This window comes from Frankia sp. Hr75.2 (genome assembly GCF_949319125.1).
GTDB classification, from domain to species: domain Bacteria; phylum Actinomycetota; class Actinomycetes; order Frankiales; family Frankiaceae; genus Parafrankia; species Parafrankia soli.
In genome coordinates this window covers 56443-114113 of record NZ_CASGGV010000044.1, presented here as the reverse complement: position 1 = coordinate 114113, position 57671 = coordinate 56443, and the positions used below count along the sequence as shown (strand labels likewise).

Sequence of the window (57671 nt, the reverse complement as noted above, 5' to 3'; positions counted from 1 at the left end):
CGATCACCGGCGAGGACGTCGAGGCCATCATGGAGGGGACGGTCGGCCCGACGGTCGACGGCCGCCGCTACATGGAACCGGGGTTCATGGCCGTCGCGGAGGACTACCACCGCTCGGCGGTCCAGGCACACCGCGGGATGCACCACGACGATCTCCGGGAGCTTCCCGAACTCGGCCGGGCAGCCGCCCGCGGGGCGCCCCCCGTGCCACGGGCACTCCCGGAGGGCCCCTCCACCGCCAACTGACGTCGCCGCCGCCCCGCCACGGGCACTGGCCGGGCGGTGCCGATCGGTGTCGGTGTTCGGTGGTGTCGGGCGGTGCCGGCGCCGGTCGGAGCCCTGGCCGCGCGCCTACTCGCCTTTTGGTTTCCTTCTCGCCGTTTTGTAGCCAGATTCGGCGGAATCCGGCCCGAAACGGCGAGAAGGGCGCCAAAGGGCGAGCGGGTTCCCTCGATATCCGGGGTGTTTTGCCCGATAGATGGCGGTCTGGGTAGTCCCGTGGTCGGGGCAGTCCCGCGGTGATGAGGCCGCCTTCGCCTCCTGCGCGGGCGAGACCGCGTGGACGGCTGGTCTCCTCGCGTTCAATCTACGACCCCCGACCTCGGACCCCGACCCGTGATCTCGGACCCCCGAGCCGTGATCTCCGAGCCCCGGCGCGGGGTGTCAGACGTCCTGGAGAGCCGGCCCGCGCTGCGGTGCGGCCGCCGCGCTCAGAACACCCGCGACCGGGTTACCGAGCACGGTGTCGGTCGGCGCGGACGCAGTTGGGTCATCCGACATCGCGGTGCCTCCCGCCGTGCCAGCGTCGCCCACTGTGCCAGCGCGGTGTGTGGGGCCGGCGGTGAGCGCTGTGTCAGCGTCTCCTGCTGCGTCAGCGTCGCTCACTGTGCCAGCGATGAGAGTGGTGCCACCGGTGAGCGTTGTGTCCGCGTCGAGCGCGGTGCCGTCTGCGGTGACGATGCCTGTGGCGAGTGGCGGGTCGACGCCTGGCGCGGCCGGTGGTCCGGGGCTGGCCGCGGCCGCCGGGACAGCCTGCGCGCGCGCCGCCTGGCTGCGCAGGGACACCGCCGCGAAGGCGGATCCGGCCAACGCCGCCACGCCGGCCATCGCCAGGCCGGCCCGCGCACCGAACGTCTCGGACACCCAGCCCGCGATCGGGCCGCCGACCGGGGTCGAGCCGAGGAACGCCACCGACCACAGGGCCATCACCCGGCCACGCATCTCCGGTGCCGCGGAGAGTTGCACGGTCGCGTTGCCGGTGGAGATGAACGCGACGCTCGCCGCGCCGACCACCACGAGCGCGGCGACCTCCAGCGCCAGCACCGGGGCCGCGGCTGCTACCAGGGTGACCACGCCGAACACCCCGGAGGTGACCGTCAGGGCCGGGATCCCCACCCGCCGGTGCCGGGCGACGACCAGGCCACCGGCCACGGCCCCCGCACCCATCGCGCCGGTGAGAAGGCTGTACGTCGCGGCCGACCCGTCAAAGGTCTCACGTGCCACGAGCGGCAGCACGACCTGGAACTCGTAGGACAACGCTCCGATCACGGCCATCATGAGCAGCGGGATCCGCAGGCTCGGCGTCCGCATCGCGTAGGCGAGCCCGGAGCGCACCTGCCCCGGTGCCCGCGGCACGGGACGTCGGCGCACCAGCGCCGCGGTGTCGATCCGCTGCAGCGCGATGACCACGGCGACGAACGAGGCGCCGTTCAGCAGGAAACAGCCGCTGGTGCCGACCAGGCTGATGAGGATGCCGGCGATGCCCGGCCCGACGACCCGGGCCGCGTTCATGGTCACCGAGTTCAGCGTGACGGCGTTGGGCAGGAACTCCGACCCCACCATCTCCTGGACGAAGCTCTGCCGCGCCGGGTTGTCCACCGCGCTGGTCATCCCGATCGCCGCCGCGACGGCGGCGACCATCCACAGCTGGGCCGTGCCCGTCAGGTCCAGGACGCCGAGCAGGACGGCGAGGGAACCGAGAATGATCTGGGTGGTGATCAGGAGCCTGCGGGTGTTCGAGCGGTCGGCGATCAGCCCGCCGTAGGCGCCGAACAGCAGCACGGGCAGGAACTGGGCCGCGGTGACGAGCCCGAGTTCGGTGCCGGACGCGCCGAGCGACAGCACCAGCCAGCCCAGGGCGATCATCTGCATCCAGGTCCCGCAGAGCGAGACCACCTGACCGCCGAGGAAGAGGCGGAAGTTCGGTACCTGTAGGGCGGCGAAGGTGCCTGTGGACGACAGCGCCCGGGTGCCTGCCTCCTCCGCGCCTCCTGCGCTCGTCCTCGACGTGACCTGGTCCGAACGACTCATGCGGTGCACCTCCGAGGTTCACAACACGCCCCGGCCGATATTTATTTCGCGCAGCTAAGTATTTCGTGGGCGGGTGGGAACGAGGGTGGAGCAGGGTGGCTCGGGGTCGCGGATCGGTCATGTATCCGGGCCGCGGCTTGGTGGCCGGGTGATGATGCCCTAGCATTCGAACATGTGTTCGACAGTCTCGGTGTGGCCGGGTGGGCAGGCGCTGCCCGCAGGCGGGGCAGGGGCCGCCGGTAGGGCAGGCCCCGTCGGCAGGGCCTGCGGAGGTGGCGGGCGCGTGGGGTGGCGCCGCACACGGGGCGTTCAGTGAGTGGAGTGCGGGTGTCGGACAAGGAGGCGGCTGTGAAGGATCTCGACGCGCAGGTGGCCCGGCTGGCGGCCGTGGATCCCGGAGAGGTGCCGGACGCCGAGCTCGCCCTGCTGGTGATGGACGTGCGCCGGCTCGTCGACGCCACCGACGCCTGCTGGGTCCGTCTGCTCGCGGAGTTCGACCGGCGCGAGCTGTGGAACCTCGACGGTGCCCGGTCGGCGGCCGCCTGGCTGCGCCGGGAGTGCAGGCTTGTCCACCCCACGACGACCTCGGCGCTTACGGTGGCGCGCGCGCTGCGATCCCTGCCGGTGACCGCGGAGGCCTTCCGGACGGGCACGATCAGCTTCGACCACGTCCGCGCCATCGCCCCCGCGCTGGAGGCCGCGCGCGGCGAGCTCGCGCGCAGCGCCGACCCGATCTTCGCCCGCGCGGCCCTGTGGATGAACCCCCGTCAGATGGGCAACGTCGTCCGGACGTGGATCCGCCTGGCCGAGTCGGAGAGCCCACGTCTCCCGGGCGGGTCTGAGCCCCCTGGGTCGTGACGGGCCCACTGCGCCGGGCGGGCCCGGTGGGCCGCGACGGCGTCCGGTGGCGAGGCCCGGGAGCACGGGCCGGAGGGCGACAGCCCCGAGATGAGACGTGGCGGCCGGGGGAGTCCAGAGACTCGCCCGGCCGCCACGTCTCGAAGTCCAGCGCCGCTGAAGTCCAGCACCGTCGAGGGCCGGAGCCGTCGAGGGCCGGCGCCCCGGCCGGCGGGCCGGGCGGAGCGGGAGGAACTACAGAGGGATGTTGCCGTGAACGTTCTTGTCCACCCGGGCCGCGGCGACCGCGTCGGCGAGCGCGGCCGCGACCGCCCCGCGGGTCGTCGCGGGTGTGACGACCGCGTCCACCACGCCCAGCTCCACCGCGCGGTCGATCCCGCCGACGGTGCGGACGTGCTCCTCGGCCAGTTCGGCCATCACGTCCGGGCGGCGCTGGGCGGGCACCTCGGCCAGCTGCCGGCGGTGCAGGATGCCGACCGCGGCCTCCGCCCCCATGACCGCGAGCTGCGCGGTCGGCCACGCGTAGACCGCGGTCGCGCCCAGGCAGCGGGCGTTCATCGCGATGTACGCGCCGCCGTAGGCCTTGCGGGTGACGACGGTGACCCGGGGCACGGTGCACTCGGAGAAGGCGTAGAGCAGTTTCGCGCCGCGCCGGACCACACCCTCCCACTCCTGGCCCACGCCGGGCAGGTAGCCGGGGACGTCGACGAGCACCACGAGCGGGACCCCGAACGAGTCGCACATCCGCACGAACCGCGAGGCCTTCTCCGCCGAGAGCGCGTCGAGGCAGCCACCGCGGCGCAGCGGGTTGTTCGCCACCACGCCGACCGTCCGCCCGCCGAGGCGGCCGAGGGCCGTGACGATGTTGCGAGCCCACTTGGGGTGCAGCTCGACGACCTCGTCGTCGAGCAGGCCGGCGACGAGCGGTCGCACGTCGTAGGCGCGGCGGGGGTTCTCCGGCAGCAGATCGCCGAGCTCACGCTCGGCGACGTGGCCGACGGAGCCCTGGTCGGCCAGCAGCGCGGTGATCGCGCGGGTCCGGTCGAACGCGGCGTCGTCGGTGTCGCAGGCGAGGTGGACGACTCCGCTGCGGGTCGAGTGGACCTCGGGGCCGCCGAGGCTGTCGGCCGTGCACTCCTCGCCGGTCACCGAGCGGACGACGTCCGGGCCGGTGACGAAGACCTTCGCGTCGGGCCCGGTGATGACCAGGTCGGTGAGCGCCGGGCCGTAGGCGGCGCCGCCGGCCGCGGCCCCGAGGACCAGCGAGATCTGTGGCACCCGTCCCGAGGCGCGGACCGTCGCCGCGAACACCCGGCCGACGCCGTCGAGCGAGGCCACACCCTCCTGCAGGCGGGCGCCCCCGGAGTGCCAGATACCGATCACGGGGCAGCTCATCCGGACGGCCGACTCGATCGCGTGCACGATGCGCGCGCAGCCGTCCCGGCCCATCGCACCGCCCTGGACCGTGGGGTCGGTGGCGAAGGCGACGACCTCGTTGCCGTCGACGAGGCCCTGGCCGGCCACGACACCCGAACCGTCGGCGGAGGCGAACAGCGAGAGCGTGTCCGGGTCGAAGAAGCGGCTCAGCCGCGAGACGGGAGTTCGGGAATCGGTGCGGTCGATGGTGGACAGACTCACCGTAGGTCTCCTTGGTTGAGCGGTATCAGCCTGCTCCTGCGCAGATGGCGGCCCCGGTGCGGCCACCGTGAGGTGTTTCCTGGCCGGGGCTTGGATCCCGGCGAACCGTCCCGGCGCCCCCGGGCGTGCCGCCGCCGCGGCGGCGGCACGGTCTTCCCTCGGGGCGCCGGGCGTGCGTCCTACACCGTGAACGCGAGACAGACGTCGTGCCCACCGAACCCGAACGAGTTCGACAGGCCCGCGCCGGTGCCGAGTTCCCGGTTGTCGATGCTCACGACATCCAGTGCGATCTCGTCGTCGAGCGCGTCGAGATTGCGCGTCGCGGGGACGACGCGCTCGCGCAGCGAGAGCAGCGTGACCACGGCCTCCAGCGCGCCGGCCGCCCCGAGCAGGTGGCCGGTCATCGACTTGGTCGAGGTCACCGCGATCGAGTCGAGCGCGGAGCCCAGCGCCAGCCGAAGCGCGATCGACTCGGCGACGTCTCCGGTCGGGGTCGACGTCGCGTGCGCGTTGACGTGGATGACGTCCTCGGGCTCCAGGGAGGCCGAGCGCAGCGCCGCCCGGATCGCCCGGGCCGCGCCGGCACCGGTCGGATCCGTCGCGGCCACGTGGTAGGCGTCCGAGCTGATGCCGGCGCCGGCGAGGGTCCCGAGGACCCGCGCGCCGCGTGCCTGCGCGTGCTCCGCCGCCTCCACCACGATGACCGCCGCGCCCTCGCCGAGCAGGAAGCCGTCCCGGGCCTTGTCGAACGGCCGCGAGGCGGTCTCGGGAGCGTCGTTACGCCGGGAGAGCGCCTGCATCTGCGCGAACCCGGCGATCGGCAGGGCGGCGATCGCAGCCTCCGTGCCGCCGGCGATCACGATGTCCGCCCGGCCGGCGCGGATGATGTCCAGCGCCAGCGCGATCGCCTCCGAGCCGGACGCACACGCGCTGACCGGCGCGTGCACACCGGCCTTGGCACCGAACGCCAGGCCGACCGTGCTCGCCGGGCCGTTTGGCATCAGCATCGGCACGACGTGCGGCGACACCCGCCGAGCCCCACGCTCCCGCAGCACGTCGTGCTGGTTGAGCAGGGTCAGCACCCCGCCGATCCCGGACGCCACGCAGACGGCGAGGCGCTCGGAGTCGACTTCCGGAGAGCCCGCGTGGGCCCATGCCTCCCGCGCGGCGACCAGCGCCATCTGCTGGCTGCGGTCGAGAGTTCTGGCCTCGACGCGGCCCAGCGGTGGCTCGACCGCGAGCGGGGCGGCGATGTGGACGGGGAGCTGTTCGACCCAGTCCTCGGTCAGGCGACGCGCGCCGGAGCGGCCGGAGAGCAGCCCCTCCCACGTGGACGGCACGTCGCCGCCGAGGGGAGTGGTAGCCCCGAGGCCGGTGACGACGACCTGCCTGGGGGTCGGGGTCACGCGGCGACACCCGCCCGCTGGATGTACGAGACGGCGTCGCCGACGGTCTTGAGGGTCTTGACGTCCTCGTCCGGGATCTTCACGCCGAACTTCTCCTCGGCCGCGACGACGACCTCGACCATGGAGAGCGAGTCGACGTCCAGGTCGTCGATGAAGGTCTTGTCCGCGGTGACGTCGGCCGGGTCCACACCGGCGACTTCCTCGAGGATCGCGGCGAGGCCGGCGAGAATATCGGTTTGCGACATGGCTTTCCTCCTGTGCGTTACGGGATCAGCGTTCCGGCCGAGCCGGTGGCTGGACGGGCGGCCCGCGCGGGCAGCTCCGTCCGGCGGTGGCGCGGGGCCCGGTCGCGGCACGGGTGGCCGCGGCTCGGGCCGGGGTACTCGGGGGCAGCGGAGTACCTGGGAGAAATGTGGTGCTCGGGGACGTCGGTGCTCAGGGGCATCGGACGACCTGTCCGCAGTAGGTCAGGCCGGCGCCGAAACCGAACAGCAGCACCGGATCGCCCGAGACGATCTCGCCGGCTTCCATCATCCGGTCGAGCGCCAGCGGGATGCTCGCCGCGGACGTGTTGCCGGAGTCCACCACATCGCGGGCGACCGGCACGTCGGGGACGCCGAGGCCGCCCGCGAGCGCCTCGACGATGCGCAGGTTCGCCTGGTGCGGCACGATCGCGGCCAGCTCTTCGGGCGCCACACCGGCCCGGTCGCAGACCGTGCGCAGGGTGGGAACGAGCGAGAGTGCCCAGCGGAACACGGCCGGGCCCTCCATGCGGAACGAGTTGTCGCCACGCCCGGGAACCCGGATCGCCTCGGGCCGCGACCCGTCGTGGCCCCAGACCGCCGGGCCGATCTGATCGGTCTCGGCGGCGCCGATCACGACCGCGCCGGCGCCGTCCGCGAGCAGGATGCAGGTGGAACGGTCACTCCAGTCGGTGTAGTCGGAGAGCCGCTCGGTCGCGACGACCAGCACGTGCCGGGCGCTGCCGGCCCGCACCATGTCCGCCGCGGTGGAGACGGCGTAGCAGAAGCCGGCGCAGCCGCCGTTGATGTCGAAGGTCCCCGCGGCCGACGCGCCGAGCCGGGCGGCGACCTGCGGCGCGGTGCCCGGGATCTGGGACGGCGCCGTGCAGGTCGCCCCGATCACGGCGTCGACGTCGCGGGCGGCCAGCCCGGCGGCGGCCAGCGCCTTGTCCGCCGCGCTGACCCCCATCGCGACCGTGGTCTCGTCGTCGTCGGCGATCCGCCGGGTCGAGATGCCGGTCCGGGTGCGGATCCAGAGGTCCGAGGTGTCGACCTGCCGGGTGATCTCGTCGTTGGTGACCAGCCGGCCCGGGCGGTAGGTGCCCAGCCCCAGCAACCGCGCCCCTGTCATGAGGTCGCCCCGACCAGGGACTCGGCCTGGGTCGGCACGGCCACTCCGGCGGGGGGCAGGTACTCGGCGACGAGCTCGCGGGCGGCGTCCAGATCGGCGGGCGTCTTCACCGCGACGATCTTCGTTCCCCGCAGCTCGCGCCGGGCGATGCCGGCGAGCGTGCCGGCGGGCGGCAGCTCGATCACGGCGGTCACCCCGGCCTCGCGCATGGCGGCCAGGCACAGATCCCAGCGCACCGGTGCCGCCACCTGGGTGACCAGCCGGGTGAGGAGGTCGGCGCCGTCGTGCACCGCGGCGCCGTCGGCGTTGGAGAGCTGGCCGAGGACCGGAGCCCCGGGCCGGATGCCGCCCGCGACGGCGCGCAGCGCGTCGCCGGCCGAGGCCATGTGGTGGGTGTGGAACGCGCCGGCTACGGACAGGGGCCGCAGCTTCGTCTTCGGTGGCGGGGAGTCGGCGAGTTTCGCGAGGTCCTCGAGCGTGCCCGCGGCGACGATCTGCCCGGCGCCGTTGCGGTTCGCGGCGGTGAGGCCCATTCCCTCCAGCGCCGCGGCGACCTCGTCCGGGTCGCCACCGAGCAGCGCGGTCATCCCGGTGGGGGTCCGCGCGGACGCCTCGGCCATCGCGCGGCCACGCAGGCCGACGAACAGCAGCGCCGACTCCGGGGTGAGCGAGCCGGTGATCGCGGCGCCGGTGATCTCGCCGACGCTGTGCCCGGCCACGACGGCGCGGGCGCCGCCGGCGGGGGTCGCCGGCAGCAGGCCGAGCTGCTCGGCGGCCAGCAGCCCGTTCGCGACGATGAGCGGCTGGGCGACCGCGGTATCCCGGATCGTCTCCGCCGGTGCCTCACAGCCGATGTCGACGAGGTCCAAACCGGCCGCCGCCGACCACCAGCGCAGCCGGGACTCGACGCCGTCGAGTTCCAGCCAGGGACGGAGCTGTCCCGGCGTCTGAGCACCCTGTCCTGGTGCGAGGATCGCGAGCACGTATTCACCTAACCCCGTGTGGCCGGTCGTTGTCGCTGGCGACGAGTCACCGATGTCTCGTCGGCTCGTTGTCGGTGTCCTACAAAGCGGCAGGCTCCGACGGTGCGTTAGTGCCCCTCCATGCCTCTGGACCGGAATCCGGTGACAGGGCGGTAAATTTGCTTGGTGTGACGGTTCTCGCACCGACGGGAGGGGCCGCGCGGGCGGGTCGCGGACGGGGGTCGGGTCCGATCTGACCTGTAGGTTACGTACCGTCCAGGCGACCGAGTACCAGAGCGATGTGCAGTATGAACCGCTCGCGGTGATCGGCGGGATCGAGACCGCAGACGTCCGCGGCCTTGCGCAGCCGGTAACGCACCGTGTTCGGATGAAGGTAGAGCGCCCGGGCGGTCGCCTCCAGCGACGCGCCGAAGTCGAGGTATGCGCCGGCTGTCTCCAACAGCGGGGTGCCGGCGTGGCGCAGCGGGAGGTAGACCTCCCTGATCAGGCTCTGCCGGGCGTCCGGATCACCGGCCAGCGCGAGCTCCGGCAACAGCGCGCTCGCCGAGACCGGGCGCGGCGCCGCCGGCCAGGCGGCGACGACGTCCGCGGCGGCGAGCGCCGCGCGGGCGCACCGGGGCGCCCCGGTGAGATCGCCCGCGATCGGCCCGACCACCACGGGGCCCGGCCCGCAGGCGGGCAGCAGCGCGCGGGCGGCCTCCAGCGCGGTGTCGGCGTCGCCGGACGGCGGCGGGGTGTCGCCGCGGCCGGACCCGCCCCCGGTACCCGTCGCGGCGGACGCGGACCCGCCGACGCCGCCAGGCCCACTCCCACCGTGCCCAATCCCACCGTGCCCAACGCTGCCGGGCCCGCTTCCGCCGCTGGTCGTCGGCGGGCCCGGCGGGTCGCCGTCGTCAGGGCCGAAGGCACCGCCGACGACCATCACGAGCCGGTCGTGGTGGACCCCGGCGAGCACCTCGAGGCCGGCTCCCCGCGCCAGCCGGTGCACCTCGTCGACGGCGACCTCGGGCGAGGTCGGCGGCGCCGCGCCGACGACGACGGTGACCGACGGCGGGTTGCGCCAGCCGACCGCGGCGGCCCGCGACGGCAGGCCGCGGTCGACCTCGCCGCGCACCACGTGGTCGACGACCAGCGCCTCCAGCCGGGCGTCCCACGCACCGCGCTCCTCGGCGGCCCGCGCGTACACGACCGCGCCGGCGAACGCGATGTCCCGGGAGTAGCGCAACACGTCGGCGAGCAGCCGCTGCTCGTGCTCCGGGCCGGCCAGCGTCGGCACCTCGGCCTCGATCGCCTCGACGGCGACCCGGACGAGGTCGACCAGTCGGCGGAAGGTCACCGCCCGCACCAGCTCGCGGGGCGCGACCCGGAAGACGTCGCCGGACAGCTCCCGGGCGTGCTCGGGGCGGCGGCACCACTCGACGAACGACGAGATCCCGGCCTGCACCACGAGCTGAATGTCGGCGCGGTGCCGGGCGGACATCGCCGGGTACCAGGGGAGCACCTCGGTCATCCGGGTGACCGCCCGCGAGGCGAGCCGGCCGCTCGCCAGCTCGACCCGGCGGATCACCTCGTCGGTGGAGCCGCGGGGCGGAAGCGCGCGGCCGGCCGGTGCGCCGCCGAGGGCGTCGTCCCGCGCGGGCGGCGCGGTCCGGGCCGGCGGCACGACGTGGCCGGGCCCCGACGTCGAGGAGACGGGGGTGGAGGAGGAGAAGGAGGCCGCGGTGGCCGGCGAGAGGGACGGGGGCAGCGGAGCGCCCTCCGCCGGCGATCCCGGACCGGCCGGGGGTTCGTGCGCGGATGCCTCGCCGGACCGGTCTGCTGCCACGGCGTCGAGCATGTCACGCCGTCAGAGCTGGTCCCGATAGGTGGCGGCCCAGTCATGCACCCGAGCGACATAGGAGCGGGTCTCGTCGAAGTCCGGGATGCCTCCCGCGACGCGGACGGCGTCCGGCCCCGCGTTGTAGGCCGCGAGCACCAGGGAGATGCGATCCCCGGGCAGATTGGCCACGGCCTCGGCCAGGTGTGCCTCGTAGTGGGCCGCCGAGACGATCGCGTCGCGGGGCTCGAGGGGGTCGGCGCGGCCGTCGCCGCTGCCGTCGATGCCGAACTCCGCCCAGGTGGTCGGGAGGAACTGCATCATGCCGCGGGCGCCGGCGTGCGAGACGGCCGCGGGATCGAAGCTGCTCTCCACCCTGGCCTGCGCGGCGAGCTGCGCCGCGCTGAGGACCCCGTAGGTGGCCGCCGCGGCCTGGAACACGGGGATCAGGTCGGCGGGCACGTCGGCGAAGGGTCGTTCGAAGATGTGGCTGCATCCGGACAGCAGCGCGATCACGATGACCACGGCCAGGACCGCGGTGACGGGCGCGCGCCGGATCATGCCTCCTGTTGTCCGTTCCGTACGGGTGATGTGTCCGAGCGATTGTGGTCTTCGCCGCGGTCGTTCCAGCCGTCGCCCCCCCTCACCCGACAAGCCGTGACCGCAGCGAGCGCAGGTCCTCCTCGGGGACGCCCGCCCCGCGCGCCCAGGCGGTCGGACCACCCCATATCTCGGCGACACCGCCGAGAAAACCGCGCATGACCTCCGGCCGGCAGCTCATCTTGTCGATGGTCAGCGGATCCTCGGGCCGGTTGTAGGACGGGCGGCGGGCGAGCCGGGCGTCGACCCGGGCGATGCGCTCGTTGGTCAGGGTGTAGTCCTTGATGATCGCCTCGTCGTCGACGCCGACGATCCCGAGCAGGAGCGCCGACAGTACGCCGGTGCGGTCCTTGCCGGCGGCACAGTGGAACAGTGCCGGCCCCGTCACCGGCTGGGCGAGCAGGCGGATGGATTCGGCCACGGCGTCCCCGGCCAGGCGGAGGTAGTCCAGGTAGTGCTCGACCCGGTCGACCGAGTCGAGGTCCTTCACGATCGCGGGGAACCGGGGATCGTCCGGCATGATCCATTCGCCGGGCAGGAACGAGTGGTTGTGGTAGGCCACGTCCTCGTACTCCAGCGGGCCGCGGCCCTCCCGCGCGGCCTCCACCCGGGCCCGCAGGTCGAGCACCGTCCGCAGGCCGAACACCTCGCGCAGCCGGGCCACGTCGGCGGTGGTCAGCTCCTGCAGGGTGTCGCTGCGCAGGAAGGCGCCCGACCGGGTCAGGCGCCCGTCGGACGTCGGCATCCCGCCGAGGTCACGGGTGTTGTCAGTGCCTGCGAGGTCGAACCAGCGGTGCACCTCCCGATCATAGGTCGGCTCGGGGTGCCCCGGACTGGGGTTCGGGTGTCCTCGGTTCCACTATCGGTGGCCGGGCGGCGTCCGCACCGGCGTCGGACGGGTCGATCGGGCGGGCCGGCACCCCGGCCACGACGAGTCCGGGGCGCACGTCGCCGGTGACGACCGCCCCGGCGCCGACCACCGCCCCGGCGCCGATCCGCCGGCTCCGCACGACGCTGGCCTGCATCCCCACCCAGGCGCCGGGGCCGACCTCGACGCCACCGCCGATCCGGGCGCCGGGGGCGAGCGTCGCGTAGTCGCCGAGGCGGCAGTCGTGCGCGATGCCGGCACCGATGTTCACCAGGACGTGCCGGCCCGTCTCGATGTTGGTGGTGAGGCTCGCGAGCGCGCAGACCACGGTGCCCGGCCCGAGCTTCACGTCGCCGCCCAGGTGGGCGCGGGGATGGACGATCGTGGCCGGGCGCCGTCCGCACGCGCTGGCGTACCGGTCGATGCGGGCCCGTGAGGCCGCCGCGCCGACGCCGATCAGGTAGTCGGCCTCGAGGCTGGCCAGCAGGTCGAGCCCGCCCAGCACGGTGCTCCCGCGCCGGGCGAGCGGGTCGGGATCGACCTCGCCGTCGTCGAGGAACCCGAGGAACCGGTAGATGTCCCGGTCGCTGGCGGCGTTGACCGCCTCGACGAGGTCGAGGAGCTCGCGGCCGTGGCCGCCGGCTCCCACGATGACGAGCTGGCGTCCGAGGTCTGGCACGGGGCCGACCGTAGAGCGATGACGGCTCCCGTTCAATCGGACACTCTGAGTAGTCGATCCCGTCGGGCGGTGCCGCCCGCCTGGAGGGTGCGCCGCCACGGGATGTGCGGTATCGCCGGCCGCTTCCCTCGACTCGATTACTATGGGTATCTGATCGGTTGCTTATCGTCGCTTGATGTGCTCATGGGGAGTGATTCGGACGATGAGGGTCGTGGTGACCGGGGGCGCCGGGTTCATCGGTGCCCACCTGACCCGTGCGCTGCTGGCCCATGGCTGTGAGGTGGTCGTGGTCGACGACCTCAGCACCGGAGCCCGGTCGAACCTGCTCGGCCTGCCCGCGCGCCTCGTCCTCGGCAGCGTCACCGACCGTGAGCTGCTGGAGGACGCCTGCACCGGGGCGGACAGCGTCGTCCACCTGGCTGCGCGGCCCTCCGTCGAGCGCTCGCTGCTCGACCCGCTGGCCACCCACCACGTCAATGCGACCGGCACACTGACCGTGCTCGACGTGGCGCAGCGGGGCGAGACCCACGTGGTGGTCGTCTCCTCCGCTCTGGTGTACGGGACGTCCGGCGGCCGCCCCCAGACCGAGGACGACCCGCCGCGTCCGACCAGCCCGTACGCGGCCAGCGCGCTGGCGGCCGAGGGGTACGCCCTGGCGCACCAGGCGAGCTTCGGGCTGCCGGTCCTGGTCGCGCGGCTGTTCAACGTCTACGGCCCGTACCAGCCGGCCCGGCGCGCCCACGCCGCCGTCGTGCCGTCGTTCATCGACGCCGCGCTGCGTGGACGTCCGTTGCCGGTGCACGGCGACGGCCGGCAGACCAGGGACTTCACCTACGTCGAGGCGGTCGCCGGGCTGCTGGCCGACGCGGCCTGCCGCCGGCTGGCCCACCCCGGGCCGGTGAACCTGGCGTTCGGGACGAGCACCGACCTGCTGGCGTTGGTCGCCCACCTCGAGGACATCCTCGGCCGCCGGCTGGACGTGGCGCACGGCGCGCCGCGCGCCGGGGACGTCCGCGACTCGTGCGCCCGCCCGGACGCCATGCACGCGCTCTTCGGCTCCGTCGAGCGCTCTGACCTGCGGGCGACCCTGGAGGAGACCGTGCACTGGTACCGGGAACGCCTCGGCGAGGCCCCCGGCGCCGCGCCCAGATCCGCGGACACCCCCCACCGCTGACCGTCACTGCCGGCTCACCCGACCCGAGCCTCGGGCGGCCCGTCCTGGCGCGGCTCGTCCTGGCGTGGACCGGCCTGGCGCGGCACTTTCGGCGTGGGCTGTTCGGCGGCCAGCCGGGCCAGCGTGGCCCGGATCAGATCCGGCGCCGCGTACGGGTCGACGTCCCGGACGGCGGCCGGGTCCAGCGGCGGCACCGGTACCTGCGAGATCAGCGGGTGTCGCGGCCGGGAGTCCCACTCGCCGGCGCCCAGCAGCTCCTCGTGCAGCTTCTCGCCCGCGCCGAGCCCGGTGTAGACGATGTCCACCGGCGCGGGCGCGCGGGCCGCGATGCGACGGGCGACGTCCGCGATGCCCACCGGTTCCCCCATGTCGAGGACCAGCGCCTCGCCGGCCGAGCCCAGCGCCCCGGCCTGCAGGACGAGCTGGACGGCCTCCTGGACGGTCATGAAGTAGCGGGTCACCTCCGGGTGGGTGACCGTCAGCGGCCCTCCCGCGGCGAGCTGGCCGGCGAAGACGGTCAGCACCGAGCCGTTGCTGCCGAGCACGTTGCCGAAGCGGACGCTGACCAGCACCCCCGGCGCCTGCCCGGCGACGTGGGCGGTGAGGCGCTCGGTGATCCGCTTGGAGTGGCCGAGCACGCTGCTCGGGTTGGCGGCCTTGTCCGTCGAGATGTTCACCAGGCGCCGCACCCCGCAGGCGACCGCGGCCTCCAGGACGGTCAGCGTCCCCCACAGGTTCGTCTTCACCGACTCACCCGGGAAGCGCTCCAGCAGCGGGAGGTGCTTGAGCGCCGCGGCGTGGAAGACGACCTCGGGCCGGCGGGCGGCGAACAGCGAGGTCATCAGCTCGGTGTCGCGGATGTCGCCGAGGACGATCGCGTCGTCCTCGAGCATCGCCCGGCCGTGCAGCGAGAGCTGGACGGCGCGCAATGCCGACTCGTCCCGGTCCAGCATGATCAGCTCGGCCGGCCCGAAGACGTGGATCTGCCGGCACAGCTCCGATCCGATCGACCCGCCGGCGCCGGTCACCAGGACGCGGCGTCCGGTGAGGTACCGCTCGGCGGCTGTCATGTCGGTCTGGATCTGCCGCCGGCCGAGCAGGTCGGCGAGGTCGAGATCGCGGATGTCCGCGACGCCGACGGTGCCGTCCACCAGGTCGACGACGCGGGGGAGCACCTTGACGGCGAGCCCGGCCGGTTCGGCCAGCGCGCTGATCTCCCGTAGTAGGGCCGCGTCCGCGCTGGGGATCGCGACGAGCAGGGTGCGTGCGCCGGTGGATGCCGCGACGCCGGCGATCGCGTCCCGGCCGCCGCGGACCCGCACCCCGGAAAGCTGCAGGTTCCAGGTCCGCTGGTCGTCGTCGAGCAGCGCGACCGGGTAGTAGGGGCTGCTCGGCGTGCGCAGCATCGCGGTGAGCACCATCTGCCCACCGTCGCCCGCGCCGAAGACGATCAGGGGCTCGGCCGCGTCCGGGGCCGGCCGGCGCAGCCGCTCCTCCGTCAGTCTCCACAGGTAACGGACGCCGAACATCAGTACCAGGGTCACCGCCCCGCCGAGCGGCGGCACGCTGAGCGGAACCGGCCGGGGCGCGCCGAACGCCATCACCACGACGAGCACCCCGAGGACGGTGAGGGCCACCGTGACCAGGATGCCCAGCACCTCCTCGAACCCGCCGAACCGGTACCGGCCCAGGTAGAGGTGCAGCGCCGTGCCCAGGAAGTGGAGCAGGCAGGTGGCCAGGAAGACGATGACCCAGAAGCTTGGGTCGGCCAGCGCGGCCGGGTCGAGGTCGAGCCGGCCGACCTGGGCGGCGGTGAACCCGAGCGCGAGCGCACAGACGTCCAGGACGATCTGGAGCCCGACCCGCTGACGGAGATTGAGGCGCGACACGCGCCGTGCGACCGCTGTCATCCACAGACCGTGACGCGATCCGTCTACTCTACGTCTCCACATGAGGCCATAGAGTAATTGCCACTGTGCGTAAATGGACGACTACCGGTGCGGTACGTTGTGTCTGTTGAGTGTCACGGTGAGTGTTCGGGAGAGGTCCCGGGAGGGTGGTCGGCGAGTGGAACTGCGCGACTACGTGCGCGTCCTGCGTCGAAGCTGGTTGCTCGTGCTGACCTGCGCCCTGTTGGGAGGTCTGCTTGCGGCGACGGCGACCTGGCGCGCGACCAAGATTTATGCGGCGACGGTGACGATGGTCGTCTCATCGTCCGGCAGCGATGAGGGCATGGCGTCCGCCTACCAGGGCGGACTGCTCTCCGAGCAGCGGGTCAAGTCCTATGCGAACCTGGTCGCCAGCGAGCGGGTCGCCGCCGCGGTCATCGACCAGCTCAACCTGGACGACAGTGCGTCCCAGCTGCGCGGGCGCATCGAGGCGCAGGCCGTGCCGGACACCGTGCTGCTGCGCGCCGTCGTGCGCGATGCCGACCCCCACCGCGCGCAGTCGATCGCGGACGCGGTCGGTGAGGCGTTCTCCGCGGCCGTCGCCCGGATCGAGAGACCGGCCGAGGACCAGCCGCCCTCGGTGCGGGTTCGAGTCTGGGAGAAGGCCAAGCTCCCGGCGGCGCCGGTCTCCCCCCAGCCCGTCCGCAACATCGCGCTCGGGGTGCTGCTGGGGCTGATGATCAGTATCGGCGCCGCGCTTCTCCGTCACCGGCTGGACACGAGCGTCACCGGGGAGTCGGACGTCAGGGCGGTCACGGGGCTGCCGAACCTGGCGATGATCGCCTACGATGCGGGCGCCGGCCGGCGACCGCTGATCATCCACGCCAACCCCCATTCGCCGCGCGCCGAGGCGTTCCGCCAGCTCCGCACGAACCTGCAGTTCGTGGATGTGGACACCGCCCCCCGATCGATCCTCATCAGCAGCTCGTTGCCGGGGGAGGGAAAGACCACGACGATCTGTAACCTCGCGATCATTCTGGCTCAGGGCGGAGCCCGTGTGTGCCTCGTCGAGGGTGACCTGCGGCGGCCCTCCTTCGGCGAGTATCTGGGAATCGAGTCCGCGGCCGGGCTGACGTCGGTGCTGATCGGCGCGGCCGACCTCGACGACGTGCTCCAGCCCTGGGGCGAGGGCCGGGTCGGCGACGGCCGGGTCGAGGTGCTGCCGAGCGGCCCCGTTCCGCCGAACCCGAGCGAGCTGCTCGGATCCCGCAACATGGCCGACCTCATCGACGTGCTCTGCACCCGCTTCGACTTCGTCCTCATCGACGCCCCGCCGCTGCTGCCGGTCACGGACGCCGCCGTGCTGGCGACCCGGGTAGACGGCGTGCTGCTGGTCGCCAGGGCGGGACGGACGCGGCGCGAACAGATCCGCCGCGCGGCGGATGCGCTGCGGGCGGTGGACGCGCGCGTGATCGGAAGCGTTCTCAACATGGTGCCGACCAAGGGAGCGGACGCCTATTACTACGGGCGGTACGAATACGCCCCGCGGGCCCGGCACGCGCGTTCCGGTGACAGGAGCGGAGTTCGCCTTCCCGGCGCCACCGACCGCGGGCTGCGCCCGGCCGGCGTGGCAGCCGCCCCCGTCTCGTCCACGGACACGCGCCCGGCGTCAGGCCCGGCGGGTGTTCCGTCCGCTGGAGCGCGGACACCGGCCACGTCCTCGCCGGGCGGGTCCTCGACCGGCGAGCTCGGGGCCGCCGGTCGCAAGGCCGTGAGCCGGAGGGCTGGAGCCGGATCGCGGTCGGCCGCGAAGGGATCGGCGCAACCACCGTCCGCGACCCGTCCCGGCGCCGCGCCCGGTGTCGAGAGCTCGCGAGGCGGCGTCCCGGTGGCCAGGGGATCAGCTCCTGAGGAGGCGGCCCCCGCGGGTGGCGCGGGCGGCTCGGGTCGTGCGCCGGCCGGGTCGGGAGTTCCCGTATCGACAGCGGCGGGTCCGGCGGAGGTGGCCAGCGGTTCCACGTCGCCGGCCACGGCGGCGAGTGCCGTGCCGTCGGTCGCCGGGTCGGCGGGCGAGTCCGCGGTACCGCCGGGGGCGTCCGTGGGACGGGCACGTGAGAGCGGCGCGGGGGAGCGTGAGAATCCGCCGGTGGTCGAGATCGTCACCCAGCGGGAGCCGGAGGACCGCACGGCGCCGCTCGCCTACGGCGCGTCGGATCATGGTTCCGACCGTTCCGCGGACCGGTGAGGGAGCCGTTTTCGGGGGAAACGGAGCACACGAGTGACAGTGGTGGGGGGCCTGCGGTCGTTCACCGGGCCGGGGAGGAGGATCGCCGTCCGTCGCCGGTTCGGCGCGGGTGGCGACCGGACCGGCGGGTCGTAGCGGGCGGCGCCGTGCTGTTCGCCCTCCTGCTGATGTTTGGCACCTGGATCGTGGTGCGAGGCCTGCTCGCGCAGTCCCATCTCGAGGCCGCCAGGGCGCAGATCTCCCGGCTGCAGGCCACTGTCGCGAACGGTGCGGTGCCCGAGGAGGCCGAACTGCGCCGGGCCATCGACGAGGTCGCCGCGCGCACGGAGGCGGCCCGGTCGCTGACGTCTGATCCGCTGTGGTCGCTGGCCGGGCACATCCCGTTCGCCGGCTGCCCGCTGCACTCCAGCGCGGCACTCGCCGCCGCGCTGGATGACGTGGCCACCGACGCGCTGCCGTCGGTCGCCGAGCTGGGCGACGGGCTGGCCCCGTCCAGCCTGCGGTCGGGGACGGCCGTGAACATCCGCGCGCTGGCCGCGGCGCGGGCGCCCGCCGAGCGGGCGCGTGAGGCCGTCGGCTCGTTCGACGCCGCGGCGCGGAGGGTCTCCGGGTGCGGCTGGCTCGGCGGTGCCCTTGGCCTCGACGAAGCCCGCGGGCAGGCGGTCGCCACTGCTTCCCGGTTGTATGGCGCGCTCGACACGCTGGTCCTGGGGGCCCGGCTGGGGCCGGGCATGCTCGGAGCGGACGGGCCCCGCCGCTACCTGCTGGTCGTGCAGAACCCGGCCGAGTCGCGGGCGAACGGCGGCATCATCGGCGGGTTCGGCGTGTTGACGGTCACCGAGGGCCAACTGGAGCTCGACAACATCTCGGGTAACGGCAGCCTGCCCGGCGGACCGACGCAGGCCCGGCCGGCCACCGACCTGTCTCCGGAGTTCGAGGCGCGCTACGGCGGGTTCTGGCCCGCGCGCGTGTGGGCGAACGCCAACCTCACGCCCGACTACCCGACCGTGGGGCGGCTGTACTCCGGGCTCTACCGCGCCGGCGCGGGGACGGCGCTCGACGGGACGATCAGCCTCGACCCCACGGCGCTGTCCTATCTGCTGGCGGCCACCCGCCCGGCCGTCCTCCCCGACGGCCGTGTGATCCCGGCGAACGAGCTCGTGGAGCTGGTCGAGTCCCGGGTCTATCAGGAGATCGACGACGTCGCGGGGCGTGACGAGTTCTTCGCCATGGTCGGTGAGGCCGTCTACGAGGCGGTTATCTCGGACACGGGTGCCGCGGGCAGTACGGAGGACCTTCTCCGGGCGCTGGCTCGAGCCGCCCGCGAGGGTCGACTCCAGGTGTCAAGTAACCACGCCGATGAGGAGGAGGTAATTTCGTCGACCGCGCTGGGTGGGGCGCTGCTGGATGTGCCTGGCCCGTTTCTGGGGGTCGTCACGCAGAACGCGACGGCGAGCAAGCTCGACTACTGGTTGCGGCGCCGCACCACCTACCGCATGGAGCGCCAGCCCGATGGAACCGGACGCGCGATGATCACTGTTCGGCTGACGAACGTGGCGCCGGAGGGTCTGAGCGACTACGTCCGTAACCGCCAAGACGTCGACATCCCCGGCTGGAAAAACGAAGAGGCGCAGAACAACCTGTGGGTCTCCCTCTATACGGGGCGCGGGAGCTGGTTCGTCGACGCCCGCCTCGACGGCCAGCCGGTCGCGCTGACGTCGGGTGAGGAGCGTGGCCATCCCGTCCTGTCGACATATCTGACGGTCGATCGGGGGCAGACCCGGACGCTGCAGGTGCGCGTCCTCGAGCCCGCCGCTGGCCCGACACTCGCCGTTCGTACTCAGCCTCTGACGGTTCCCGAGCAGCTGGTGGTAGAGGGCCTGCCGACCACTTCGGTTTGGTCGCGCAGGGTCGCCAAGTAGGTGCGGAGCGTTCTAGACACGGATGGTGACTCTCTGTAGTCTCCCTGTAGTCAATCATCCGACTGCTTGAACGAATCATCCGCAGGGAGAGTGTCTGAATGAAGTTCCGAACTCTCGGCGTCGCGCTGGTGGCGGGCGGCGGGCTGGCGCTCGCCGCGCTGCCGGCTTCTCCAGCGGCGGCATTCGATGACAAGCCCGATCGCAAGCCGTACCCGCCGGTTCACTGCTCCGGACCCATCGGGGAGGGCACTGTCAGCAAGTCGGTCCTTTTGGTGGGCGAGGCCGCGGTGTTCAGCGGGTGCGGCTTCTGGCCGGGGTCGCGAGTGAATATCGAACTGAACGGCGTATACAAAACCACGACGCAGGCCAACGGGTCCGGTGCGTTCAGCGTACCGATCACCTTCCCCACGGCGGGCACGCAGACGCTCGCCGGTATCGGCCAGACCGCGCGCCACACGGCCGCCACATCGCCGGCGGGAATCCTCCCGGATCCGACCCTCTCCGACGAGCCGCTGGTCGAGGAGACCGACCCGGAGACCCTCGAGCCGGACCTGACCCTCTCCGACGAGCCGCTGGTCGAGGAGACCGACCCGGAGACCCTCGAGCCGGATCAGATCGCCTCGCCGGTTGCGGCCGACCCGTCGCAGCTCGGGCTCGCCTCTGAGCTCGCGCCGCCGCGGGGCCCACACAAGGACACCCGCATAGTCACCGCGACGGTGCTGGTCATCGGCCTCGGTCAGGGCGGTATCACTGGCCTGCCGTTCGACCCGGCCCTGGTCGGGAACTGGATCAGCCACGGGGGCGGCTGGGGCCTCGGCGATCACGACAGGGACGACTCGTGCTTCGGTGACGGCTTCGACAAGGACCGTGACCATGTCGACGGAGCCAGAGACGACAAGTTCGACGAGCGCCGTGACGACAAGTTCGACGGCGAGCGCCGTGACGGACTCGCCGCTCCAGTGGCCACCCCGCTGGCCGACGGGTGGAACGACAAGGACGGGTGGAACGACAAGGATGACAGGCGCCGCGACGGTGACTGCATCATCGCCGGTGGTGTGGTCGGTGTCGGCGGTGTCGGCGGTGTCGGTGGTGTCGGCGCGGGTGCGGGAGCCGGCGGGGCCGGCGGGGCCGGCGGGGCCGGTGGGGCCGGTGGGGCGCTGCCCTTCACCGGTGTCGAGACCGGTGCCATGGCCTCCATCGCCGTCGCGCTGCTCGGCGGCGGTGTCCTGCTTCGGGTCGCCGCGCGTCGTCGCAGGCTCGCCGGCCGGGCGCAGGGCTGACCCGACGCACCGGGAGAGGTGATCCGGCACCACGTCTGAGAGGCACGGGCCGTCCGCGCGAACCTGGCGCGGGCGGCCCGTCGCCGTCCTCGGGGATCTGTCGGTGCGGCGGATCTACCAACCCCAACGGGTCGACGGGCGCCGACGGGCCCAACGGGTCGAGCGGCTCCAGCGGGTCGAGCCGGACCAGGGGGCCGACCTGCGCAGCGGGTCGAACGGGGCCAGCTCGGGTGGTGTCCGCCCCTCGACCAGTGCCTCAGCCACCAGCCGCCCGGTGATCGGGCCCAGGGTGATGCCCCACATCCCGTGGCCGCCAGCCACGTGCACCCGCGGTGAGGATGTCGGCCCGACGAGCGGCAGCCCGTCCGGCGTGCACGGGCGCGGGCCCACCCACTCCAGTGTCCGCGAGCGCAGGTCGACCCCGCGCAGCAGCTCGCCCGCGGCCGCGGCGATCGCGTCGACGCGGCGCGGGTCCGGCGCGGCGTCGGGACGGCGGAACTCCATCATCCCGGCGATCCGCAGGCCGTCCCCGATCGGGGTGCAGGCCACCCGGGAGGCCGGGAAGTAGATCGGCCCGGTGGGCGGCTTCTCCACCGCGGCGGTGAACGAGTAGCCGCGGCCGGCCTGCACCGTCGACCGCACCCCGTAACGGGCCGCCAGCCGGGGCAGCCAGGCGCCGGTCGCCAGCACCACCGCATCGAAGTGCACAGGTGGCTCGGTGTGGTCGGCCAGCGCGAGCACCACCCGGGAGCCCAGGTCGATGACCTTGTCGACGCCGACTCCCTCCCGGATGATCCCGCCGCGCTCGCGCACCGCGTCCGCCAGCGCGGCGACGAACCGGCCCGGGTCGCAGTAGCGCTGCCCGTGCACCTGGACGACGTGGGTGATCTGGTCGGAGAGCAGGGGAGCGAGGTCCCGCGCTGTCAGTGGATCAAGCGCGACCGCGTCCACCGGCTGGCCGCAGGCCCGGACGTCGTCGAGCTCGGCGAGCAGCGCGTCGGCGCCGCGCTGGTCGCGGTAGCAGGCCAGGAACGGGGCGGCGGCCCGGGTCGGCGCGGCCACCCCGCCGTCCGCGAGGTCGTCGAAGGCGTCCAGGCTGCGCCGGGTCAGCGGGGACAGCGCCCGCATCGCCGCCCGCCACCGGTCGTGCGTACTGTGCGCGACGAAGCCGGCGAGGAAGCGGCCGAGCGCCGGGTCGGCCGCCGGCGGCAGGTAGACGGGGCTGTCCGGCCGGAGCAGCATCCGCAGGCCATAGCGCAGCACGGCCGGTTCCGGCAGGGGCGTGGCCAGCCCCGGGGTGAGCCAGCCCGCGCTGCCCCAGGACGCGCCGGCCCCGCCCCAGACCGGACCGGGCGTCACCCGGTCGCGTTCGAGGACGGTGACGCCGACCCCGCGTTCCTGGAGGAACCAGGCCACACAGAGCCCGACCATGCCGCCGCCGACGACGGCCACGTGGTCGGGGCGTGGCCCTGCGGAGCGCGCCCTGGGGGCGGAGGAGATGACATGCGCGGGACGAGGGTCCACGACCGAAGATGTTCCCGCCCGTGGGCCGTTCAGCCCTCCGGCCGCCGAAACAGCCACCAACCGGGCACCTGCGGGCCACCCCGCCAGGTGGGCGGGGCGGCCGGCGTCGAGTGGCGCGGGCGGGCGGGCGCCGGGCGGGCGGGCGGCGCGGTGTGGGTGGGACGGCGGCTACCGCCGGGTGACGGCCCGCAGGTACTCGCGGTTCAGGTTCCCGATGCTCGTCAGCGGGATGCCCTTCGGGCAGGCCACGGTGCACTCACCGGTGTTGGTGCAGCCGCCGAAGCCCTCGGCGTCCATGGCCTCGACCATGTTGCGGACCCGGGTCTCGCGCTCCGGGGCGCCCTGGGGCAGCAGGTTGAGGTGGGTGACCTTGGCCGAGGTGAACAGCATCGACGACCCGTTCGGGCACGCCGCCACGCAGGCACCGCAGCCGATACAGGTCGCGTTGTCGAACGCGGCGTCGGCGACGGGCTTGGGCACCGGCGTCGAGTGCGCCTCGGGCGCGCTGCCGGTGACCACCGAGATGTAGCCGCCGGCGCCGATGATGCGGTCGAAGCTGGAGCGGTCGACGACCAGGTCCCGCACGACCGGGAAGGCACCGGCCCGCCACGGCTCGACGTCGATGACATCGCCGTCGTTGAACGAGCGCATGTGGAGCTGGCAGGTCGTGGTGCGGTCACGCGGGCCGTGCGCCTGGCCGTTGATGACCACTCCGCACGCGCCGCAGATGCCCTCGCGGCAGTCGTGGTCGAAGGCCACCGGATCCTCGCCCTCGAGGATGAGCCGCTCGTTGAGCACGTCGAGCATCTCGAGGAAGGACATGTCCGGGCTGACGTCGGGCAGGTCGTAGGTGACCATGGCACCGCGGTCCTCCGGGCCGCGCTGCCGCCAGATCCGAAGGGTGAGGTTCACGGTCGGGGCTCCTTCGAGTGCTGTGGGCTCGTCGCGCGGCGCGCGGACGTCCATGATCGCGCCGCCTGTGGCGCGGGGAAGACTGATGGCGGGAAGCGGGGGAGGGGCGCGTCCGGAGCGGCCGGCGGCCGCTGGCTGCTCCGGACGGGACGTGCCCGCGGCCGCCCGGGCTCACCCGGTGGGACGTGTGCCGGCCGCCGCTGGCAGCCCCGTCGCCGGCCGCCACCGTACCGCCCCACATCGGGGCGACGGGCGGCGGCCGACCAGGAGGATCACGAGTAGTTGCGCTGGGCCAGGTGGACGTAGTCGAACTGCAGCGGCTCCCGGTGCAGTACCGGGGCCCCGCCGGTGTACTCCCACGCCGCCGCGTAGGCGAAGCGCTCGTCGTCGCGCAGCGCCTCGCCGTCCGGGGTCTGGCTCTCCTCGCGGAAGTGGCCGCCGCAGGACTCGGCGCGGTGCAGGGCGTCGATGCACAGCAGCTCGCCGAACTCGAGGAAGTCCGCGATCCGGTTCGCCTTCTCCAGCGACTGGTTCAGCTCGCCGGAGTCGCCTGGGACCTTCACCCGCCGCCAGAACTCCTCGCGCAGCTCCGGGATGCGGGCGAGCGCCTTGCGCAGGCCCGCCTCGGTGCGGCCCATGCCGCACTCGTCCCAGATGAGCTCGCCGAGCTCGCGGTGGAACGAGTCGGGCGTGCGGTCGCCGTTGATCTCCAGCAGCCGGCCGAGCCGGCCGGTGACCTCGCCGACCACGGACGTCACCGTCGGGTCGTCCAGGCTGACCGAGCCCAGCTTGGTGCTGGCGATGTAGTTGCCGATCATGGGCGGCAGGACGAAGTAGCCGTCGGCCAGGCCCTGCATGAGGGCGCTGGCGCCGAGGCGGTTCGCGCCGTGGTCGGAGAAGTTGGCCTCACCGATCACGAACATCCCGGGGATGGAGCTCTGCAGGTCGTAGTCGACCCACAGCCCGCCCATCGTGTAGTGGACGGCCGGGTAGATCCGCATCGGGACCTTGTACGGGTCCTCGCCGGTGATCCGCTCGTACATCTCGAACAGGTTGCCGTACTTCTCGCGGACCTTGTCCTCGCCCATGCGCTTGATGGCGTCGGCGAAGTCGAGGTACACACCGAGCCCACCCGGGCCGACGCCGCGGCCGTCGTCGCACTGGTACTTCGCCGCGCGCGACGCGATGTCACGCGGGACCAGGTTGCCGAAGGCCGGGTAGATCCGCTCCAGGTAGTAGTCGCGCTCGGCCTCGGGGATCTGGTCCGGCGAGCGGGTGTCGCCCTTCTGCTTGGGCACCCAGATGCGGCCGTCGTTGCGCAGCGACTCGCTCATCAGCGTGAGCTTGCCCTGGTACTCCCCGGAACGGGGGATGCAGGTCGGGTGGATCTGCGTGTAGCAGGGGTTGGCGAACAGCGCCCCGCGCCGGTGGGCCCGCCACGTCGCCGTGGTGTTGGAGCCCTTGGCGTTCGTGGAGAGGAAGAAGACGTTGCCGTAGCCGCCGGTGGCGAGCACGACCGCGTCCGCCAGGTACGGAGTGATCTTGCCGGTGACCAGGTCGCGGGCGACGATGCCCCGGGCCCGGCCGTCGATGACGATCAGGTCGAGCATCTCGGTGCGGGGGTGGATCTCCACCCCGCCGGCGTCGATCTGGCGGGACAGCGCCTGGTAGGCGCCGATCAGCAGCTGCTGGCCCGTCTGGCCCCGCGCGTAGAAGGTCCGCTGGACCTGCACGCCGCCGAAGGAGCGGGTGTCGAGCAGGCCGGAGTACTCGCGGGCGAACGGCACGCCCTGCGCGACGCACTGGTCGATGATCTGCGTCGAGATCTGGGCGAGCCGGTAGACGTTGGACTCGCGGGCGCGGAAGTCGCCGCCCTTGACCGTGTCGTAGAACAGCCGGTAGACGGAGTCGCCGTCGTTGCGGTAGTTCTTCGCCGCGTTGATGCCGCCCTGCGCGGCGATCGAGTGCGCGCGCCGGGGCGAGTCCTGGAAGCAGAACTGGATGACGTTGTAACCCTGCTCGGCCAGGGTCGCGCCGGCCGCGCCGCCGGCGAGGCCGGTACCGACCACGATCACGGTGTGGCGGCGGCGGTTGGCGGGGTTGACCAGCTTGGCGGCGAACTTGCGCCGGTCCCAGCGGGTTTCGATCGGGCCGTCCGGGGCGGCGGTGTCGACGATGTCGTCGCCCACCGTCCAGTAGGAGCCTCCGCCAGAGCCGAGGGAGGTCGTCTCGGGCATCTCAGTCCACCAATCCGGCCAGCACGGCGATGGGAACGACCATGAAACCCGCCGAGAGGAGGACCGCCAGCACGGTCGCGACGGCCTTCAGGTTCTTTTCCCGGGCCGCACTGTGCACGCCGAGGGTACGAGCAGCGCTCCAGAATCCGTGATGGATGTGGAGACCGAGCGCTAGCATGGCGATGATGTAGAAAAGTGTGACCCACCACACGGAGAAGCTGGACACCACGTTGTCGTAGGCGGCGCCCTCAACCCCGTTGCGGTTGAGCGTCAGAGCCGTGAAATCGAGGAGGTGGTAGATGATGAACAGGCCGATGATGATGCCGCCGTAGCGCATCGTGTTCACGGCGTAGCTCGCCTCGAGCCGCTGCCGGTGCGAGTACTTCTGCGGCCGGGCCCTGAGGTCGCGCCGGCTCAGCTGGTACGCCGACGCGGCATGCAGGACCACCGCCCCGAGCAGCAGGGCTCGCATGACCCAGAGGAACCAGGCTCCGTGGAGCGCCGGCACTCCGATCGAGCGCAGCCAGTGCGCGTACTCGTCGAAGCTCTCGCGGCCGAAGAAGATCTTCAGGTTCCCGAGCATGTGGGCGAGGAGATAGAGGAGCATCACCGCCCCGGTGACGGCCATCACAGCCTTCTTGCCGATGGTGGACCGCCAGAAGATGCCTACGGGGGACGTAGGCCGCGCGTCGTTCGTTACAGCCACGTTGGGAAACCCTAAGGACAACTCTCCGAGTGGTCCAAGACATGATGGGCCTGATCTCGATAGCCAGTAACTATCGTCGGCTACCCTAAGGTGTGCAGCTCCATCAGCTTGCGTATTTCGTGGCCGTGGCCGAGACCAGGCACTTCACCCGTGCGGCCGAGCGTGAGCACGTAGCGCAGCCGTCCCTCTCGCAACAGATCCGTGCCCTGGAACAGGAGCTGGGTAGTCCCCTGTTCAACCGAATGCGGGGGAACATCACACTCACTCCGGCAGGGGAGACACTGCTCCCGCTGGCACGAAGGATCCTCGCCGACACCGAGACGGCCCGCCGTCAGGTGCAGGAGCTGCTCGATCTGCGGCACGGCACCGTGCGGCTGGGCGCGACGCCGAGCCTGTGCACCGGGTTCCTGCCCGAGGTGCTGCACGCCTTCCACCTCGACTACCCGGGCATCCGGCTGCTCGTCGAGGAGGGCGGCTCACGCGATCTCATCCGCGACCTGGCGCAGGGCCACCTCGACCTGGCGCTCATCATCCTTCCGCTGCACAGCTCGGATCCGGCGCTGTCGACCACGCCACTGCTGCGCGAGGACCTGGTCGTCGTCACGTCCGAGAACTCCCCGCCGCCGGCGCGGGACGGCCACCTCCAGGTGTCCGACCTGCGCCACCGCCCGCTGGTGATGTTCCGCCGGGGCTACGACCTCCGGGAGTTCACCGTGAGTGCCTGCCGGATCGCCGGCTTCGAGCCGACCTTCGCGATCGAGGGCGGGGAGATGGACGCGGTGGTCGGCTTCGTCGAGGCCGGGCTGGGTGCCGCGGTGATCCCGAGCATGGTCGCCCGGCGCCAGCGGCTGCGTACCACCGCCTTCGCCCCGCCCGGTCTGCACCGGACGATCGGGCTGGCCCACCGCCGTGACGTCGAGCCGCCGCGGGCGGCCCAGGAGCTGCGGCGCAGCCTGCGGGCCTACCTGAAGAGCACGGCCGAGGCCGGAACGCTCCCGCCGGGCACGGATCTCCTGCCCGGCTGACACGCGTCTCCCGGTTCGGATGACGTACGTCTCCGGGCTGGATGAAACGCGTCCGCTGGCCTGGATGGCACACGCTCTGCGCGACCATATCTATCACGGAGAGTATTATCCTCGCGAATGTTATGTACATCACGTTTGTGAATGTGTATTTCCTGGTTGGCGTTGGCCTCTGAGCACTCCGTAATGTCCGCAACCAGCTGTTCGAAGCAATTCGGAGCCGGGTTCGGAGATTGGGGTGATGGTGCCGGGTGACCGGCGCCGAAGTTGTTGCGGTGCAGGCGATTCCGTTGACGGGTCCCGGTGCCGGGAACGGGGGGTCGGTGCTGTGGTGGGCCATGTTCGCCAAGCCGTTTCTCGATCTTTCCTGTCGGCTGGGAGTCGGCCGGTGGTGCATTGGTGTCACGGTGGGCCTGAGGCTGCCCCCGCTCCCCGCCCGCGGGTCCCCCACGCATCTGACCAGCACACGTTCCCGGATCTTCGTGGGCGTCCCGGTCTGGGAGGGGGCGCGGGATCTTGACCGCGCTCGGTGACCGGGCGGGGCGCATGGGCCAGTGGGGCGAGATGCGTAGACGGGCCGAGAACACCTGGTTCGAGCGGTCGAATGTAGCTGCGACTGAGCAGCAGGAGAACTCGTCGGAGCGTTCGGAGCCCGGCGTTCCGGATACTCAGGAAATACGTGCGGGAGGCAATATGAACAGCGTCGACATCGCTCTCAAGGAAGCGATGGAGATCGATGGTGCGACCGGGGTCGCGCTGGTCGACTTCACCAGTGGGATGACGCTCGGCACGCTGGGAAGCAGCCACACCCTGGACCTGGAGGTGGCAGCGGCCGGTAACACCGAGGTGATCCGGGCGAAGATCCGCACCATGGACAGCCTGGGTCTGGCGGACTCCATCGAGGACATCCTCATCACCCTGGGCCGCCAGTACCACCTGATCCGCCTGCTGCAGAGCCACTCCGGGCGGGGGCTGTTCCTCTACCTGGTGCTCGACAAGTCGCGAGCGAACCTCGCGCTGTCCCGGCACCGCCTGCGCACCATCGAGGCACAGCTCGACCTCTGAGTCACGCCGCCGGGCCCCCGGGGCCGCCGATCCGGCGGTATCCCCGGGGGGACGGCCGCTTCAGGCGGGGAAGATGGAGGGCGTGACGACCACGCCGACGCTGCGGATCACCGGCCACGTCCTGGTGGGCCCCGACGACGTCCGGGATGAGGCCTGGGTGGTCGACGGGCGGGTGAGCTTCTCCGCCCCGACCGGGGCCGCCGCGCGCGACGTGCGCACCGTGTCAGGATGGGCGATTCCCGGCCTCGTCGACGCGCACTGCCACGTGGGCCTCGTCGCGACCGGGGCCACCGACGCCGCGACCGCCGAAGACCAGATCCGCACCGACCGGGACACCGGCGCCCTCCTGCTGCGCGACGCGGGATCGCCGTCCGACACCCGCTGGATCGACGGCCGCCCGGACCTGCCGCGACTGATCCGCGCCGGCCGGCACATCGCGCGGCCCAGGCGCTACCTGCGCGGCTACGCGGCCGAGGTGGACCCGGGGGACCTCGTCGCCGAGGTCATCGAGCAGGCCGGCCGCGGCGACGGCTGGGTCAAACTCGTCGGTGACTGGATCGACCGGTCCGTGGGCGACCTCGCCCCCTGCTGGCCGCCGGACGCGGCCCGCGCCGCGATCGACGCCGCACACGCCCACGGCGCCCGGGTGACGGCACACTGTTTCGCCGAGAACTCCCTCGCGGACCTGGCCCGGGCCGGCATCGACTGCGTCGAACACGCCACCGGGCTCACCGCCGACACCATCACGCTGTTCGCCGAGCGCGGCGTCGCGATCGTCCCGACCCTGGTGAACATCGCGACCTTCGAAGGGATCGCCGCCGGCGCCGAGGCGAGGTTCCCCACCTACGCCCGCCACATGCGCGACCTGCACGCCCGCCGGTACGACACCGTGGCCGCCGCGCACGAGGCCGGCATTCCGATCTACGTCGGCACGGACGCCGGCGGCTCCCTCCCGCACGGCCTGGTGGCGGACGAGGTGGCCGAGCTCGTCGCCGCCGGGCTCCCGCCGCGGACGGCCCTGAGCGCCGCCTGCTGGGACGCCCGCCGCTGGCTCGGCCGACCCGGCCTGGAGGAGGCCGCGCCCGCCGACCTCGTGGTCTACCCCGAGGACCCGACCGCGGACGTCCGCGTACTGCGCGCCCCCGACCTCATCGTCCTGCGCGGCCGCGCGATCTAGACGTCCCTTCGGGCCGTGGGCCCGGCGGAACCTCTCCGCGTGTCGCTCGTTCCACGTGTGGTGGGGCGGCGCCGTACCGATGCGCCGTACTACCGATGCGCCTGTGTCGATGCGCGTAGCCCGGTGACTGGTGACTGGTGAGAAAGAGAGGCGGAGGGCCGGATGACGGAGCTGGTGTCCGGCGCGAACCTGACCCTGCCCGGCCCCGTGGTCGCGCTGTCACTCCCCGGTCCCTTCGATGTGACCGCTCTGGTCCTCGGGCCGGACGGCCGAGTCTCCGGCGACCGGGACATGATCTTCTACAACCAGCCGACCGGTCCCGGTGTCACCCTGCGCGCCACCGCGGGCGTGCCTTCCGTCGAGCTCGACCTGGATGGCCTGCGCCCCGGCGGTGAGCGGGTCGTCCTGGTCGCGAGCCCCGCCGACGGCGCCACCCCCTTCGGTCGGCTGCCACCACCGCTGGCCACCCTGCGCGCCGCCGGCCGCACGATCGCGACGCTGCGCCCACCCCGCCTCGGGACGCAGACGGCGCTACAGCTCGCCGAGCTCTACCGGCGGGACAGGAACTGGAAGATCCGCGCGCTCGGCCTGGGCTACGCGGACGGACTGGCCGGGCTCGCCCGCGACTTCGGCGTCGATGTCAGCGCTGATGGCGGCGTCGACGCCGGGCCGGCCGGGGGAGTTTCCCGCGCGCCGGACGGTGGGGACCTCGCCGAGGTCGTGGCGCTGACGAACGTCGAACGAGCCCGGGGCGGCCTGGTCGCCCTGGTCACCGAGCCGCGGCTGGCCGCGGCGGCGCACCGGCACAGCGCCGACATGGCGACCCGGGGATTCTTCGCCCACGACACCCCGGACGGCATCACGGTGGCCGACCGGGTCCTGGCCGCCGGCTACTCCTACGCCGTCGTGGCCGAGAACATCGCGGCCGGCCAGCGCACCGCCGCCGAGGTGGTCGCCGGCTGGATGAACAGCCCGCCGCACCGCGCGAACATCCTGCGCCCCGAGGTCCGCCAGACAGGCGTGGCCCGCTTCGACGGCGGCGAGTACGGCGTCTACTGGACCCAGGTCTTCGGCACCCCCCGCTGACTCCCGCCCCCGGCACTTCGGTGTGTCCCCACGCTGGTGGAATTGCGGTGGCCGTCCATTGCCGGCGGCAGCCGGGTCCAAAGGTGGCGATTCGTCGGCGGCTGGTGTGACGTAGGGTCCCCTGGACGCCGGTCGAGGGCTGAATGCCCTGGTCCGGGCCCCTCGGAGCGGCACCGGCGGGGTCTGGGGCCGGTGAGTTGTGGCTGGTTTGCTTGTCCGGCGACCATTCACGACCTTACGTTCGCTCCCGTCACCGTGATCAGTATTGTCGCGGTGGTCGTATGGTTCCGCGTATCTTCTCGCGGGCTTCCGGGGGGTCCTCTGTGACCATCCCGAGCGCAGGCAGGCACCGGTCACCGGTGCCATGTGAGGTGGGCGGCCGTGGACGACGTCATGGGCTACGCCCTGTTGAGCCTGGGTGCCGGCGCGCTGTACGCGCTCGTCGCCACCGGCGTGGTCGTGATCCAGCGCGGTGCCGGCGTGTTGAACATGGCGCAGGGCGCGCTGCTGGCGTGGGCCGCGTACGCGTTCCACGGGGCGCGCGACGAGTGGGGTCTGCCCGCGGCGCCGGCGGCGGTGCTCGCCGTCGGGTCGACGATGGCGGTCGGCCTGGTGTTCCACCAGCTGGTACTCCGCCCGATGCGCCAGGCCACGGCCGTGCTGCGCCTGATGGCCACGCTCGGCCTGCTGATCGTCATCCAGTCGCTGCTGACCCTGATGTACGGCGGGGATGTCCGGCGTTCGCCCACCGTGCTGCCGACCGGCAAGGCGACCCTGTTCGAGACCGCGGTCGGGGTGGACGTCCTGGTGCGGCTCGCCGTGGTGGCTGCCGTCGTGGCGGGGCTGTGGGCGGTGTTCCGGTTCACCACGCTCGGGCTCGCGGCGACCGCGGTGACGGAGAATCCGCAGGCCGCGGCGTCGCTGGGCTGGTCGCCGGACGCGGTGGCGAGCTGGGCGTGGCTGGCCGGGTCGGCGCTGGCGGGGCTGGGCGGTGTGCTGCTCGCGCCGCTGCAGAATCCGTTGTCGGCCGGTGGTCTGATGCTGCTGATCGTCCCGGGGCTGGCGGTGGCGCTGGTCGCCCGGTTCCGGTCGCTGCCGGCGGTGCTGGTGGGGGCGCTGGCGCTGGGCGTCGTGGAGCTGGAGACCCAGGTCCACCTGGTCGCGGACCATCCGGCCTGGCGGGGTGTCGACCGTGCCGTCCCGCTCGCGGTGATCGTGTTCTACCTGGCGGTGCGCGGGCGCGGCATTCCCGACCGGGGCCATGTCGCCGAGCGCCATCCGGTGCTGGGTAGCGGCCGGGTGCACTGGCGGGCGCTGGGGATCACGGTCGGCTGCGCGCTTGTCGCCGTGTGGTGGCTGCTGCCGGCGTCCTGGGTGAACGCGCTGAACGCGAACGCCATCTGGGCGACGATCATCCTGTCGGTCGTGGTGCTGGTCGGCTTCACCGGGCAGCTCTCGCTGGCGCAGCTCGCCTTCTCCGGGATCGCGGCACTGATCGCCGGACGGCTGGTCGCCACCCGGGGCTGGCCGCTGGAGGCTGCCCTCGTGGTGGGCGTCGCCGGGACGGCGGTCGTCGGCGTGCTGTTCGCGCTGCCGGCGCTGCGCACCCGGGGCCTGCAACTGGCCGTCGTGACGCTCGGCCTCGGTGCCGCCGTGGACGCGCTGCTGTTCCAGCGCGGTTACCACTCGCCGGCGGCAAGCCCGCTCGGTGCCCTCTTCGGTGATCTCGGCACGCTCGAGGGGACGGAGGTCGGCGACGCGACCCTGCTCGGGATCAGTCTGGACAAGGTGACGCACCCGCGCGGGTTCGCGACCCTGTCGCTGCTCACGTTCGTCCTGCTCGGGCTGGCCGTGGCGAACCTGCGGCGGGGGCGCGCGGGACGGCGGCTGATCGCCGTCCGGACGAACGAGCGGGCCGCGGCGGCGCTGGGCATCAGCGTGGTCGGGGCGAAGCTTTACGCCTTCGCGCTGTCCGCCGCGATCGCCGGCTTCGGGGGGGTGCTGTACGCGTTCTACACCTACGGCGAACGCGGCAACATCGACTACGGCGGCGGCCTGTTCTCGCCGTTCGCCTCGATCCTGCTGATCGCCTACGCGGTCGTCGGGGGAGTCGGCTGGATCAGCGGTTCCTTCGCCGGCGCGACGATGGCCGCCGAGGCGCTGGCGACGAGAGCCGGGGCCTGGGTCGGCAGCGTCCTCGGCCAGCTCGGCCTGCTGCTGCGCCTGCTCTTCGCCGCGGCCGCCGGCCTGCTGGGCCTCGCGGTCGGCCGCGCCGTCGTGCCAGGTACGGGGCCGACAGCGCCGGCCGCAGGCGGGACGGCGCCGGGCACGGTGCGGGCCGCGCACCTGCGGCGGGCGGCGCCGTGGGTGGTGACCGCGGCCTTCGCCGCAGCCGCCTTCGCGGGCGGGGGCAGGGTCGTCGACTGGCTGGCCGACCTTGACCGCTACGTCCCGCTGATCGGCGGCCTGGTGCTGGTCACGGTCCTCTCCCGGTCCGGTGGTGGGATGGCGCCGGAGAACGCCCGTACCGCCCGCCGGATCCTGGAGCGCCGCTTCCCGAAGGCCGTCGAGCGGCGGATGGCCGCCGACGCGGCCCGGGTCGCCCGCCTGCTCGGCCCCGCTCCGACCCTCGAACCAACTCTCGCCACCCCGAACGCCACCAACGGCACCGCTTCCCTGAGCGCCGCGACCAGCGCCACCAGCGCCCCCGCCCCCAGCGCCCCCGCCACCAACGCCGCCAATGCCACCAACGCCTCCGCCCCCGCCGCAGCGGCGGGCCCGGCGACGGGACCGATCCGCCGGGTCGGCACGGTCGCCTACCCGGCCCGGCCGGCCACGCTGTCGGTCTGGGGACTGTCGGTGAGCTTCGGGCCGGTGGCTGCGGTCCGCTCGGTCGACCTGCGGGTCGAGCCGGGACGGGTCGTCGGCGTCATCGGCCCGAACGGTGCGGGCAAGACGACGGTGATCGACGCGATCACCGGCTACACCTCGTCCGTCTCGCGGTCCCTGATGCTCGGCGACACCCGGCTCGACCGGCTGCCGGCCCACCTGCGTGCCCGTGCCGGGATCAGCCGGTCGTTCCAGAACCTCGAGCTTTTCGAGGATCTCACGGTCATCGAGAACATCCAGGCCGCCTGCGACCCGCGGGACGCCCGTGCCTACGCCGGTGACCTGGTGCTGCCGCGCTCCCGGCCGCTGCCCGCCGCGGCCGCCGCCGCCGTGGAGGCCTTCGGTCTGCGCGACGACCTGCTCCGCACGGTCTCGGAGCTCTCCTACGGCCGCCGCCGGCTGCTGGCGATCGCCCGCGCGGTGGCGACCTGCCCGTCCGTGCTGCTGCTGGACGAGCCGTGCGCGGGGCTCGACGAGAACGAGAGCGCCGGGGTGGCCACGCTGCTGCGGCGGCTGGCGGACAACTGGGGGCTGGGAATCCTGCTCAACGAGCATGACATGGACGTGGTGATGCGGATCTGCGACCAGGTGGTCGTTCTCGACGGCGGTGAGGTGATCGCGCAGGGCACCCCGGGTCAGGTCCGGGTCGACCCGCGGGTGCGCCGGGCCTACCTGGGCGCGGCGACCGGCGCCGGCCGCACACCGGCGGCCGGCTCGGCCGGCGCGGTTAGCCGGTGAGCACGAACCCCCCGGCCCCCGGTGTGCCGCGGCCCAGGACGGGGCCTGCCGCGCCGGTGCTCAGCGCGCGCGGGCTGTCGGCCGGCTACGGCGAGGGCGGGCCGGTGGTCCGCGGGCTCGACCTGGACCTGCGGCCGGGGGAGGTGGTCACCCTGCTCGGGCCGAACGGCGCCGGCAAGACGACGACGCTGCTCGCGCTGAGCGGGGCGCTGTCGCCCAGCGGCGGCACCGTCTCGTGGAACGGCCGGGTGACGACCGCCCCGTTGCACCAGCGTGCCCGCGCCGGGCTGGCCTTCGTCCCCGAGGACAGGTCCGTGATCATGGATCTGACGGTGCGGGAGAACCTGCGGCTCGGCCGCGCCGACACCGGCGTGGCCCTGGAGACGTTCCCCGAGCTGGTCGGGCATCTCGACCGGCGGGCGGGCCTGCTCTCCGGTGGTCAGCAGCAGATGGTCGCGCTCGCCCGGGCCCTCGCGCGCCGGCCCGCGGCGCTGCTCGCCGACGAGCTCTCGCTCGGCCTCGCGCCCCAGCTGGTCGAACGGCTGCTCGGCGCCGTCCGGGCCGCGGCCGACGGTGGTCTCGCCGTGCTCCTCGTCGAGCAGCATGTGCGCAGCGCGCTGGCGGTGGCCGACCGGGTGATCGTCCTGCGGCATGGCCAGGTCGCGTGGTCGGGCCCGGCGGCCGGGGTGCGGGCGGATCCCGACCTGCTCCTCGGCGCCTACCTGCCCCTGGCCTGACGCCACCCGGAGGTCGTCGCCCGGCGCGCGGGCCGGCTGGGCCCGCGCGCCAGGCCGTCGGGTCAGGCCGTCGGGTCAGGAAGCGCCGCGGGTCAGCAGGCCGAGCGCCTCGTAGGTTTCCGGCCCGAGCGGGACGAAGGTGTGCTGGGCGCTGTTCCAGCGGGCACCGCGCATCGTCGTGTTGAAGACGCGCTCCACACCCGGGATGGGGTTGGGCGTGGTGAAGTCCAGCGGCGGGATCACGCCGAGGTCGAGGCCCTTGGTCGCGCGGAGCTGCTCGAGCAGGCTCTTCGTCGTCAGGTCGCCCGAGACGGAGTTGCCGACCTTCTCGGCGATCTGGACGGACAGCCACGCCCCGGTGGTCTCCGTGGAATCCCGGAGCTCGGCGCGCGCGTCGGCATCGCCCCCAGCCGCCTCGGCGTCCATTTCGGAGATCATCCGCTTGAGCTCGGGGAACTCGGCGGCCTGGCTGAGCTCGGGGAACGCGCTGGCGACGACGAGGTTGTCGGCGGCCGGCCCGAGCGTGGCGAGGTACTCCTTGGAGAGGGTGCCGGCCGCGTGGCAGGTGCGCAGGTTCGGGTCGCCGCCGCCGATGACCGCGTAGGCGGCCTGGTCGAACACCACCAGGACGGCGCCGTCCGCACCCGCCCTGCTCAGCTGCGCGACGGTCGGGGTGAGGTCGCTGCTGGTGATCGGGATGCGCAGCTCGGGATTGATCGGCGCCCCGGCCGCGCGCCCGCCGGCCTGGGCCATCGTGATCAGGCGGTCACTCGCGCTCAGGTCGTAGCCGACCAGCCCGACCTTGGACGCCCCGGCCTTGCGTAGCAGCGACGGGCAGACGGCCGGGTAGAAGGTGAGTGGGCTGACGACGAAGCTGACGTCCGAGCTGAGCTCGGAGCCGTCCGCCGCGATCCCGGCCGACCCGATCGCCGGGATGCCGGCCTCCTCGAGGATCGGCATGATCCCGCCCGAGCCGTTGACGGTGGAGACCACGGCCAGAACGTGCTCGTCCACCGCCTTCTGGGCGCATTCCTTCGCCGCGGTGGGGTCGTTCTTCTCGTTGCAGTGCAGGATCTCGACCGGATGGCCCTTGATGCCGCCACGCTCGTTGACACCGCGGGCGGCGGCCCGGACCGCCGCCACCATCTCGGGATGGTTGGCCCCGGTGGTGCCGACCGGCGCGATGATCATCAGCTTGACCGGTTCGCCGGAGCTGGTGGCCGTGCCACCGCCCTGCTCGCCGTCGCCGCCGCCGCACGCGGCGAGCGCCAGCGCGGCCCCGGCGAAGGCGGCCCCGAGCCGCAGACCCAGACGTCGTCTCACCGGTTCGTCCCTCCTGAATACTCCTGGCGTGCCGGCGGCGCGGCGGGGTCGTCCGCCCGCGCGGCGCCACAGGCCTCGCCACGGTAGACCCGTCCGTACGCGATCCCTACGGCAGGGTGAGTCGGGAATCTCCCGGTGTGCCTCCGGGGTGACGCTACGCAGCGTCGCGGGTCGTGGCGTCACAGGGCATGGCGAGACCGCGCACATTCGCCCTGACCAGGCCGGACGTGGTGCCCGAAGGTCGGGGCGCGGGTGCCGGAAGGTGTCGCCGGCCGGCGCCGCTCAGATCATCTGGGACGCCGCTCGGATTGATGTCAGATCACCTGGGACCACGCGTAGGCGAAGCCCATGACGTGGTCGGTCAGTGTCTCCAGGTGGCTCGCCGTCCGCTGGTCGACCACCTTGCCGTCCGGGCCGAAGGGCGGCGTCGAGGTGTCGATCGAGACGCCGAGCGGGGTCGGCCAGCCGCGCAGGGCATGGACGGACGAGCGCAGCGTCGCGAGCGCGGTGCCTGCGGTCTGCGGGCCGTCCGCGCAGACGATGAGCCCGACCGCACGCCCGTCGAGATAGGGGCGGGGCGCGTCCCGGAGGTCCTCCAGATAGTCCAGGGCGTTCTTGACCAGGCCCGACATGCCGCCGTGGTAGCCCGGAGTGGCGATGACGAGGCCGTCCGCCCGGGCCACCTCACTGATCAGCCGCTGGGCCGCCGGCGTCCGCTCCCGCTGTTCCGGGACGTACATCGGCAGGTCCAGGTCGGCCGAGCCGAGCAGGACGGTCTCCGCTCCCGCGCCGGCCATCGTCCGCAGGACGGTGCTCAGCGCGTGCAGCGTCGTCGACTCCGGCCGGGTCGTCCCCCCGATGCCGACGATGGTCGGGCGGCGCCGCCGCTCGTTCCGGACGGTCGGGCCCGCGAACCCGGTCAGCCCACTGAGCGCGTCGAGCCCGCCCAGGCCGCCCAGCGGGTCACCCCCCGACCGGGCCGGTAGATCCTGACCCGGTCGTACCCGGCGCCGGGCCAGCAGGCCCTCGGAGTTGTGCCCCTCGCCGTTCGTCGTGAACGCGCCGTGCACGTCGTCCATCGACTCCTCCTCACCAGACCTCGTGCGGTTCCCCGGTGGACCGGCGCGGTGCGGCGCCCCGGTCCGCGACCGGCGACCGCCCGAGACCGGGCCCCCGCCGAGGCCCGGGCGCCCAGCGCCGGACATCGGTCGGATGTGTTGAATGACTTCTCATCTCATTACCGCAAAGACCAGGTCAGATGCGACGGATGGTGGCCGGTCGGCGTGTCACGGGTGGTCGGCGTGTCAGGAGTGGTCCGGGCCGCGCCGCAGCGCAGCCGGCAGCGCCACCGCGCCCGGACCGAAGGCGGCGACCCGGTCGTCGGGGTTGGACATGTGACAGTGCTGCAACGACAGACAGCCGCAGCCGATGCACGAGTCGAGACCGTCACGCAGCCGCTCCAGCGCCTCGATCTGCTCGTCGAGGCGGATACGCCAGTCGCGTGAGATCGCCGTCCAGTCCGCGCGGGTCGGGGTCCGCTCGTCGGGAAGCCGCCGCAGCGCCTCCCGGACCTCCTCCAGGCTCAGGCCGATGTTGCGCGCGGCCCGGATGAACGCCAGTCGGCGCAGCACATGGCGGGCGTAGCGCCGCTGGCCGCCGCTGGTCCGGCTCGCGGTGAGCAGGCCCTCCCGCTCGTAGAAGCGCAGCGCGGACGGGGTGAACCCGCTGCGGTGCACGACCTCGCCGAGGGTCAGCAGATCCGTGGAGCGCATCGCCCGACGGTACTACCTGAACCTGAAGTCAGGTAGAGCTAGCGCGGGCGGCTCACCGCCGGAACGGGCCGGACACCTCGAAGGTCATCCCGGTCCGGCCGCGCCCGTCCTTCCCCCGTTGGGAGGAGAAGTACAGCCGGCGCCCGTCGGGACTGAAGGCCGGGCCGGTGATCTCGGAGGCGCGGTGGTCCGGCAGGTGCAGGAAGCGGGAGAGGACGCCGGCACTTGTGATCATGTGCAGTGCCGGCCCGGGGTTGTCCTCGGCGATGAACAGGTCGCCGGCGGCCGATCCGGTGATGTTGTCCGGGCCCGTCATCCGCGTTCCGTCGCGCGGGACCCGCTCGGGGTCGTAGAGCACGGAGATCCGCTCGCCGACCGCGTCGTAGGCCCAGACCCGGTTGTCGCCCTTGGTGGTGAAGAAGCAGGTGCCCGCCACGTAGTGGCAGCCCTCGCCGCCGTCGAAGGCGCGGGCGTCGGAGACCTGCCTGCGGGTCGACCGCGGGAGGCCGTCCGGGTCGGGGACCCGCGCCCAGCGCACCGGACCGGACTCGGTGTCCTCGGGTGCGACCAGCACCTCCAGGACGCCCGCGGACAGATCGCCCCACCGGGCCGGGCGGAAGCGGTAGAAGCAGCCGTCACGGCGGTCCTCGGTGAGGTAGACGACCTGGCGGTCGGGGTCGCAGGCGGCCGCCTCGTGGGTGAACCGCCCCATCGCGGGGCGTGCCACCGCGTCCCGGCGGCCGTCCGGCCATGTCTCGTGCACCCGCCCGAACGCGTGCTCCTCGCAGGAGAGCCAGGTGCCCCACGGCGTCGCCCCGCCCGAGCAGTTGGCCGAGGTGCGCCGCAGGATCCTGCTGGCCGAGACGATCGTGCCGGTGGCGTCGAAGCGCAGCGCCGAGGCGCCCCCGCGCCACGCTGTCTCGGAGTTGGAGACATAGGTCCAACCCGTTCCGGCGGGGAAGCAGGCGCCGCCGTCCGGGGCGTCGTGCCACTGAAGATCCGTGCCGGGGACGACCTGGCGAGAACGGGCGACCACCCGGCTGGTGAACCCGCGGGGCAGGGCGACCCCGTTGGCGTCAGGTGCCTGAGGGAGGCCATAGGGGCCCTCGCCCGGTCGGGCGGTGGCTGCGAGCGCGGGTGCCCAGCTCGCTCCGGACAGAGCGGCCACCCCGGCGCTCGCGAGCGCCAGGCGCAGCACGGCGCGGCGGTCCACGGTTGTCGCCTCCTCACTGCGGTCAGCGACCCGACCCTAAAGTGATGACGATGGCACTGCTAGTAGTGGCGGGGCCGGTGGCGGGTCGTCCGCCGGCGGCGGTGACGCATGTCTCTGGCGCCGGAGGCGCCGGTGGGGCGTTGATACGGTTCGTCCGTGCTGGTCTCGGTTTTCCCGTCCGATGACGGTCCTGGTCCGGACGATCAGCCCGGGCCGGGGGGCGACTGCGACCGGCGCGGCGAGACGCCCTCGCCGAACGGGCAGGCTGCGGCCGGGCCCGCGGCGCACCGGCGGCACGATCCGCTGGGCGATCGCTGGATCATCGTCTCGGCGGGCCGGGTGGCGCGTCCGTGGCGCGGCGGCCAGGAAGCGGTCGCCACCGCCGTGGGGACCTACGACCCCGAATGCCATCTCTGCCCGGGAAACGTGCGCGCCTCCGGCAAGGCGAATCCCGACTACGACGGCGTTTACGTGTTCGACAACGACTTCCCGGCGCTGCGCCCCGAGCCCGCGGACCTGGCCGCGTCCCCCGATCAGGCGGTGTCTCCCGATCAGGCGGTGTTTGCTGATCCGTCCGGGCTGGATGCGCGGGCGGCGGGGCTGCTGCACGCCGAGCCGGGCATCGGCACGTGCCGCGTCGTCTGCTTCGACCCGGGCCACGACCAGTCACTGGCGAGCCTGGGGCTCGACCGGGTGCGGGCGGTGGTCGACACCTGGGCCGACCAGGAGCGTGAGCTCGGCCGGACCTGGAACTGGGTGCAGATCTTCGAGAACCGCGGCGCCGCGATGGGGGCGTCCAGCCCGCACCCGCACGGGCAGATCTGGGCGTCGTCGTTCCTGCCCGACCTCGCCGCGGTCGAGGACCGCACCCAGCGCGACCATCTGCGGTCCAGGGGCACCTCGCTGCTGGTCGACTACGCGGCGCTGGAGGCTGAGCTCGCCGCCGCGGATGACGGCGCCAGCACCGCCGCCGCCAGCAGAGCCACCAACGGCAAGGCCACCAACGGCAAGGCCGCTGACGGCGTGGACGGCCCCGGCCGGTCCGCGAGCCGGGTGGTCGTGGCGAACGACCACTGGCTCGTCGTCGTCCCCTACTGGGCGTTCTGGCCGTTCGAGACGCTGGTGCTCCCGCGCCGCCCGGTCGGCCTGCTCCAGCACCTGACCGACGCCGAGCGCGACGCGCTGGCACAGGCGCTGCGGTCCCTGCTCAGCTGCTACGACGCGCTGTTCGACTCGCCCTTCCCCTACTCGATGGGCTGGCACGCGGCGCCCGGCGCGCGCCCGGATCCCGACGCGCCGGTGCCCGCGCACTGGCAGCTGCATGCCCACTTCCACCCGCCGCTGCTGCGGTCACCGACCGTCCGCAAGCACCTGGTGGGCTACGAGATGTTCGCAGGCGTGCTACGCGACATCACCCCGGAGGACGCCGCCGCCCGGCTGCGGGCCGCCGGGGCGCGCGCGGAGAAACGGACAACAGAGCCCACGCGGGGGCTCACGCCGGGATGATCCCGAGCGGTGGCCTGGCTTCCGGTGGCAGCAGACGCGGGGGTCAGCGGGTGCTGGGGAGTGCCGTCGTCCCGGACCACTGCTGGGAGAACCCCCACAGGGTGCCCGTGGCCCACCACGGCCAGGCGTGTCCGCCGTCCCAGGGGATGCCCACCACCGTCGATGAGCTGGTGACCCGCTCCGACTCGGTGCGCGCGTCCGGGAATGTGACATGGACGTAGTCCGACCAGCCGCCGCGCCACGGCACGGTGGTGTCCGCCGTACCGTGGATGTGCATCATCCGGATGCGTGCCTGGTCGCAGGGCACGAGCAGGTGGCCCGCGACAACGCCGGCCGCCGCGAACACGTCCGGTGCCTCGCAGACGGCGCGGGCCGCCAGCATCCCGCCGTTGGAGTAGCCCCAGACATAGACGCGGCTGCGGTCCACCGGGGTCCGCCGGGCCACGTCGGCCACGAGTTCGCGTAGGTAGGCGATGTCGTCCTGCCCATTCGTCCCGGCGCAGCAGGTGCCGGCGTTCCACGATCCGTCCACGGCGTGCCCGTAGGCGAGCACGAACCCGTGCTCGTCGGCGAACGGGGTGGCCCCGCTGATGTCGCGCATGTCGGCCGCGGTGTGGGCGTAGGCGTGCAGCAGGACGACGAGCGGCCTGGGCGCCCCGGAACGGACGGTGGTGTGCAGGTCGTAGCTGCGCCCCGACCGGAGCGCGATCTCCTTGGTGTACACCGGGCCCGCGTCGGTGGCATCGTTCGCGGTCCGGTCGCCAGTTCTGTCGGTGGCCCGGTGCATGGTGGACGCAGCGGCCGGTGACGGGGACGCGGGCGTCGCGGCCGGCCGTGCGGGGGCAGGCGCCGTAGCCGCGGGAGGTGATCCACCGCCGTACATCAGGGCCACCGGCACGGCGGCCAGCGGGATGCCGACGATCACGAGCAGCACCGCCAGGAGCCTGCCGCCGGCCGTCACCGCACCCCCAACGCCCGGCCCAGCGCGACCTGAGGCCACCGAAGACAAGAAGAACGACCCTGCTCACGAGGAGGTGAGATCGGGTGGATCCGGGAGATGTTCGTACGTTGCTGTGATCGACAGAGGCTTCTCGCCGGGGGTGTCATCGTAGTGGGCGCCGACGGCCGGTCGTTCCCTGGGCGAGGCGTCTCACCGGCGGTGTCCTCCCGCGCGCGAGCCGCCACCAGCGGGTGCCTGCCGAGGGTGCCATGGCGGCTGCCGTCCGTGCGGGCCGGCCGACGTGCGCCGGCCGCAGGTGCCCTCCGGTGGGTGACAGCCGGCGGGTGACGGGCCCGGCGCGTGGCGAGGTCAGCCGGGGCGGAGCCGGTCGATCGCCCGGTAGACGCGCTCCTCGGAGACCGGGTACGGCGTGCGCAGCGCCTGGGCGAACAGGCTGACCCGCAGCTCCTCGATCATCCAGCGGATCGCCTGGACCGGTTCGGACCCGGCGCGAGCCGGGCCCACCTCGTCGATCAGCTCGTTGAAGGCCTCGACGACTTTACGCACCCGGAGGGTGAGCTGGCGGTCCCGGGCGGCGTCGGCGGGCAGCCGGTCCAGGCGCCGCCGGGCGGCGGTGAGGTAGCGCTCCAGATCGGGCAGGCGCTCGGCGCCCGTCTCGGTCACGAAGCCCCGGTGGATCAGTGTGTCGAGCTGGGCACGCAGGTCGGTCGCGGTCACCAGCAGCGCCGGGCTGCCCAGCGCCCGCACCCCGAGGCTGATCTCGTGGGCGGCGGCCAGCACGCGCTCGGTGCCGCGGACCACCGACCACGCGGTGTCCGCCAGGTCCGCGCGCACCGTCTCGAGTAGCGCGGCGAAACCCGCCTCGTCCCGGGCGGGCCCGCCGGCGCGGCGCAGCAGCGTGTCCACGGCGGCGGCGACGCAGTCGTCCAGCAGGTCGGTGACGTCGCGGTGCGGGTTGTTGCTCAGGGCCAGCTTCGCCGCGTTCGGCAGCCGGCCGATGATCCCCCGGACGGGGGAGGCGACGTTGAGCAGCAGCAGCCGGCGGGTGCCGGCCCACATCGCGCGGTCGGCCTCCTCCCGGTCGTCGAAGACCCGGACCGCGACCGAGTCGCCCTCGTCGACCAGAGCCGGGTGGGCGCGCACGACATGCCCGCCGCGGCTGCGCTCGATCACCGCGGGCAGCGTGCCGACGTCCCAGGTGCGCAGGCCCGAGCGTTCCACGCCGGCGGCCGCGGCCGAGACGACCGCCTTCGTCCGGGGCCGTAGCCGGGCCCGCAGCTCGGCCAGGTCCTTGCCCTCCGCGAGCGTCGCCCCGCCGTCGTCGACGACCCGGAAGGTCATCCGCAGGTGCGGCGGCAGCAGCTCGGCCAGCCGCGGCGGCGCCCAGACCCCCGAGGGGAGCGCCGAGCCGCTCATCCGGTGCAGCTCACCGGCGACGGCGTCGGCCAGCGGGCGGTCGTCGGCCGGCGGTCCGCCGCCCTCGGCCGGGGGACCGCCGGGGGCCGGGCCGTCGTCGGAGGTCAGGCGGTCCAGGACGGCGCGGGCGTAGTTCGGCGCCGGGACGAAGCCGCGCCGCACCACCTTGGGCAGCGCACGGATCAGCGCGGTGACGAGCTCCTCCCGCAGCCCGGGCACCTGCCAGGTGAACGGCTCCGCGCGCAGCGTGCCGAGGACCGGCAGCGGCACCCGTACGGTCACCCCGTCGGCGGCCTCCCCGGGCGTGAACTGGTAGGTGAGCGTCAGCTCGACGCCGTCGGCGACCCAGGTGTCGGGGTAGTCCTGCTGGCGGATCGCGCCCGCGTGGTCGTTGACCAGCATCGACGCGGAGAAGTCGAGCAGGTCCGGCTCGGTGCGGCGGGTCGCCTTCCACCAGGTGTCGAAATGGCGGCCGGAGACGACGTCGGCGGGTATGCGCTGGTCGTAGAACTCGAACAGCGTCTCGTCGTCGACGAGGATGTCGCGGCGGCGGGCCCGGTGCTCCAACTCCTCGACCCCGGAGAGCAGCTCCCGGTTCGCGTGGAAGAAGGCGTGCCGGGTGTTCCAGTCGCCCTCGACGAGCGCGTGCCGGATGAACAGGTCCCGGCTGACGACCGGGTCGATCCGGCCGTACTGGACCAGCCGCGACGTCACCAGCGGGATCCCGTACAGCGTGACCTTCTCGTAGGCCAGCGCCGCGGCCTGCTTGCGGGACCAGTGCGGCTCGCTGTAGGTATGCCGCAGCAGGTGCTCGGCGAGCGGCTCGACCCACTCGGGTTCCACCCGCGCCACGGTCCGCGCCCACAGCCGGGACGTCTCGACCAGCTCGGCCGCGACGACCCAGGTCGGGATGCCCGGCCCGCGCCGCCCTCCGGCCTCCGCGTCCGCTTCCGCCGGTGCGCCCCGGCCCGCGTCGCCGGCTTCGGGCCGCGCCGGCCTCCGCCGCGCCAGCCCGGAACCGGGGAAGATCGCGAAGCGGGCGCCCCGGGCCCCGAGATAGTCCTTCTTCTCCGGCTCGTAGCGGCCGAGGTGGGAGAGCAGCCCGGTGAGCAGCGCCTGGTGCACCGACCGGGCGTCGGCCGGGCTGTCGTTCGGCTCCAGCCCCAGGCTCCGGGCGATCGCGCGCAGCTGGCCGTGGACGTCCTGCCACTCCCGGATCCGCAGGTAGTTCAGGAACTCGGTGCGGCACATCCGCCGGAACTGGTTGGACGACCGCTCCTCGCGCGCGGTGCGCAGGTGCCGCCACAGGTTCAGGATCGACAGGAAGTCCGACGTCGGATCGGTGAACCGGGCGTGCCGCTCGTCGGCGGCGGCCCGGTGCTCGACGGGCCGCTCCCGCGGGTCCTGGATGGCCAGCGCGGAGGCGATCACGAGCACCTCGGACAGGCAGCCCAGCTCGCCGGCCGCGAGCACCATCCGGGCCAGCCGGGGATCCACCGGCAGCTGGGCGAGACTGCGCCCGATCGGGGTCAGCCGTTTGCCGGGCTCGGCGTCCTCGATGAAGGCACCCAGCTCGGTCAGCAGCCGCATGCCGTCGGTGACCTGGCGCGACTCCGGCGGATCGAGGAACGGGAAGTCCGCCATCTCGCCGAGGCCGAGCGCCTCCATCTGCAGGATCACCGAGGCCAGGTTGGTGCGCAGGATCTCGGGATCGGTGAAGGCCGGCCGGCCGGCGAAGTCCTCCTCCGAGTACAGCCGGATGCAGATCCCGTCGGACGTCCGGCCGCACCGGCCGGCCCGCTGGTTGGCCGAGGCCTGCGAGACCGGCTCGATCGGCAGGCGCTGCACCTTCGTCCGATGGCTGTACCGGGAGATGCGCGCCAGCCCCGGGTCGATCACGTAGCGGATGCCCGGGACGGTCAGCGACGTCTCGGCGACGTTGGTGGCCAGCACGATCCGGCGTCCGGTGTGCGGGGTGAAGACCCGGTGCTGCTCGGCCGAGGACAGTCGGGCGTAGAGCGGGACGATCTCGGTCATCGGGAGGTCGCGGCGGGCCAGCGCGTCGGCCGTGTCGCGGATCTCGCGCTCTCCGCTGAGGAACACCAGGATGTCGCCCGGCCCCTCGGCGCACAGCTCGTCCACCGCGTCGCAGATCGCCGAGACCTGGTCGCGCTCGGTGTCGGCGCCCGCCCCGGTTCGGGCGTCGCCACCGGCTCCTCGCCGGGCCTCGCTGTTGCCTCTTCGGCCGTCGCCGCCGGCTCCCTTGCGACCACCGGCTCGTGGTTCGCTCCGTGCCGCGGTGCCGGCATCCGCGTCGGCGTCGGCGTATGCGTCAGCCTCGGAGTCGGCATCGACGCCCGGCCCGGTGTCGATCAGGGGGCGGTAGCGGGTCTCGACCGGGTAGGTGCGGCCGGAAACCTCGATCACCGGCGCGTCGTGGAAGTGGCGGGCGAACCGGTGCGGGTCGATCGTCGCCGAGGTGATGACCACCTTGAGGTCCGGGCGGCGGGGGAGCAGCCCGTGCAGGTAGCCGAGAATGAAGTCGATGTTGAGGCTGCGCTCGTGCGCCTCGTCGATGATCAGGGTGTCGTACTGGCGGAGCAGCCGGTCGGCGGTCAGCTCGTTGAGCAGGATGCCATCCGTCATCAGCTTGATCAGCGTGGACGGGCCGACCCGGTCGGTGAAGCGCATCTGGTAGCCGACCAGCCCGCCCCCGCTGCCGTTCCCGCCTCCGCCTCCGCTGCCGTTCGGGCCGGCCTGGGCCCGGTCACGGCCGGTCTCGGGGATCACGCTGCCGAGCTCCTCGGCGATCCGTTCCGCCACGGTGCGCGCGGCGATCCGCCGCGGCTGGGTGTGCCCGATCATGCCGCGCACGCCCCGGCCCAGCTCCAGGCACAGCTTGGGGAGCTGCGTGGTCTTGCCCGAACCGGTCTCGCCGGCGATCACCACGACCTGGTTGTCCCGGATGGCGGCCAGGATCTCGTCCCGGCGCTGGCTGACCGGCAGCTCCTCCGGGTAGCCGATCACCGGGACGCTGGCCCGGCGCGTCTCCACCCGCAGCCGGGCGGTCTCGACGTCCGCCGCCAGCCGCGCGATCGAGGAGTCGCGCGCCGCCGGGTCGCGCATCCGGCGGGCCCGGTCGAGGTGCCGGCTCAGGCGGTGGGCGTCGCGCGCCATGAGCTGGGGCAGGCAGGCACGCAGCTCGGCCAGCGGCGGCGGTGCCGGCGGCGGCGTTTCAGCAGGAGAGATCACAGACGGCGTATTCCCGGGCGGTCGTCGGTTCGTGGGTACCCCGGTCGAGCTGGGCACGGGCCACGCTACGAGCGCGGCCGCACTCCGGCCCGGACCGCGGCGGCCGCCTTCGCGCGGCGTTGTCTTCGAGGCAGCTCTTCCGAGGCAGCCCCTCAGGGCAGCATTGTGCCCGCGCCGCCGCGCGCCGGCACCTGCTTTTCTCCAGCGCCGGGCCGGCGGCCCGCATTCCCAGCGGACGCCGGCTCCGGTCGGGGATCGTCCCGGGATCAGCCCCGGGCCCGGGCGGACGCGCCGCCCGGGCGGGCGCGCTCAGTCGGTCGACGCGGTCAGTAGGTCGTGGTCGCCGCCAGCGCGAGCAGCACGAGCGCGCCGACGGCGGCGGTGGTGCGGATGGAGTTGAAGAAGTCCCACCGGGCCCGCTGGGACTGCCAGTCGGCGGGCGGGGCCTCCGGGCGCCAGGTGGCCATCGCGTTGTTGATCGGCAGGTCGCCCCGCACCGTGACGAGGATGTTGGTGAGCACGGCGACGGCCGCGACGGCGGCGATGATCGCGCAGGTGGACGCGCCGTCCACGGCCGCCACGACGGCCAGCGCGACCGTCGACAGCAGACTGCTGATCTGGAGCGGCTTCATCAGCTTCGGGTAGCTGACGTCGAACGCCTGCTTGACCAGCACATACGAAGTCGGGGGCAGGGAGTGCATCGCGGGCCGGACGGCGACCAGGCCGACGGCCATGGTCCCCGCGACGAGCCCGGTCAGGACTAGGGAGATCACGACAAGCGCCGAGACCATGGTTTTCCGGCTCTCCATCCTGTGGGCGCGGCTGAATGGGTGCATTCATACCAAGTTGCGGGAGCACTTGGGTGCCATTGCCTAGATGTGTGCCGGTTGATGCAGATGTCTGCCGGAGTCACCGACGGTGGACGCGTCGGCCGCCGCCGAGGTCGCTCGGGCCGGCCGTGGCCGGTTGCGACGCCGCGGATCGCGCCGCGAGCGCATCCTGAGCGCCGGGGCGGCGCCGTGTGGAGCCCGCGGATACACCGCGAGCCGCGGCTCCGAGCACCACGGCTCAGAAGGGTGTCGAGGTGGCCTGGCCCGCCCGAGCCGTGGCCTGCCTCGTGCCGCCGGACGGCCCCGCAGGACTGGCTGGCCTATCCGGCGTCGGGGTGAATCTCGTTGTGGTACGCCTGGCCGGCTTCAGAGCTCGGTGATGATTTGGCTGAGAAGCTCGGGCGTGGTGGCCGGCGGCGGGCTGTCCACCGTCAGCCGGTTCATCGCTTCGGCGTAAATGTCCACATCTTCTCTTTTATCCATGTAGACGGCGCCGGTGAGCTGCTCCAGGTAGACCACATCGGGGAGGTCTGACTCCGGGAAACGCAGGATGCTGAAAGCGCCGCCCTCGGCCGCGTGCCCGCCGAAGGCGAAGGGCATGATCTGCAGAGTCAGGTTCGGCAGGTCGCACAGGGCGATCAGCTGCTCGAGCTGGCTGCGCATCACCTTGGGGCCGCCGATCGGGCGCCGCAGGGCGGCCTCGTCGACAACTACCCACAGTCGAGGCGCGTTCTCGCGGTGGAGAACCTTCTGCCGGTTCATGCGCACGTTGACCCGGCGCTCGATGATCTCCGCGGGCACACCGGTGTTGCCCTGCTTGATCACCGCCCTGGCGTACTCCTCCGTCTGGAGGAGCCCGGGGATGAACTGGAGCTCATAGGTCCGGATGAGCTGCGCCGCCTCCTCCAGCCCGATGAAGGGCTGGAACCAGTTCGGGAGCACGTCACCGAAGCTGTGCCACCAGCCGGGCCGGTTGGCCTCCCGGACGAGGGAGAGCAACGGCGCGCGCTCGGCGCTGTCCGTCACCCCGTACAGGGTGAGGAGGTCGTCGACGTCGCGTTCCTTGAAGCTCACCCGCCCCAGTTCCATGCGGCTGATCTTCGACTCCGAGGCCCGGATGTGGTAGCCGGCATCCTCGCGGCTTATGCCCTTTTCCTCCCGAAGCCGACGGAGCTGTGAGCCGAGCAGGATCCGACGTACGGTCGGACCGCCACCCGGCTGAGTGGTCGTCACTGTCGGCCCCCTCGCCATAGGTCAATGCAAGAGTACGGCATTCGATCTTCTACCCTCGTTCACCTCGCGCCTTCTCCGCCCCGTTCAACTCAAGTCACGTCTCGCGGTGCGAACGAGATACGTATACACGGTTGACGGAGAGCGCTCGCGACCGACTCCCAATTTCGGTGGGGTACGAGACTCGGTCCGGCCGTTCCGCATACTGCCCGGTCATTGCGTCCCACGCTGGGTACGCATTCCGAGGTTGGGTGGGCGGCTCCGGGCGCGGCGAAGCCCGGGCGGCGGGTGCGTAACCCGCGTCAGTCCGGCCGGCTCCTGGGACGGCTGCCGTTACCCCCGCCATCGGGCATCCCCCGGGGCGGGACCACCGGAGGAGGTCTGGTGGTGCCTGCTTCCATCCGGATCCCCCTTGACCGGATCAGCCTTGCTCGGTCGCCACTGTGGCAGAAAGACCACGCTGGGTCGAGCAGTTGCCGGCCGCCGGAGCACACCTCTGATCTCCTCACCGGTGATCCCGTCGCCGGGATCGGAAGAGCGCCTGTCAACGACGCGGAGCACACCTTTTTCCCCGCTCGCCGACGGTGCTCGCGCCTCGCGCACGGTGCCGCCGCGTTCGGTCCGGGACCCGCTTCTGTGGGCCGGAATCGGGCGTCGTGTCGACCGTACAACCTCCCCGCGGGCCTGCCGGGTGTGATCGGGACCTTCGTCTCGGCACGTAGGGCGGTACGGCGCTGAGGGCGGGAGCCTGGCCGCGCGCGCCGGAATTCACGTGGGAACGCTGCTCGGGGCACGCGCCGGCGGGATGTCGGCAGGCCGGACGGGCGCCGCCGCGGGCGGAGCCGAACAGGCCGTTCGCCACCACTGCCGGCGCCGGCGAGTGGGCACGATCGGGTGATCACCGGAATGGATCCTTCGGGCGGCCGAGGCGGGCTGGGCGCTGCCTGGCCGGGTCGGGACGGGGTCGGGACCGGACCGGACCGGGGCCAGGTTCGACGGGTCCGATGGCGTCGCGTCTGTCGGGGCTGGGTCCGTCAGCCGCCGGGTCTGTGTAGCCGTCGGGTCCGTCGGGCGTCGGGTCCGTCGGGCCGGGCCGGGGCCGGAGGGCTGCGGGTTCGTGGCGGGCTCTCTTCCTTCCGATCTTCTTTGTCGCCGGAGAAAGTCCTACACCACAGGGGATCTCCGCGATGATCCGTGTCCGTAACGACGATGAAATGTAGACGGAACACGAGATCGACGTTCCGCCTGCGGTATTCCGTAGTGCATTCAGTGTGTCCTGGTGTTGATGTCGTGTGTCCGTGTCGCGGGTTGTGAGTGTCACCCGAAAGGGCCGATCCGTAGCGGTCGAACGTCGCGTGCACGTGGGCGCAGGTCGGATGCACGTGCACACGCGCGTGCTGTATCGTGAGCCGAAGTCCGTGCAAGCGCACGCGCCGACCCCCGGAGGGAGGTGGGACGAGGCCTCTCATCGGCCGAGGCTTCCCTGTGGCGGAGCGGTTCTGTGGCTGCGGACGAGCTGCGAGCCGCTCGAGCGGAAAGGTGCCCAGACCGCGTGTAGCGATCGCCTGGCTCCGGACGAATCTTCAGGAGAACGACCTTGTCCAAGATCTACAGCGGTATGCCTGCCACGGCCCTACAGCGGGTTACCTGGCAGAAGAGTCGACGGAGCAATTCGCAGGGCAACTGTGTCGAGATGGCGCGGCTTCCCGGGGACGCGGTGGCCGTCCGAAACTCCAGGCATCCCGACGGACCCGCGCTGGTTTACACGCGGGCCGAGATTGAGGCGCTGATCCTGGGCGCGAAGGACGGGGATTTCGACAACCTGCTCATCTGAGCGGGGTGGTCTCACGGGGGTCCCCAGCACGTGGCGTCACGGTCGCCCTCGGGGGTGGTGACCAGGCATCCGTCAGGGTGTCGTTCGACACGTGTGAACTAACGGAAAGTGAAATGCCGAACGCATCAAGCGATCTCCAGGTGGCGAACGCATGGGACATCGCGCCACGCACCACCGGCGCCACGAACCTCCGCCTGGGTGACTCGCGCCAGGTACGCACCATCACCGCTGACGAACGAGGCGCCGGCCCACCGGCGCCGGCCGCTCGATCAGCGCCAGGGCGAGCTTGACGGATCCTGCTGTAGTCCGTCTCGCTCCGGATCACGACCGGACACCGGCGTCCGGTCATGATCGCAAGGTGAGATGCGTGGCTGGGAGCTCTCCGCCAGACCGTCTCCGTGACGCCCTGCGCGGGCCGCCGTGGCCCGTCGCCAGGCGCCGATACGGGGGCGGGCAGTACCCCAGGCCTCGGCAGCACCTGCCGGGTCGCATGACGGCTTGTGGACCGCCGGATCCACGCCCGCGCACCGCCCGCACCCGACCGCCGACGCGAGACCCGGTACCCGCCGCACCACGTACCGATGCGACATCGACCCCCCGGGGCTGACGCGAGCGCTGCCATGCCCTGTACGCGCACCGGAGAGCCGAATGACGACCCTGACCATGGATCGGATCTTCACGTCCGGGGATCTCCCGCTCCTGTCCCTCCCGCAGGCCGACGGGCTGATCACCTGCAGATGGTTCCACGAGCCTGTCGTGGTGCGGGCCCTGGCCGAGGACGGCGGTGACGCCGTCGGTGAACGGCGGCGTGCGCAGGTGGGATTCGTGATGGTGGAGCCGAGCTGGCTGGCCCGGGCCGCCGCCGAGCGGGTCCGCGGCCCCGGGATCGACGCGGTCGTGATGCACATGCAGGGCGGGCTGCCCGGCCGCAGCGCCCTGGCACTCGCGTTCGCCTCCCACCTGCGGTCGGTGCTGCTGCGCAGCGGGCGGGAGACCCACGTGGTCACCGCCGGCGCCCGGCCTGACCTGACCGGCCTGGCGGACCTGGTGCGCATTCCCCATCTGGTCACCGTCACCGACGCCACCGGCGCGATCGCCGACACCGTGGTCTGGGAGGTCATGACCGACGCCCAGTTCGACGCGTGGCTCGACGGAGCCCCCCGACCGGACCAGCACGCGATCGAGGCCCACCTGCCCGGTCTGCTCCGCCTGCGCGGTCTGCACCGGTCCGGCCGGCTCGACCGCCGGCGAGCCGGTGCCCTGCTGGACGTCCTCGAAGGCGGGACGCTGTCAACCCGGCTGATCCACCTCTGCCCTCGGGTCGTGCTGCCGCTCGCCGCGGCAGCGGCTGCCTAAGGCCACCCGCCGCGGCAGTGCGCAGCGGCAGCATGAGGCCACCCGCCGCGAACAGCCCGGTGCGGGCGCTCGACCACGTGTGACCATCTCGTCGTCCGCAGACCGTTGCATCACCCGGTGGGGCGGTGCAAACATGTACTAGCTGCCCGGGGATCCCCCCGTACCCCGGGCGGCCTTTTCATGTCACCGGCAGGGTCGTGCCATCCGTCGGCCCGGGGCCGACCAGCCACCGTCCGGTGCGTCGTCCAACGCCCCGTGGAGCCGGTCGGGGATGCTGATCACCAGCGCGGTGCCCGGATCCGCTCCCGCGGAGCGGATCTGCCGCGCCGCCGCCGCGACGGCCGACTCGATCACCGCCGACACCCCGTCGTTCATCGCCGGGACGGCGTAGACCACGTGGGGGAACCTGCGCAGCAGGTCGCCGGCGACACCGATCGCCGCGCTGATCCCGTGGTTGACCCGCTCGACCTGCACGGCGGCGCAGGATCCGTCGGCGAGCCGGGCGACACCGTCCGGAACGTGCGCGCCGGTCCGGACCGCCCGCTCGTGCTCGTCGCGCCAACGGCGCGCGCCCACCCACCCGACCACCGGGATGCCGGGCGGCCGGTGTTCCAGCAGCAGCCGGGTGCGAGCCACCTCGGCGGCGTGCACGGCCGCGGTCAGCGGGCCCGCGGCGCTGTGATCGACCTCGCCGACCAGGCGTGCGCCGTCGTCGGTGAGACGCACGATCCGACCCCGGTTGGCGAACAGCCCCTCCGCCTGGACGAGATCCGCCTGCTGCCAACGCCGCACGACCGCCCTCGCCGCGCTCGGGGAGGCCAGCCGCGCCGGGTCGAGCACGATGGCGAGATCCACCTCGTAGGCCGAACCCATCTCCAGCAGCCAGCTCAGGCACCGGAAGTCACGCGCGTTGATGCGGATGCTGCCCTTGTCGGATCGTTCCTTTCTGGCCACCTGGCTCATCTGTGTGCCTTCCCTGGACACCGGATCGGGTGCCGCCTCCAGACTGGCCCGATCGCCACGGAGGTCGTCCCGCCGCCGGATCGAGCGAGAAATTTATATAGAGGATTATTCTCTGGTTGTTTCGGCGGCACCCGCGGCGAGGTGGGTCTGGCACCGCGCGGGATGTGGGAGGTGAGGTTCCGCCTCCGGGGTATTCGCCTCCGGGACAAAGGCACGCCGTGGTATCGGTCGATCCCGCGGATGAGAACGCCGATTCCTCATCCGATGTGCCATCGTCGGCCGGAGGCCCAATTCTGCCAAGCGGGCGAACGCTGTCAAGTGCTCCGCCGGCCCGGCGTCGGTATTCGTGTCGACCCACGGCCGCTTTCCGTGACTCCGCTCCACGCCCGTATGGGCCTCGGGTCGTCGCCGCGGCGGGACGCCCGTCCGCGGCTTTACCGGGCCGCGTTTCCGGGATATTGACCGGAGTCAGCACTCCGCCGCTGTGGGCCGGTGTGCGGGTGGGGTTCGCCGCCGGAGCCGCCGGCTTCGCTGACCCGTCCGTCCGGCCTGCCCGGCTCCCGGCTGGGTGGGCGTGACCGCAGGTGGCGCGGCGGTGACCGACCGGTGTCGGGCCCGCCGCCGCGGGACCGCACCGGACGCCCGTCAGCGCCCGCGGCCGGCGGGGGAACGAGAGAAAGCCGGCGAAGCCAGGCGGGTGAGGTTCGTTCTCCCGAATCTCGGAATCATCCCGCCGGCGCGGTGAATCGGTCCGGCCGCGTGATTCGTGCGGGGGATCTTCCGGGCTTCTCCGCCACCCGGCGAGCGGCCCGGCCGCGGCCGGGCTACGGTTCCGCCCATGTCGTCAGCCGTCACACTGCCTGCATGGACCGAAACGTCGAAGTACCTGTCACTGACCACCTTTCGCAGTGACGGGCGATCCGTCTCGACGCCGGTGTGGTTCGTGGTCAACGGCGCCGAGCTGCTCGTTCTTACCGACGAAAAAAGCGGAAAGGTGCGCCGTCTGCGTGACTCCCCGCGGGCGACGGTCGCCCCGTGCGACGCCCGCGGAAAGGCGGCGGAGAGCCCGGTGGAGGTGATGGCAGAGATCGTCCCGGAACGTACCGGTGCCGCGCGGGCCATGGTGCGCCACCGTTACCGGGTCGCGGCGCCGCTGGTCTCGGCCATGTCGAAGGCGGCGCGCACGGTGCGCCGGCGTCCGCCGGAGACCCAGACCGCCATCCGGATCACCCTGCCCGGCCGGTAGCCGCACCCGCCACCCGCTGTTGGGGCGGCGGCCTCACGTGCCGTGGACGCCGCCGAACATCGCCTCCGACCGCAGCCGCAGGCCGGCCGTCTGGTCCACGATCTTCCGTTGGACGGCGGCCCGGGGGTCACGGCTGGTGATGCCCTTGATCCCCAGGTCGACGGCCAGCGCCCGCAACCGGGCCACCGTAAGCGGGCCGAGGGCGTCCAGGAGCTGCTCGGCGGCCGCGCGGCTGGGCGCGTCGAGCAGGGATCGGCGCAGCTCCTCGAGCTCGGCTCCGCTGGGAACCTCGACCTGGGCCCGGCCCGCGGCGCCCGCCGCCGCACCAGCGGGACGTCGCGCCGCCGTGCCCGTGGGACGTCGCGCCGCCGTGCCCGAAGGGCGTCCGGCGGCGGTGGACACCACGGCGAGCCGGGCGTGGCCCGCGATCAGGTCGGCGACCTGGCGGCTGTCGAGGCCGGTCAGCAGCTCCGCCACCTGGCGCAGCAGCAACGCGCCGAGGTCCGCGGGCGAGGCGCCGGAGTCAGCACCCACGGCGCCGGTTCCCGTGCTCATGGTGGTGGCTTCAGTACCCACGGTTGGCCGCCCCGATTCGCCGGAGGAACTCGTCGACGAGCGTGCGCAGCTCGAGTGCGAGCCCGCGGGGAATGCGCTCGGAGAGCACGACGGGGAGCTGGGTTCCGGCCGCGCCGGCGAAGTAGCTGTTGCTCTCCCGGACCATCGCGTCGAACACCGGCGCGTCGAGGCTTTTCGCCAGCTCGATGTGCGGCTGCATCGCGGTGATCGGCTGGCCGCCGTAGTACTGCACCATGGTGAACACGATGCCGAGGATCTGCGGGTCGAGCCGTTTGACCCCCGGGTAGCGGTCCGACTGCATGTCGGCGACCCGGTTGTACTCCCACGCGAAGCGGCGCAGCCGGGTGAGCAGGTGCTCGATGCCCAGCGTCGACAGCTCGTCCGGCCGGGCCGGGACGAGCAGGAAGTCGCACGCGGCGACCGCCATGCGGGTGATCACACCGAAGTTCGGCGGGCAGTCGATGAGCACCAGGTCGTAGTCGTGCGGGTGGAACGTCGCCAGGCCCGCGGCGAGACGCTGGTAGACGTCGAAGTAGTACCGGGTCGAGCGGTGGACCTGCGCCCCGCCCAGCCGGGCCGCCAGGTTCATCTCGACGTCACCCAGCGAGAGGTGCGACGCGACCAGCCCGAGCCCGCCGCCGTTGTGGGTGATGGCCGAGTTGACGACCGGCGGCGTCGTGACGAACGGTGAGAGGTGCGGAACGTAGGACTCGCCGCGCCAGGCCTCGAACCACTCCTTGACGGTCCGGTCGTCGGCGAGATTCGCCCGCCACTCCTCCGGGCGGTAGAACGAGAACGTGAGGCTCGCCTGCGGGTCGAGGTCGATCATCAGGACGCGCTTTCCCCAACGGGCGATGTCCGCGCCGATGTTCGCGGTGAGCGTCGTCTTTCCCACCCCGCCCTTGTAATTGACGACTGCCACGACTTTCACGGCATCCTCGCTCCCGTATCCCGCCGGTGCTGGTAAGAGGAAACCACACGCCGGCGCGTGATTCGTGCGGCGGGGCGCACGGCGGAGATTCGCGCGGAGCGGGTTTGTGCGGAGAGTGTTTGTACGGCGGGGCCGGGCCGGGGCGGATTCGCCGCGCCGGGCACGCTACTCCGTAGGACGGCCGGGCACGCTGTTCCGCGGGGCGGCCGGGCACGCTGTTCCGCGGGGCGGAGAGCGCGGCGGACCGGCCTGCCGGCCGTCAGGGCGGCGCGTAGCCGATGAGCCCCTCCGCTGTCTGGCCCTCGCAGTCGGCCTGGAGTGATTCGAAGTGATCCTCGCCGATACGGCACCGGTACACCGCCTGGGTGGCCGGCTCCGCCGGCTTCGCCGCGTAGATCCAGCCCAGCACGCCCACCGGCGTGCGACTCTCGCATGAGGACGCCAGCGAGGTGAACGACTCCGCCCCGTTGAGGCACGTGTAGACGGGAACCGTCCCAGGGGCGTCACCGCTGGTGAAGAGCTTGCCCAGCACATGCTCCAGGTGGAAGCCGGCCGCCGGCGCCGCGCTCGTGAGCGAGGCGTGATCCTGACCGTTGTAGTAGCGGTACAGCGGCGTGGCCGGCGGCAGCTGCGGAGTCTGGGACGGCGCGGGCGCGGGGGCCGCCGACGGCGGCACACCCGGTGTGCCCGTTGAAGGGCCCGGCGGATTCGAGCCCGGCGCCACGCCGGGGGAGCCGGAGGCGGTCTGGGTCGCGCCCGGCTTCGCGGGATCCGCGGCCGGGAAGCCCGGCCGGCTCGCGCGTGCCCCCTTGTCCGCCGGCACCGGGGGCACCATGTCCTTGAGCGCCCCGACCCGCATCCGCGCGTCCTGGTCGCTCCGGTCACCGCTCCCCGCCGACCGGTCCCATCCCACACCGGTCACGGCGAACGTGACCGCGAGCACGGCGAGGGCCAGGCCGGCGGCGGCGAGACCGGTCAGCAGGCCGGAGCGGCCGCCACCGGTGCCGCCGCTCCCGCGGCGGCGCGCCCGCAGGGTCCGATCCGCCACCGTGCCGATGCCCGGCGCCACCACCGCGCCCGCCGGTGCCACCGAGCCCGCCCGCGCCGCCGCGGTCTGGACGTCCGACACGTCGGGCGGGGGGCCGGCGCCTGGCGGCGTCGGTGGAACCCAGCCGGTTCCGATCAGTCCGCGGACCGCGGCGTCGGCCTCGTCGAGGCTGGCCACCGCGACCCCGGCGAGGCTGGACACGACCTGCGTCGCCGTCGGCCGCAGGCCCGGGTCCTTGGCGAGGGCACGGGCGAGCAGCGGGAGCAGGTGGTCGGGCACACCGGTCAGATCGGGGTCGTCGGCGAGCATGCGCATCGCGGACACCGCCGGCGCGTCGGCGGGGAACGGGTGCCGCCCCCGCGCCGCGAAGACCACACACAGAGCCCAGGCGAAGATGTCTCCGGGTGGCCCGACCCGCTCGCCGCGAAGCTGCTCGGGCGCCATCCACGCGACGGTCCCGAGCACGCCCCCGGCGGTCGTGTGGCTCGTGGCGTCGAGCGACCGGGCGATGCCGAAGTCGATGATCTTCGGGCCGTCCCAGGCCAGCAGCACGTTGGACGGCTTGAGGTCGCGATGCACCAGGCCGGCGGCGTGCACGGCCACCAGCGCGTTCGCCAGACCGGCGGCGAGGCCGGCGAGCATCGGCCCGTCGAGGTGCCCGCGCCGGCTCACCGCCGCCTGCAGGCTCACCCCGTCGACGTACTCGGTCGCCATCCACGGTGTCGGTGCGTCGACGTCGGCGTCGAGAACGGCGGCGACGAACGAGCCGCGCACGCGGCGGGCGGCGGCGACCTCCTGGCGGAACCGGCCGCGGAACTCGGCGTCGCCGAGCAGGTCAGGCCGGACGACCTTGACCGCCGCTGGTCGGCGGGCGGGGTCGAACCCCAGGTAGACGGCGCCCATCCCACCGGTGCCGAGCCTGCCCGACAGCCGGTACGGCCCGATGGCACGCGGGTCGGAGTCGATGAGCGGCTCCAGCATCCGGTGTCCTTTCCGCCGCGGCTCGGTGTCGACGGCGCCGGGCCGGCCGCCCGGTCGCCGATGGTATCCACCGGCCACATGCGCCCGAACAGGCCCAAA

General features: G+C 72.9%; 44 protein-coding genes (1 of these 44 running past the window's edge). 16 read left to right on the top strand and 28 right to left on the bottom strand.

What is annotated here, in order from left to right; translation table 11 throughout:
* Positions 1–245: the 3' end of an AAA family ATPase gene (locus AC559T_RS05315; RefSeq protein WP_131626851.1), read on the top strand. It extends 2164 nt beyond the left edge of the window; 245 of the gene's 2409 nt are visible here — the last part of the coding sequence; the start codon falls outside the window, past its left edge; it ends in the stop codon at positions 243–245.
* Between the two features lie 417 nt (positions 246–662).
* Here AC559T_RS05315 and AC559T_RS05310 read toward each other — a convergent pair whose 3' ends face one another.
* Entirely contained in the window at positions 663–2309 is a 1647-nt protein-coding gene (locus tag AC559T_RS05310) for an MFS transporter (RefSeq protein ID WP_498867954.1), read from the bottom strand.
* 348 nt (positions 2310–2657) lie between these two features.
* Between AC559T_RS05310 and AC559T_RS05305 the strand changes: the two genes are divergently transcribed.
* Positions 2658–3167 carry a DUF222 domain-containing protein gene (locus tag AC559T_RS05305; RefSeq protein ID WP_112106396.1) on the top strand — a complete coding sequence of 170 codons (510 nt, stop codon included), beginning with the start codon at positions 2658–2660 and terminating at the stop codon, positions 3165–3167.
* A gap of 234 nt (positions 3168–3401) precedes the next feature.
* Here the strand turns inward: AC559T_RS05305 and AC559T_RS05300 are convergent, their stop codons facing one another.
* The 10 genes from AC559T_RS05300 to AC559T_RS05255 all read right to left on the bottom strand — a co-directional run bounded on the left by AC559T_RS05300 (position 3402) and on the right by AC559T_RS05255 (position 12531).
* A complete protein-coding gene (locus AC559T_RS05300) occupies positions 3402–4805 on the bottom strand; it encodes an acyl-CoA carboxylase subunit beta (protein WP_498867953.1) in 1404 nt (467 codons plus the stop codon).
* A 179-nt stretch (positions 4806–4984) separates the two neighbouring features.
* On the bottom strand, positions 4985–6211 hold the full coding sequence (locus tag AC559T_RS05295; RefSeq protein WP_071061315.1) for a beta-ketoacyl-ACP synthase II: 1227 nt from the start codon (positions 6209–6211) through the stop codon (positions 4985–4987).
* Positions 6208–6456 (bottom strand): acyl carrier protein, encoded by a 249-nt coding sequence (locus tag AC559T_RS05290; RefSeq protein WP_020458891.1) that lies wholly within the window; start codon positions 6454–6456, stop codon positions 6208–6210. Before AC559T_RS05290 ends, AC559T_RS05295 begins: the two co-directional genes overlap by 4 nt.
* Positions 6457–6473: 17 nt before the next feature.
* Positions 6474–6656: a hypothetical protein gene (locus AC559T_RS05285; protein WP_498867952.1), complete on the bottom strand. Its 183-nt coding sequence runs from the start codon at positions 6654–6656 to the stop codon at positions 6474–6476.
* Positions 6647–7585, bottom strand: a complete 939-nt coding sequence (locus AC559T_RS05280) for a beta-ketoacyl-ACP synthase III (protein ID WP_498867951.1) — start codon at positions 7583–7585, stop codon at positions 6647–6649. Before AC559T_RS05280 ends, AC559T_RS05285 begins: the two co-directional genes overlap by 10 nt.
* Entirely contained in the window at positions 7582–8568 is a 987-nt protein-coding gene (locus tag AC559T_RS05275; protein WP_498867950.1) for an ACP S-malonyltransferase, read from the bottom strand. Before AC559T_RS05275 ends, AC559T_RS05280 begins: the two co-directional genes overlap by 4 nt.
* 244 nt (positions 8569–8812) lie before the next feature.
* Positions 8813–10405, bottom strand: coding sequence for a PucR family transcriptional regulator (locus tag AC559T_RS05270; RefSeq protein WP_498867949.1), 1593 nt, complete (start codon positions 10403–10405; stop codon positions 8813–8815).
* 9 nt (positions 10406–10414) lie between these two features.
* Positions 10415–10945: a transglycosylase SLT domain-containing protein gene (locus tag AC559T_RS05265; RefSeq protein ID WP_112106390.1), complete on the bottom strand. Its 531-nt coding sequence runs from the start codon at positions 10943–10945 to the stop codon at positions 10415–10417.
* Positions 10946–11027: 82 nt separating this feature from the next.
* A complete protein-coding gene (locus AC559T_RS05260) occupies positions 11028–11783 on the bottom strand; it encodes a tyrosine-protein phosphatase (protein ID WP_498867948.1) in 756 nt (251 codons plus the stop codon).
* Positions 11784–11790: 7 nt separating this feature from the next.
* The gene (locus AC559T_RS05255; protein ID WP_071061306.1) at positions 11791–12531 is read right to left on the bottom strand and encodes a NeuD/PglB/VioB family sugar acetyltransferase; all 741 of its coding nucleotides are present in this window, start codon (positions 12529–12531) and stop codon (positions 11791–11793) included.
* A gap of 202 nt (positions 12532–12733) precedes the next feature.
* On the opposite strand from AC559T_RS05255, the gene AC559T_RS05250 reads away from it, so the two are divergent.
* The gene (locus AC559T_RS05250; RefSeq protein WP_112106398.1) at positions 12734–13705 is read left to right on the top strand and encodes an NAD-dependent epimerase/dehydratase family protein; all 972 of its coding nucleotides are present in this window, start codon (positions 12734–12736) and stop codon (positions 13703–13705) included.
* A 14-nt stretch (positions 13706–13719) separates the two neighbouring features.
* Here AC559T_RS05250 and AC559T_RS05245 read toward each other — a convergent pair whose 3' ends face one another.
* Entirely contained in the window at positions 13720–15657 is a 1938-nt protein-coding gene (locus tag AC559T_RS05245; RefSeq protein WP_498867947.1) for a polysaccharide biosynthesis protein, read from the bottom strand.
* 115 nt (positions 15658–15772) lie between these two features.
* Between AC559T_RS05245 and AC559T_RS05240 the strand changes: the two genes are divergently transcribed.
* The 3 genes from AC559T_RS05240 (at position 15773) to AC559T_RS05230 (ending at position 21041) form a co-directional block, all read left to right on the top strand.
* Entirely contained in the window at positions 15773–17839 is a 2067-nt protein-coding gene (locus tag AC559T_RS05240) for a tyrosine-protein kinase domain-containing protein (protein WP_498867946.1), read from the top strand.
* A gap of 167 nt (positions 17840–18006) precedes the next feature.
* Complete coding sequence (locus AC559T_RS05235; RefSeq protein WP_498867961.1) at positions 18007–19761, top strand: DUF4012 domain-containing protein; 1755 nt, start codon at positions 18007–18009, stop codon at positions 19759–19761.
* Positions 19762–19859: 98 nt separating this feature from the next.
* Positions 19860–21041, top strand: a complete 1182-nt coding sequence (locus AC559T_RS05230) for a hypothetical protein (protein WP_498867945.1) — start codon at positions 19860–19862, stop codon at positions 21039–21041.
* A gap of 114 nt (positions 21042–21155) precedes the next feature.
* Here the strand turns inward: AC559T_RS05230 and AC559T_RS05225 are convergent, their stop codons facing one another.
* From AC559T_RS05225 to AC559T_RS05210, 4 genes are all read right to left on the bottom strand, one after another.
* Entirely contained in the window at positions 21156–22493 is a 1338-nt protein-coding gene (locus tag AC559T_RS05225; protein ID WP_498867960.1) for an NAD(P)/FAD-dependent oxidoreductase, read from the bottom strand.
* Between the two features lie 240 nt (positions 22494–22733).
* Entirely contained in the window at positions 22734–23477 is a 744-nt protein-coding gene (locus AC559T_RS05220) for a succinate dehydrogenase/fumarate reductase iron-sulfur subunit (RefSeq protein ID WP_020458904.1), read from the bottom strand.
* A 272-nt stretch (positions 23478–23749) separates the two neighbouring features.
* On the bottom strand, positions 23750–25714 hold the full coding sequence (locus tag AC559T_RS05215) for a fumarate reductase/succinate dehydrogenase flavoprotein subunit (protein ID WP_498867944.1): 1965 nt from the start codon (positions 25712–25714) through the stop codon (positions 23750–23752).
* Position 25715: 1 nt separating this feature from the next.
* On the bottom strand, positions 25716–26378 hold the full coding sequence (locus AC559T_RS05210; RefSeq protein ID WP_498867959.1) for a succinate dehydrogenase cytochrome b subunit: 663 nt from the start codon (positions 26376–26378) through the stop codon (positions 25716–25718).
* A 134-nt stretch (positions 26379–26512) separates the two neighbouring features.
* Here AC559T_RS05210 and AC559T_RS05205 point away from each other — a divergent pair, with 134 nt between their 5' ends.
* From AC559T_RS05205 to AC559T_RS05180, 6 genes are all read left to right on the top strand, one after another.
* Positions 26513–27445, top strand: coding sequence for a LysR family transcriptional regulator (locus AC559T_RS05205; RefSeq protein WP_112104692.1), 933 nt, complete (start codon positions 26513–26515; stop codon positions 27443–27445).
* A gap of 690 nt (positions 27446–28135) precedes the next feature.
* The gene (locus AC559T_RS05200) at positions 28136–28507 is read left to right on the top strand and encodes a hypothetical protein (RefSeq protein WP_020572709.1); all 372 of its coding nucleotides are present in this window, start codon (positions 28136–28138) and stop codon (positions 28505–28507) included.
* A gap of 73 nt (positions 28508–28580) precedes the next feature.
* Positions 28581–29684: an amidohydrolase family protein gene (locus tag AC559T_RS05195; protein ID WP_373693984.1), complete on the top strand. Its 1104-nt coding sequence runs from the start codon at positions 28581–28583 to the stop codon at positions 29682–29684.
* A 162-nt stretch (positions 29685–29846) separates the two neighbouring features.
* Complete coding sequence (locus tag AC559T_RS05190; protein WP_112104694.1) at positions 29847–30770, top strand: CAP domain-containing protein; 924 nt, start codon at positions 29847–29849, stop codon at positions 30768–30770.
* A 381-nt stretch (positions 30771–31151) separates the two neighbouring features.
* Complete coding sequence (locus tag AC559T_RS05185; protein ID WP_498867943.1) at positions 31152–34397, top strand: ABC transporter permease subunit; 3246 nt, start codon at positions 31152–31154, stop codon at positions 34395–34397.
* A complete protein-coding gene (locus tag AC559T_RS05180; RefSeq protein WP_498867942.1) occupies positions 34394–35134 on the top strand; it encodes an ABC transporter ATP-binding protein in 741 nt (246 codons plus the stop codon). The genes AC559T_RS05185 and AC559T_RS05180 overlap by 4 nt, the downstream gene beginning before the upstream one ends.
* A 75-nt stretch (positions 35135–35209) precedes the next feature.
* Here the strand turns inward: AC559T_RS05180 and AC559T_RS05175 are convergent, their stop codons facing one another.
* The 4 genes from AC559T_RS05175 to AC559T_RS05160 all read right to left on the bottom strand — a co-directional run bounded on the left by AC559T_RS05175 (position 35210) and on the right by AC559T_RS05160 (position 39442).
* A complete protein-coding gene (locus AC559T_RS05175; protein ID WP_071061284.1) occupies positions 35210–36457 on the bottom strand; it encodes an ABC transporter substrate-binding protein in 1248 nt (415 codons plus the stop codon).
* Positions 36458–36771: 314 nt separating this feature from the next.
* Complete coding sequence (locus AC559T_RS05170; protein WP_112108255.1) at positions 36772–37536, bottom strand: NADPH-dependent FMN reductase; 765 nt, start codon at positions 37534–37536, stop codon at positions 36772–36774.
* Between the two features lie 225 nt (positions 37537–37761).
* A complete protein-coding gene (gene soxR, locus AC559T_RS05165) occupies positions 37762–38229 on the bottom strand; it encodes a redox-sensitive transcriptional activator SoxR (protein ID WP_020458915.1) in 468 nt (155 codons plus the stop codon).
* Between the two features lie 52 nt (positions 38230–38281).
* Positions 38282–39442 (bottom strand): alkaline phosphatase PhoX, encoded by a 1161-nt coding sequence (locus AC559T_RS05160; protein ID WP_498867941.1) that lies wholly within the window; start codon positions 39440–39442, stop codon positions 38282–38284.
* 156 nt (positions 39443–39598) lie between these two features.
* On the opposite strand from AC559T_RS05160, the gene AC559T_RS05155 reads away from it, so the two are divergent.
* Entirely contained in the window at positions 39599–40948 is a 1350-nt protein-coding gene (locus AC559T_RS05155) for a UDP-glucose--hexose-1-phosphate uridylyltransferase (protein WP_498867940.1), read from the top strand.
* A 43-nt stretch (positions 40949–40991) separates the two neighbouring features.
* Here AC559T_RS05155 and AC559T_RS05150 read toward each other — a convergent pair whose 3' ends face one another.
* The 4 genes from AC559T_RS05150 to AC559T_RS05135 form a co-directional block, all read right to left on the bottom strand.
* Positions 40992–41882, bottom strand: a complete 891-nt coding sequence (locus AC559T_RS05150) for a CE1 family esterase (protein ID WP_498867939.1) — start codon at positions 41880–41882, stop codon at positions 40992–40994.
* 375 nt (positions 41883–42257) lie between these two features.
* Positions 42258–46502, bottom strand: a complete 4245-nt coding sequence (locus tag AC559T_RS05145; protein ID WP_498867958.1) for a DUF3418 domain-containing protein — start codon at positions 46500–46502, stop codon at positions 42258–42260.
* 401 nt (positions 46503–46903) lie between these two features.
* Entirely contained in the window at positions 46904–47368 is a 465-nt protein-coding gene (locus tag AC559T_RS05140; RefSeq protein WP_131626859.1) for an anthrone oxygenase family protein, read from the bottom strand.
* A gap of 405 nt (positions 47369–47773) precedes the next feature.
* On the bottom strand, positions 47774–48640 hold the full coding sequence (locus tag AC559T_RS05135) for a Sco1979 family transcriptional regulator (RefSeq protein WP_131626860.1): 867 nt from the start codon (positions 48638–48640) through the stop codon (positions 47774–47776).
* 1594 nt (positions 48641–50234) lie between these two features.
* Between AC559T_RS05135 and AC559T_RS05130 the strand changes: the two genes are divergently transcribed.
* Both AC559T_RS05130 and AC559T_RS05125 read left to right on the top strand, forming a co-directional pair.
* Positions 50235–50471, top strand: a complete 237-nt coding sequence (locus tag AC559T_RS05130; protein ID WP_020458923.1) for a DUF397 domain-containing protein — start codon at positions 50235–50237, stop codon at positions 50469–50471.
* Positions 50472–51119: 648 nt separating this feature from the next.
* Complete coding sequence (locus AC559T_RS05125; RefSeq protein ID WP_112108261.1) at positions 51120–51827, top strand: hypothetical protein; 708 nt, start codon at positions 51120–51122, stop codon at positions 51825–51827.
* A gap of 183 nt (positions 51828–52010) precedes the next feature.
* Here the strand turns inward: AC559T_RS05125 and AC559T_RS05120 are convergent, their stop codons facing one another.
* A complete protein-coding gene (locus AC559T_RS05120; RefSeq protein WP_235014564.1) occupies positions 52011–52790 on the bottom strand; it encodes a hypothetical protein in 780 nt (259 codons plus the stop codon).
* 838 nt (positions 52791–53628) lie between these two features.
* Here AC559T_RS05120 and AC559T_RS05115 point away from each other — a divergent pair.
* A complete protein-coding gene (locus AC559T_RS05115; protein ID WP_071061269.1) occupies positions 53629–54036 on the top strand; it encodes a PPOX class F420-dependent oxidoreductase in 408 nt (135 codons plus the stop codon).
* Positions 54037–54069: 33 nt separating this feature from the next.
* On the opposite strand, the gene AC559T_RS05110 is transcribed toward AC559T_RS05115, so the two are convergent.
* The 3 genes from AC559T_RS05110 to AC559T_RS05100 form a co-directional block, all read right to left on the bottom strand.
* A complete protein-coding gene (locus AC559T_RS05110; RefSeq protein WP_235014565.1) occupies positions 54070–54591 on the bottom strand; it encodes an oxidoreductase in 522 nt (173 codons plus the stop codon).
* A gap of 10 nt (positions 54592–54601) precedes the next feature.
* Positions 54602–55543, bottom strand: coding sequence for a ParA family protein (locus AC559T_RS05105; RefSeq protein WP_112108263.1), 942 nt, complete (start codon positions 55541–55543; stop codon positions 54602–54604).
* 259 nt (positions 55544–55802) lie between these two features.
* Positions 55803–57572, bottom strand: a complete 1770-nt coding sequence (locus tag AC559T_RS05100; protein WP_498867938.1) for a protein kinase domain-containing protein — start codon at positions 57570–57572, stop codon at positions 55803–55805.
* Positions 57573–57671 lie beyond the last annotated feature (99 nt).

Excerpts from the sequence above, each read along its gene's own strand:
- AC559T_RS05200 (WP_020572709.1), top strand. The coding sequence starts at position 28,136 with ATGAACAGCGTCGACATCGCTCTCAAGGAAGCGATGGAGATCGATGGT.
- AC559T_RS05115 (WP_071061269.1), top strand. The coding sequence starts at position 53,629 with ATGTCGTCAGCCGTCACACTGCCTGCATGGACCGAAACGTCGAAGTAC.
- AC559T_RS05290 (WP_020458891.1), bottom strand. The coding sequence starts at position 6,456 with ATGTCGCAAACCGATATTCTCGCCGGCCTCGCCGCGATCCTCGAGGAA.
- AC559T_RS05195 (WP_373693984.1), top strand. The coding sequence starts at position 28,581 with ATGGAGGGCGTGACGACCACGCCGACGCTGCGGATCACCGGCCACGTC.
- AC559T_RS05140 (WP_131626859.1), bottom strand. The coding sequence starts at position 47,368 with ATGGTCTCGGCGCTTGTCGTGATCTCCCTAGTCCTGACCGGGCTCGTC.
- AC559T_RS05100 (WP_498867938.1), bottom strand. The coding sequence starts at position 57,572 with ATGCTGGAGCCGCTCATCGACTCCGACCCGCGTGCCATCGGGCCGTAC.
- AC559T_RS05245 (WP_498867947.1), bottom strand. The coding sequence starts at position 15,657 with ATGTGGAGACGTAGAGTAGACGGATCGCGTCACGGTCTGTGGATGACA.
- AC559T_RS05145 (WP_498867958.1), bottom strand. The coding sequence starts at position 46,502 with ATGGCGCGCGACGCCCACCGCCTGAGCCGGCACCTCGACCGGGCCCGC.
- AC559T_RS05215 (WP_498867944.1), bottom strand. The coding sequence starts at position 25,714 with ATGCCCGAGACGACCTCCCTCGGCTCTGGCGGAGGCTCCTACTGGACG.
- AC559T_RS05270 (WP_498867949.1), bottom strand. The coding sequence starts at position 10,405 with ATGCTCGACGCCGTGGCAGCAGACCGGTCCGGCGAGGCATCCGCGCAC.
- soxR (WP_020458915.1), bottom strand. The coding sequence starts at position 38,229 with ATGCGCTCCACGGATCTGCTGACCCTCGGCGAGGTCGTGCACCGCAGC.
- AC559T_RS05110 (WP_235014565.1), bottom strand. The coding sequence starts at position 54,591 with ATGAGCACGGGAACCGGCGCCGTGGGTGCTGACTCCGGCGCCTCGCCC.
- AC559T_RS05280 (WP_498867951.1), bottom strand. The coding sequence starts at position 7,585 with ATGACAGGGGCGCGGTTGCTGGGGCTGGGCACCTACCGCCCGGGCCGG.
- AC559T_RS05170 (WP_112108255.1), bottom strand. The coding sequence starts at position 37,536 with ATGGACGACGTGCACGGCGCGTTCACGACGAACGGCGAGGGGCACAAC.
- AC559T_RS05120 (WP_235014564.1), bottom strand. The coding sequence starts at position 52,790 with ATGAGCCAGGTGGCCAGAAAGGAACGATCCGACAAGGGCAGCATCCGC.
- AC559T_RS05190 (WP_112104694.1), top strand. The coding sequence starts at position 29,847 with ATGACGGAGCTGGTGTCCGGCGCGAACCTGACCCTGCCCGGCCCCGTG.
- AC559T_RS05250 (WP_112106398.1), top strand. The coding sequence starts at position 12,734 with ATGAGGGTCGTGGTGACCGGGGGCGCCGGGTTCATCGGTGCCCACCTG.
- AC559T_RS05265 (WP_112106390.1), bottom strand. The coding sequence starts at position 10,945 with ATGATCCGGCGCGCGCCCGTCACCGCGGTCCTGGCCGTGGTCATCGTG.
- AC559T_RS05285 (WP_498867952.1), bottom strand. The coding sequence starts at position 6,656 with ATGCCCCTGAGCACCGACGTCCCCGAGCACCACATTTCTCCCAGGTAC.
- AC559T_RS05235 (WP_498867961.1), top strand. The coding sequence starts at position 18,007 with ATGTTTGGCACCTGGATCGTGGTGCGAGGCCTGCTCGCGCAGTCCCAT.
- AC559T_RS05230 (WP_498867945.1), top strand. The coding sequence starts at position 19,860 with ATGAAGTTCCGAACTCTCGGCGTCGCGCTGGTGGCGGGCGGCGGGCTG.
- AC559T_RS05310 (WP_498867954.1), bottom strand. The coding sequence starts at position 2,309 with ATGAGTCGTTCGGACCAGGTCACGTCGAGGACGAGCGCAGGAGGCGCG.
- AC559T_RS05125 (WP_112108261.1), top strand. The coding sequence starts at position 51,120 with ATGACGACCCTGACCATGGATCGGATCTTCACGTCCGGGGATCTCCCG.